We start from the raw sequence: 57671 nt of genomic DNA, 5'->3' as shown, positions 1-57671 counted from the left end.
CGCCATCGACCCGATCCTCTTCGGGGTCATCCGGGAACTGGTCTCCAACGTGGCCCGCCATTCGCAGGCCCGTTCGGCGACGGTGACAGTGGCAGTGGACCGCGGGGTTGCGCGAGTCGATGTGATCGACGACGGGATCGGAATAACCGACGACATGGCGGCCCGCCGTTTCGCGGAGGGACACATCGGTCTTGCTTCACACCGGGCCCGCGTTCAAGCCGCCGGTGGCGCGTTGACCGTCATCGACGAACCCACCGGGGCGCATGTGCGGGTGCAACTGCCACTGCGGGCCAGTGTGGCACCGCAGCGGGTCTACGCCTGACCCGGCCGGCCCTACTCCAGCAAGCGGCGCCGCATCGCCTCGGCGACGGCCGCGCCGCGATCGGAGACGCCGAGCTTTTCATAAAGCGTCTGCACATGTGTCTTAATTGTGCTGCGCGCCAAGTGAAGTCGTGCGGCGATCTGCGGAACCGAGAGCCCTTCGGCCATCATCGTGATCACCTGGGTCTCGCGCTCGGTCAGGGAGGTTGTCGCCCCTCTGCCGCGCCGTCTGACTTCGCCGGCCAAACCTCCGGCCACGCCCGCCGGCAAATACGACTCCCCGGCGGCGCACCGCAGAACGGCGTTCACGATTTCGTCGGCGTCGGATTCCTTTGTGAGAAAACCCGATGCCCCCTCGGCCAGGGCCTTGAACACGACCGGGCTGTCATCGAAAGCGGTCAGCAGCACCACACTGGTAGGCAAGCCGTCGCGGACGATCGCGTGCGTCACCTCGAGGCCGTCCAGCCCCGGCATCTTGTAGTCGAGAAGCGCGACCGCAGGCCGGAACTTCTTGATGGCCTCCAAAGCCGCACGCCCCTCGGCCACCTGGGCGACGACATCGACCCGGCCGCTGCCCTTGAGGGCTCGAACGACGCCTTCTCGCATCACCGGGTGATCGTCGGCCACCACAACGGTGACGCGGTCGGTACTGGCCATCGGCTCTCCCAGCGTTCTCGGCGAAGCTCCTCGGTCCCGGCCGCGGCGCGGACGGGCGCCTCCTCATTGTTGCTGCCAGGATTGCCCGTGGCGATGATTTGCGGCTACGGACTCGGCAACGAAATCGGCCGTGCGGCCATGCCATTGACGCCAGTGACGGACCATGGCGTGTCCGGCTCCGGCGATACCGACCCACTGAGCGTCCAGGCCACGCCGGCCGGCCCGCTGTGTCTGAACATAGGAAGTGCGGGGGTCGGTCCTGGTGTCGGCGGTGCCGTGCAACACCAGGAGCCGGGTGCCGACCGGGATCAGGTCACCCTTGTCCCCGGCCCACCACGGCGCCAGCGCTACCACAGCCGCGATGCCACCCTGGGCGGCCAACTGCGCCGCCACCCGTCCACCCATCGAATGACCGACCAGCACAACACTTTCCGGCTGCCACCGGCTGTGGCACCTACGCAGCACCGCCTCGGCGTCGAGCACCGGATCGCGTTGCGGGCTATTCCACCCCCGCAGCCGGTACCGAACGCGCCGCACAACGACATCGGAACCGAGCCGGCGCCGCAGAGCACGTGCGACGAACACCATCCGCAGGTTCGCCGGTTGCCACCAGCGCGACGGCTCGGCACTGCGCACCTTGCCGCCGGGCAAGACGAGCACGCAGGCGCGCACCTCAGTTATGTCTGCTCGTAAGTTCCGTGAATGACCGCGCGGGCGATCGCGTGCTGGAACAGGTTGAAGCCCAGGTAGGCCGGCGTGGCGTCCTCGGGCAGATCCAGTTTGTCGACATCGACCGCGTGCACGGCCACGTAGTAGCGGTGCGGACCGTGACCCGGGGGCGGCGCGGCACCGATGTAGCGACGCTGCCCGGCGTCGTTGGCCAGCGTCAGCGCACCGCCCGGCAATTGGCTGCCATCACCCGCGCCGGCGGGCAACTCGGTGACGTCGACCGGCAGGTTGGCCACCGCCCAGTGCCAGAACCCGGACGCCGTCGGGGCGTCAGGGTCGTAGACCGTGACCGCGAAGCTGCGGGTCTCGGCAGGAAATCCCGACCAGCTCAGCTGTGGGCTGACGTCCTCGCCCCCGGCTCCCATGATCCCGCTCACCTGCGGATTGGACAGGGGCTGACCGTCGGTGATCGACTCCGAGGTCAGGGTGAACGTCGGCAGGTCGGGCAGCGCGTCGTAGGGATTGGGCACTGTCATAGTGAGTCCTCTCGTGTCATCAGCAGTGGGTGAGAAAGTGCGCCAGCACTTCGGTGCCGAACCGCAGCGCGTCGATGGGTACCCGCTCGTCTACGCCATGGAACAGCGACGTGAAATCAAGATCCGGCGGCAGCCGCAGCGGGCTGAAGCCGAAGCAGCGAATTCCCAAGCGCATGAACGCTTTTGCATCCGTACCGCCGGACAGCATGTAGGGCACCGTGCGGGCTCCCGGGTCCAGCGCCAGCACCGCGGCGTTCATCGCGTCCACCAGATCGCCGTCGAAGGAGGTCTCATACGAGCTCAGGCTCCGGATCCACTCCTTGGTCACGTCCGGCCCCAGCAGCGCGTCCACCTCGGCTTCGAACGCCGCCAGACGCCCTGGCAGCACGCGGCAGTCGATCACCGCTTCGGCGGTCGCCGGCACCACGTTGGCCTTGTAACCGGCCTTGAGCATGGTCGGGTTCGCGGTGTCGTGCAGCACGGCCTTGAGCATCCGCGCCATCGGGCCGAGCTTGTCGATCATCCCGTCGAGGTCGGGTGAGTTGACGTCGAAGGCCAGGCCGGTCTCCTCGCTCACCGCTTCGAGGAACTGGGCGACCGTGTCGGTGACCACCAGCGGGAACTGATGACGGCCGAGCCGGGCCACGGCTTCGGCAACCGCGGTGACCGCGTTGTTGTCGTGCACCATCGACCCGTGCCCGGCCCGTCCGCGGGCGGTCAGCCGCATCCACTGGATGCCCTTCTCCGCGGTCTCGATCAGGTACAGCCGGCGCTCTCCGCCGTCGTGGCGCGGCACTGTCAGGGAGAAGCCCCCGACTTCACCGATCGCTTCGGTGACGCCGTCGAACAGATCCGGCCGGTTGTCGACCAGCCATTGCGCTCCGTACTTGCCACCGTGCTCCTCATCGGCGACGAACGCGAACACCAGGTCCCGGGGCGGCACGATGCCGGCACGCTTGAAATGCCGAGCCAGCACCAGCGTCATGCCGACCATGTCCTTCATGTCGACCGCGCCGCGGCCCCAGACGTAGCCGTCCTCGATCGCACCGGAGAACGGGTGCACGCTCCAATCGGCCGGCTCCGCCGGCACCACGTCCAGGTGCCCGTGGATCATCAGGGCGCCGCGGGTACGGTCGGCGCCGGGCAGGCGGGCGAACACGTTGCCCCGGCCTGGTGCCCCGGATTCGACATATTCGGTCTCGTAACCGACCTCGGCGAGCTGTTCGGCGATCCAGTGGGCGCACTCGGCCTCGCCCTTGGTGGTCTCGAGTTCACCGGTGTTACTGGTGTCGAACCGGATCAGCGCGCTGACGGTTTCGGCCACCTCATCGGCTGGATCTGAGGGGTTACTCGGGTCAGCCGCCGTCGCTCGGGTCACAGTCACCTTTCCTACCACTGCTCTGCGAGCGGACGCGACTCGCTGTCGGCCGAGGCCGATTGGGCCGACGTGAATCGATCCGATAGCCTTAGCTGCCAACTCATGTGGTTGGTCGGGTCCGAGTGGCGGAATGGCAGACGCGCTAGCTTGAGGTGCTAGTGCCCTACTAATGGGCGTGGGGGTTCAAGTCCCCCCTCGGACACCCAGGTGACACGGCGCTTCGCCGAGGCTGCGCGAGCGGCGTTCAGGCTGCGCACAGGGCGGCCTTTCCCGGGTGTTGACAACCCTCACCGCAGGCTCGATGTGGCGCCGCTGAGGGCTCGATGTGCAATGCGCGGGGTCGTAGGCTGAATGAGGCCTGCAGTCGGGAGTGTGATCATGACCCCAGTCAGGGGCTTTCTCCGTCGGATGCCCACCCGTAGGTACCGCGACCGCCGCGAAGCGGGCCGCGTGCTGGCGGCCGAGCTCGCGTCTTACCGAGGCAGACCTGGTCTGCTCGTGCTCGGTCTGGCCCGCGGCGGCGTGCCCGTCGCCTGGGAGGTCGCCGCGGCGCTGGGCGCCGATCTGGACGTTTTCGTCGTCCGGAAGCTCGGTGTCCCGCGCTGGCCGGAACTGGCAATGGGCGCGCTGGCCAGCGGCGGGCGGGTGGTGATGAACGACGACGTGGTGTCCAGCCTGCACATCGACGAAGAACAGGTGCGCAGGGTCATCGAGAGCGAGACCACCGAACTGCGCCGCCGTGAACACGCCTACCGCGGCGATCGCGCGGAAGCCGACCCGCGGGGCCGCACCGTTTTACTGGTCGACGACGGCATCGCCACCGGGGCGAGCATGCTGGCCGCGGTGCGGGCGGTGCGTGCCGCCGGAGCGCAGTCGGTGGTGGTCGGAGTGCCGGTAGGGCCCCGCTCAGCCTGTCGCCAACTCGCCGCGGAAGCCGACGACGTGGTGTGCGCCACGATGCCGGTCGACTTCGACGCCGTCGGGCAGGTCTATGCGGATTTTCGTCAGGTCACCGACGACGAGGTGCGGGCACTGCTGGCCACACGGACCGGGGAGGTCCCGCCGGGCTGACAGTTACTTCTTGGAACTTTCGTCGACCGCCGGTTCTTCGGCAACCTGGGCGGGCTCGGCAGTTGAGTCGTCAGCCTCGCCGGCCTCTTCCGGGTAGTCGACTGCGTCGAGCGGTTCGCCGTCGTCCTCCGCCTGCGCGTCCTCTTCCGTGGGCGCCGCGTCGCGCTGCTGGCGCTCCCGTACCCCGTCGACGATCAGCAGAATGACCCCCAGCACGCTGGCACCGATACACACCCACGCCACCAGCTCGTTGCTCGTCACCACCGCGAATACCAGGGCGACAAGCCCGATCAGGGCTAATACGAGCGCAATGATCAACATTGGTCATCCTCCGGCCGGCGCGGTGCGACTGCCCAACCTACCAGCACCGAAGGCGCCGAAGGGGCAGCCCGCGCGTGTACCAGCCCCCGCAGTGCGTCAGTTGCCGCGATTGAACTGGTCGAAACCGCCCGCATCGGCGCTGGAGTCGACGGGCGCCGCGGACCCACGCTGGCCCAGCTCTTCCAGCTGTGATTCCAGGTAGGTCTTGAGCCGGGTCCGGTACTCGCGTTCGAAGGTCCGCAGCTGCTCGAGGCGGCCTTCCAGCACCGTGCGCTGCTGGTTGATGGTCCCCATGATCTCGGAGTGCTTCCGCTCGGCGTCAGCCTGCAGCGCGTCGGCCTTCTCCTGGGCCTGGCGCAGTTGGGTCTCCGAACGCGACGTGGCGTCGGCCAGCATCGCGTCCGCCCGCTGCCGAGCCTCCGACACCGTGGTCTCGGCAGTATGACGCGCCTCACTGAGGATCTGGTCGGCATTCGTCCGGGCGTCGGACAGCATCTTGTCCGCCTCGGCCTTGGCCGTGCTGGTCAACCGGTCAGCCGTGTCCTGGGCCAGGCTGAGCACCCGGGCGGCCTTCATCGCCTGTTCCTCGTTGCTGGCCGACGGCGCCGCAGCCGGGGCCGCCACCGGCGCGGGCTTGACCGGCTCCGGCTCGGGCTCGAACGTCGGAATCGGCTGGGCAACGGTAGGCGCGGCGGCTCCCCCACCGCCGCCGGCGGCCAGTTCCTGATCCAGCTCGGCGATCCGCTGACGCAGATCAGAGTTCTCCTCGATCAGCCGGGTCAGCTCGTTTTCCACCAGGTCCAGGAAGGCGTCGACCTCATCTTCGTTGTACCCGCGTTTGCCGATAGGCGGCTTACTGAACGCCACATTGTGGACGTCGGCAGGTGTAAGCGGCATTCTTTGTCCCCTCAAGTTCCTGGACGGTCAAGCGATCTGGAGAGTCTAAAACGGTGCGGTAGCCGTCTGGCAACTGCCGCCCATCCTGTCACACCAGACTCGGCGGTCGCCGATTGGACTAATAAATAAGGAGCAATTTCAATCTCTAAGGCAAATAAATCACATTTCTTAGAAGAGAAAAATCACGCGCATCACACTTGTCGCCGAATCGTGGCCGAACCGTCTCCTAGCTACATCCGGTCCGTGGCAAGCGGCCGCTACGCCGCAGCGCTGAACGCCAACTGCATCCCGATGAACGCCACGAGCAACAACACCAAGATCGACAGGTCCAAACGGACGGCGCCGATGGTGATCTGCGGGATCAGCCTGCGCAGCAACTTCACCGGTGGGTCAGTGACGGACATGATGATCTCCAGGATCACCACGGTCACCCCCGTCGGCCGCCAGTCCCGACTGAACGAGCGGATCCACTCGATGACGACCCGCGCGATGAGCAGCAGCCAGAACGTGAACAGCGCAAAACCGAGGATCTGAAAGAACAGCACCAACGAGAGCCCGACCTTAACGATGAGGATGAGAGGAATGTCCGTCGCCGCCGCGGCGGCAACAGTAAGCCTACCGACCCTGCCGCGCCGCTCACATCTCAAGGGGACGGCCGGCATGCGTACGGCCCGGTCGGCCAACGTGTGACCTACCGGGCCGCGCCGCGGAATTTCGCCTATTGGTAAGCGTAGAAACCGGTTTCGGCGATCCGGCGGCGCTCCTCCGGAGACACGTCGACGTCGGCCGGCGACAGCAGGAACACCTTGGTCGCCACCTTGTCGAACGACCCGCGCAGCGCGAAAGCCAGGCCGGCGGCGAAGTCGACCAGTCGCTTGGCGTCGGCGTTGTCCATCGACACCAGATCCATGATGACCGGGGTGCCATCACGGAACCGCTCACCGATGGTGCGCGCCTCGCTGTAGTCCTTGGGCCGCAGCGTGGTGATCTTCGACAGCGGGTGGCCGTCTTCGAACATCATCGCCATCCGGCGCGGGTCCATCGCCAGCGCACCGCGGGTGGAACCCCGCAGCCACGACCCCAGGCGCGGCCGCGCCATGTCGGGCCGGTCGAACTCGCGCGGCTGGAAGCGCGGCTCCTCGGGGTACCCGCCCCGGTAGCTGCTCGGCGGCGGGTAGTCGGCGGGCTCCCCGCGCAACTCGCCGCGCAGGTCGCCGCGCGGGTCGCGGCGCGGCTCGTCGTATTCCCGATCGCGCCCGTCGTAACGGCCGTAATCGTCTTCGAATCGCGGCCGTGAATAACCGCGGGACGGCGTGCGGTCGTCGTAATACTCGTCCTCGTAATCCTCCATCGGAGCCATACCGAAGTAGGCCTTGACCTTGTGCAGAGTGCTCATCGTGCGACCCCTTCTAGCCTGGGATATATGTTGTTTGTGATGAAGGTGTGACTCGAGTGACTATTCACGGTGACCGTAACCGCCGTTGACCCAATAGCGCGGTACCGACACGCACACACGTCGATCCATGTTTGACGGCGATCTCGAGGTCGCCCGACATCCCGGCCGACAATCCCACTGCCTGTGGGAAGGCCCGGCGTACCCGGCAGTGCTCAGATTGCAGCCGGTCAAAGGCCTGTTCGGGCTCCCAATCGAGCGGCGGAACGCCCATCAACCCGACCAGTTCCAGGCTCGCGGCGCCCTGTACCTGTTCGCAGACCCGGTCCACCGCGCCGGACTCGCCGATGTCGACGCCGCCGCGCGACGCGTCGCCGTCCAGACTGACCTGGACATAGACCCGCAGCGGCGTGCTGCGGCGGTGCTCGGACAGAGCGCCGGCTACCGCCCGCTCCAGCGCGGTCACCAGCTGCTCGCTGTCCACCGAGTGGGCGGTGTGCGCCCAGCGGGCCAGCGACTTGGCCTTTTTGCGCTGGATCTGGCCCACCATGTGCCACTGCAAATTCCGAGATCCACCCTCTGGGGAGGCAGCCAGCAACCGCGCCACCTCGGCCACCTTCGCCGAGGCCTCCTGCTCCCGCGACTCGCCGACCGCCCGGCATCCCAGGCGGGAAAGCACGGCCACGTCGGTGGCCGGGAAGAATTTGGTAATCGGCAGCAATTCGATTTCACCGACGTTGCGGCCGGCCGCCTCCGCTGCCGCCGCGAGCCGGGAACGCACCGAGGCCAGTGCGCGGGTCAGTTCCGATTGACGCTCGCCCTGTGCTGCGGCCTCGGCCGTCATCCTGCTGGCTCCATCCACACCAGGGACGCCAGCCGGCCGGTCGGCGCGTTGCGCCGATGACTGAACAGCGCCGGGTCGGCGGCGGTGCAGCGCGGATCGACCTCGATGGATGTGACGCCCAGTCGACGAAGCTGGCCGGCGATTCCGACCCGCAGGTCCAGACCCGCGGTCCCGGCGGGGGTCGTGGTGCGGCTGCCGGGCAGTGCGGCTTCGACCTCGGCGGCCATCGCCTCGGGCACCTCGTAATTGCGACCGCTGACCGCTGGGCCCAACAGTGCCGAGATATCGCCGACTTGGGCGCCCAGTTCCTGCATCGCCTCGACCGTCCGCGCCACCACCCCGTGTTGGGCTCCGACGCGGCCGGCGTGAACGGCACCGACGACACCGGCCCGCGCGTCCGCGAGCAGCACCGGCACACAGTCGGCCGTCACCACGACCAAGGCCAAACGAGCTGTCACCGTGACCATTCCGTCGGTCTCGTGCAGAGCCTGGCCCTGCGGTCCGTCCACCACCTCGACGCGGGTTCCGTGCACCTGGTTCATCCACACGACTCGGTCACCGGGCAAACCGATGGCTTTGGCCAGCCGGGACCGGTTGGCCCGCACGGCAGCCGGGTCGTCACCGACGTGGTCGCCGAGGTTGAAGGTGTCGAACGGCGGTTTCGACACGCCGCCCGCCCGGGTGGTGGTCACCCGGCGGATCCGAACGCTCACATCCCCAGTATCTGGATTCCGTTGCCTGTCAGGCTGCATCGACGTCGGGCGACCGGGTTTCGAGGCCGGTTTGTCGCGCGGTGGCAAGCAAATTGAGACCTCAGCGGCGCATGAAGGGCGGCACATCGACGTCGTCGTCGTCACCGCCGATGCTCAGGGTCGCACCGTTGGTGTGCAGCGGGACGCTGACGGCGTCGACCGGTTCGAACAGGGTCGAGGTGAGCTTGCCGGCCTTGGCCGTCTCGATGCGATGAGCGCCGCCGGACTCGTTGCCGCTGACGGCTTTCCGGCCGGGGCCGGCGTCGAAGCCCGCCGCGATCACCGTGACGCGCACCTCGTCGCCGAGTGAGTCGTCGATGACCGTACCGAAGATGATGTTGGCGTCCTGGTGGGCGGCGTCCTGCACCAGCGAGGCGGCCTCGTTGATCTCGAACAGGCCCAGGTCACTGCCGCCGGCGATGGACATCAGCACGCCTTGGGCGCCTTCCATCGAGGCTTCCAGCAGCGGAGAGTTGATGGCGATCTCGGCGGCCTTGAGCGAGCGCCCCTCCCCGCGGGCTGAGCCGATGCCCATCAGCGCGGTGCCGGCGCCGGACATGATGCCCTTGACGTCGGCAAAGTCGACGTTGATCAGACCCGGGGTGGTGATCAGGTCAGTGATGCCCTGGACCCCGTTGAGCAGCACCTCGTCAGCGCTGCGGAAGGCGTCCATCAGCGACACCGCGGCGTCGCCCATCTGCAGCAGGCGGTCGTTGGGGATCACGATGAGGGTGTCGCAGCTCTCCCGCAGCGCCGAGATGCCGTTCTCGGCCTGGTTGCTGCGCCGCTTGCCCTCGAACGAGAACGGCCGGGTCACGACGCCGACCGTCAGGGCGCCGAGTTTGCGTGCGATGCTGGCGACGACGGGTGCGCCACCGGTACCGGTGCCACCGCCCTCCCCGGCGGTGACGAACACCATGTCGGCGCCGCGCAGCAACTCCTCGATCTCCTCCTTGGCGTCCTCGGCGGCCTTCTTGCCGACCTCCGGGTCGGCGCCGGCGCCGAGGCCGCGGGTGGAGTCGCGACCGACGTCGAGCTTGACGTCGGCATCGCTCATCAGCAACGCCTGCGCGTCGGTATTGATGGCGATGAACTCCACACCTTTGAGACCTTGCTCGATCATTCGGTTGACGGCATTGACGCCGCCACCACCGATGCCCACGACCTTGATGACGGCCAGGTAGTTGTGTGGGGGGGTCATCATTCGTCTTCCTCCCTGATGGGCTTTCAGTTCCCCTGGTAATGCGTGGGTATGTCTGCGGTGTGTCTCCTTGCAAAACTCTCAACCTCAACCATAGAGTTAGAGTTATGTCAAGTAGTTCCGCGTAACCAGAACCGTATGGGTACGACGGGCATCAGCCGTGCAGGCGCGCCGACGCGCGGCGCGCATTTTTGCGCGAACAGACGCAACGGCGCCGTATCTGGGCTCGGAATGGGCGCTTTTGCGTCTGGCCGCGCAAGCGGGAGGTCGCGCTACTTGACCGTCGGTAGGTCCGGGCTGGACACGTCGTAGGTGCGCCCGGGCTGGGTCAACAACGCCGCCAGCTTCTCGGCTTTCTCAGCCGCGCGATCGGTGGTTCCCCAGATCACCACCCGACCGTCGGTCAGCGTGAGGGTTATCGAGGACACCGACGGCGCCGCGATCCGCCCCACCTCCCCGGCGACCTCAGGCCGCAGCGTGCTCAACACCTTCAGCGCGGCCAGCGTGGCCGGATCGGTGGGCCCGGGATTGTCCACGTCGATGTAGGGCACCGTCGGCGGTGGCTGATCGGTCGCGAAGTCGACGCCGTCGCGGTCAAAAAGGTGCGGCCCGTCCGGAAAATCCTTCACTACCACCGGGATTCGCTCAACGATCGTGATGCGCAGCGCCGACGGGTACTGTCGCTGCACCCGCGCGCTGGCCACCCGGCGGATCGCGGCGACCCGGTCGGCGACCTGGTTGGTGTCAATCTGCAGCAGCGGCGTCCCGATCCGCACCTGCGCCGCGTCGAGCACTTCTTCGCGGGTCACGACGCCCGTGCCGGTCACCACGATGTTGCGCGCCGACATCGCCGGCGTGAAGTAGAGGATCAGCCCGAGCCCAACCCCGATGACCACCAGCAGTACCGTCGCCAGCAGCATCTTCAGACCGCGAACGACACCGCGCGCAACTGGTTTTGGTTCCGGCAGCACCGTTCCCTTGGCGCGCCGCTTGGCCTCGCGGCGGGCTTCCTCGATGGCAGTGGCGCGGGCTTGGGCGGCGCGGCGCTCCGCGCGTTCCCGGCGGGCACGCCGGCGCGGACCCTCGAAATCCTCTTCCTCCGAGGATTCTTGGGATTGCGGGGAGTCCGGGGCTGGTGCGGCGCCGGTGGAGATCGGTTCGGTCGTCTCGTCGCCAGGCTCGGCAGAGCCGGGAGCCTCGCCCGCCAGGTCGGTGGGTCCACCTTCCTCGGGTTCGCTCACTGCGGCACTCCCCGACCCGGTGCGCTGCGGTTGGCCCGCATCCGCAGCGCGGCGACAATCTCGGGGCCGAGCATCGTCACGTCGCCCGCACCCATGGTGACGACGACATCGCCCGGTGCGGCGGCGTCGGCCACCTCCTCGGCCACCGCCGAGAAGTCCGGCAGATAGCGGACCGGAACGCTCACATGCTCGGCCACGGTCGCTCCGCTGATCCCGGCCAGCGGTTGCTCGCGCGCGCCGTAGACGTCCAGCACGAACACCTCGTCGGCCGCATCCAGTGCGTGCCCGAATTCCTGCGCGAAAGCCTTTGTCCGAGAATACAAATGAGGTTGAAAGACGACAAGTGAACGGCCGCCGCCGCTCTGCTTGACAACGGAACGGACCGCCGCCAGGGTGGCGCCGATCTCGGTGGGGTGATGGGCGTAGTCGTCGAACACCCGCACCGAGTAGGCGGTGCCGACCAGTTCGAAGCGCCGCCGCACGCCTTCGAAGGCGGCCAGCCCGTCAAGCACCTCCTCGACGGGCGCGCCGATCTCGGTCGCCGCCAGCAGCGCGGCCAGCGCATTGAGCGCCATGTGGCGTCCGGGCACCGACAGCCGCATCACCCGCTGCTGCGGCTCGCCCGCCAGCTGGATGTGGGCGACGGCCTCGGTCCCGTGTTGTTCCCAGGACACCAGGCGGGCAGCCAGCGGTCCCACCGAATCGTCGGACCCGTAGCGCAACACCCGGATGCCCAGCTCGGACGTACGCTGCGCCAGTCCCGCCGCGCCCGGGTCGTCGGCGCACACCACCAGCGCACCGCCGGGGGCGAGCCGCTCGACGAAGGAGTCGAACACCCCGACGTAGGCGTCGGTGCTGCCGTAGAAATCCAGGTGGTCGGACTCGATGTTGGTGACCACGGCGACGTCGGGCGTGTATTCGAGCAGCGTGCCGTCGCTCTCGTCGGCTTCGGCGACGAAGAGGTCGCCGCTGCCGTGATGCGCATTGGTGCCCGCCTCGCCCAGCTCCCCGCCGACCGCGAACGACGGGTCGCGACCGCAGTGCTGCAGCGCGACGATCAGCATCGAGGTCGTCGTCGTCTTGCCGTGCGTGCCGGTGACCATCAAGGTGGTGCGCCCGGCCATCAGCTTGGCCAGCACCACCGGTCGCAACACCACCGGGATGCCGCGGCGCCGGGCCTCGACCAGCTCGGGATTCGTTTTGGGGATGGCGGCGTGGGTGGTGATGACGGCGGTGACGCCGCCGGGCAGCAGATCCAGCGACGACGCGTCGTGGCCGATGCGGATCAGCGCGCCGCGCGCCTGCAGCGCATGCACGCCGCGCGACTCTTTGGCGTCCGAGCCCGACACCATCCCGCCGCGATCCAGCAGGATGCGGGCGATGCCGGACATGCCGGCGCCGCCGATGCCGACCATGTGCACGCGCTGCAGTTCCGGCGGCAGCTGTTCGGCGGTCACCGCCGTGCCCCCCGCATCTGCCGGGCGACGTCCAGCGCCGCCTGCGCCACCTGTTGCGCGGCGTCGCGGTGCCCGACCAGGGCGGCCGCGGACGTCATCGCCGCCAGCCGCGTCGGGTCGTTGAGCAGCCCTGATACTTCGCGCGCCACCAGTTCCGGCGTCAACGCCGCGTCGGCGACGATTATGCCGCCTCCGGCGTTGACCACCGGCAGCGCGTTGAGCCGCTGTTCACCGTTGCCGATCGGCAGCGGCACGTAGATGGCGGGCAACCCGACGGCAGAGACCTCGGCCACCGTCATCGCCCCGGACCGGCAGATCACCATGTCGGCGGCCGAATAAGCCAAATCCATCCGGTCCAGGTAGGGCACCGCAACATAGGGCGGGTCGCCGGGATCGGGGGTGCGCAGTTCAAGCGTGTTCTTGGGGCCGTGCGCGTGCAGCACGGACACGCCGGCGGCGGCCAGATCGGCGGCCGCGCCGGACACGGCGCGGTTCAGCGAGACCGCGCCCTGCGAACCGCCGAATACCAGCAGGACACGCGCATCGTCGGCGAAGCCGAAGTGGGCCCGAGCCTGCGCCCGCAGGGCGGGGCGGTCCAGCGTGGTGATCGTCGCGCGTACCGGCACGCCGACCACCTCGGCGCGCCGCAGGCCCGAATTGGGCACCGCGGACAGGATCCGGTCGGCGGTGCGGGCGCCCACCCGGTTGGCCAGTCCGGCCCGGGCGTTGGCCTCGTGGATGACGACCGGGATCCGCCGGCGTCCTGGCCTGCCGCGCGATGCCAGATAGGCCGGCAGCGCCACGTAACCGCCGAAACCGATGACGACGTCGGCGGCGACGTTGTCGAGCACCGCCCGGGTTTCCCGGACGGCGCGCCAGACCCGGGGTGGCAGCCGAGCGAGGTCGCCGCTGGGCTTGCGCGGCAGCGGCACGGGTGTGATCAACTCCAGCCGGTAGCCGCGCTCGGGTACCAGGCGGGTCTCCAAGCCGCGCGCGGTGCCCAGCGCGGTGATTCTGATGCCGGGGTCCAGCGCGGTCAGCGCGTCCGCGACGGCCATCGCGGGCTCAACGTGACCGGCGGTCCCGCCGCCGGCGAGCACGACCGAGAACGCACCACCGGCGGGCAGGGGGCTGTCCCCTGGCCCGCCGGCCGGCTCTGTGACCTTGTCGTTCACCCGTAACGCTGACCTTCCAATGCTCCTACGCGCCGTGGCTGACGCCGGCCCGCGTGTTGCTGGCCAGATCTATGATGCCTTTCCCGCCCCCGGCCGCTTCCCGCAGACCGCCGACTCGTGCGCGGCTGCGCTTTCGGCGGTGGGCTCGCGACCCGCCGGACCGGCTCCCGCGGCGGTTTGCGGGCCGGTTGCGGACGCTTGCGCTCGCGAAACGACTCGATGCGGCTGGGCACGTACGGCTCCGGCAGCGGCAGCCGCAGCAGCCGGTTGACCTTGTCGTCGCGGCCGGCGCGCAGCGCGGCCACCGCTTCGGGTTCGTGCCGGGCCGCATTCGCCATGATGCCGACCATGAAAAGCGTTGCCGCCGTTGACGTTCCCCCAGCCGAGATCAGGGGCAGCTGCAGACCGGTGACGGGTAGCAGACCGATCACATAGCCGATGTTGATGAAGGCCTGCCCGAGCACCCACAACGTCGTGGTGGCGGTGAGCAGGCGCAGGAATGGATCGGCAGACCGGCGCGCGATGCGCATGCCGGTGTAGGCGAACAATCCGAACAGCCCCAGCAGGCCGACCGCACCGATCAGGCCCAGCTCCTCGCCGATGATCGCGAAGATGAAGTCGTTGTGGGCGTTGGGCAGATAGTTCCACTTGGCCACGCCCTGGCCCAGGCCGTCGCCGAAGATACCGCCGTGCGCCAGTGCGTATTTGGCCTGTCGCGCTTGATAACCGGTGTCCATCGGGTCGTCTTCGGGATCCAGCCAGGACCGCACCCGGTCCGAGCGATAGCCGGCCGACATGGCCAACACCGCGCCGGCGGCGAAGACCGCGCCAAGCGAACTCACGAACACCCGCAGCGGCAGCCCGGCGTACCAGAGCAGCCCGAGCAAGATGATGCCGAGTGACACTGTCTGCCCGAGATCGGGCTGGGCCACGATCAGGCCCAACGCGATCAGCGCGGCCGGCACCAGCGGAATCAGCATTTCGCGCAACGAGGCGCGCTCCAGGCGCCGGGCCGCCAGCAGGTGCGCGCCCCAGATGGCGAAGGCGATCTTGGCGAGTTCGGAAGGCTGCATGGATAAACCCGCGATGACGAACCACTTGCGGGATCCGTTGGCGAGGTTGCCGATGCCGGGGATGAGCACCAGGACCAGCAGGATGATGGTGACCGCGTAGCTGGTGAAGGCCACGCGCCGGATGAACCGCACCGACATCCGCAGCCCCGCGTAGCAGGCCACGAGTCCGACGATCGTCCACAGCACCTGCTTGCCGAAGATGATCCAGGCCGACCCGTCGTTGCCGTAGGAGTGCACGCCCGACGCCGACAGCACCATGATCAGACCCAGCGACGTCAGTAGCGCCGTCACGGCGATGATCAGGTGAAACGACGTCATGGGCCGGCCCAGCCAGGCACCGAATGCGGTGCGCGGCCCGCTGTGCTCGGTCTTGGGTGCGGCGGTCTTCTCCTCGGCCGCAGCCGCCTGCTCGGACTGGTCTGTCGCCTCGTCCTGCGCCTGCGCGGCGCCGGACGTCTCCCCCTTGCCCCGGCGGAACAGCCGGGTCACCGCGATACCCACACCGCCTACCGGACCGCGGCGCGTACGGCTGCCGCGAACGCGTCGCCCCGGGCCGCGTAGCCGGTGAACTGGTCAAACGATGCGCCAGCCGGCGCGAGCAGCACCGTGTCCCCGGGTTTGGCCAGGCCGCGGGCCGCGGCTACGGCCGCGGCCATCACGCGAGACCCGATATCCTGGCCGTCCTCGTTATTCACTTGTGTCACATCAGCAACAGAAACCACACCAGTCGCATGCATCTCAACATCCTCGCCTGTAACAACGTGTACGACGGGGACATCGGGGGCGTGTCGTGATAACGCCTCGGCAACCTCGGCGCGGTCCCGGCCGAAGAGGACCGCTCCGACCAGGTGCGACGCGATGCGTTCGACCTCGACATCCAGGGACGCACCTTTGAGCAGGCCGCCGGCCAGCCACACCACGCGGGGGTAGGCCAACACTGAGGCCTGGGCGGCGTGCGGGTTGGTGGCCTTGGAATCGTCGACATATGTGATGCCGTCGACGACACTGACCACTTCGCAGCGGTGGCGACCCAGGCGGAATGCGGAGATCGCCGTGGCGATCGCTTCAGGGGCCACGTCCACCGCGCGCGCCAGCGCAGCAGCGGCCAGTGTGTTGAGCACTCCCACCGGACCCGGCACCGGTATCGACGACACCGGCAGCAGGGGCAGATCCTCGGCGAACGCCCGGTCGATGAGTTGCCCGTCGCGTACGCCGAGTTCCCCGGGCGCGGGTGCACCGAGCCGGAAGCCCACGCGTACCGCGGCCGGCGCGGTCTCGCGGAGCGCCGCCGCCCGGTCGTCGTCCAGGCCGACGACGGCGACCCGGCCGGTGAGCACCCGGGCCTTGGCGGCGGTGTAGGCGGCCATGGTGTGGTGCCAGTCCAGGTGGTCTTCGGCGATGTTGAGTACTACGCCCGCCTCGGGCCGCAGCGACGGCGCCCAGTACAGCTGGAAGCTGGACAGCTCGACAGCCAGCACGTCCGAAGGCTGATCCAGCACGTCGAGCACCGGGTCGCCGATGTTCCCGCACAACCGGCTGCGCAGCCCTCCGGCGGTCAGCATGTCGTGCAGCATCGAGGTGGTGGTGGTTTTGCCGTTGGTGCCGGTCACCACCAGCCAGCGCCGCGGTGGCCCGAAGTGGCCGGCCGCATCCAGCCGCCAGGCCAGCTCCACATCGCCCCAGATCGGCACCCCGGCCGCGGCGGCGGCCGCCAGCACCGGGGTGTCCGGCTGAAACCCGGGGCTGGTGATCACCAGCGTGTACCGGTCGATCTGATCGATCGCGGCCGCGGGGTCGGCCGTCGCGACGCCGTCCGCGGCATGCGGGGCCAGCATCGCCGGGTCGTCGTCGCACAGCGTCGGCGCGGCCCCGAACCGGCTCAGCGCCGCCAGCACGGCACGGCCGGTCACCCGGGCACCGGCGATCAGGACGGGCGCGTCCGGCGCCAGCGGGTCCAGCACGTCACGCACCGATCGTGGACAGGTACTCGCCGTAGAACAGGGCCACGCCCAGACCGCAGGTGATCGCGGTGAGCAACCAGAACCTGATGATGACCGTGGTTTCCGCCCAGCCGACCAACTCGAAATGATGATGGAAGGGCGCCATCCGGAAAACCCGACGCCCGGTGGTGCGGAAGGCCAGAATCTGCAACACCACGGAGGTGACCTCGGCGACGAACAGCGAACCGAGCACGACGGCCAGGATTTCGGTGTGGCTGGTCACCGACAGCCCCGCGATGATGCCACCCAGGGCCAGCGACCCGGTGTCTCCCATGAAGATCTTGGCCGGTGCGGCGTTCCACCACAGGAAGCCGATGCAGGCTCCGGCCGTAGCGGCGGCGACCAGCGCCAGGTCCAGCGGGTCGCGCACGTTGTAGCAACCCAGACCGGGCGCGGTGACGCAGGCGTTGCGGTACTGCCAGAAGGTGATCAGGACATAGGCGCCGGTCACCATCGCCATACAGCCCGCGGCCAGGCCGTCCAGCCCGTCGGTGAAGTTCACCGCATTCGACCACGCGCTGACCACCACCACGCAGAACAACACGAACAGGCCGGGCGCGAACGTGACCGTCGCGATTTCGCGCACATACGACAGGTCTGCACTGCCCGGGGTCAGGCCGGCGTTGTTGCGGAACTGCAGGACCAGTACCGCGAACAGCACGGCGGCGGTGATCTGCCCGACCGTCTTGGCCGTCTTGTTCAGTCCCAGGTTGCGCGACCGACGCAACTTGATCAGGTCGTCGAGGAATCCGACACCGCCCAGCATGGTAGCCAGGCCCAGCACCAGCAGGCCGGACGCAGTGATGCCCTCACCGTCGAACAACAAACCGAACAGGTGGGTGCCCAGGTAGCCGGCCCACATGCCGGCCAAGATCGCCACGCCACCCATCGACGGAGTGCCCCGCTTGGTGTGGTGGCTGGGCGGGCCGTCCTCGCGGATCTGGTGACCGAAGCCCTGCCGGGTGAACAGCCGGATCAGCGCCGGCGTCAGCAGGATGGACACGGTCACCGCGATGGCGACGGCGATAAGAATCTGCCTCACGGGCGTGCGCCTTCGGCGGTCAGTGCGTCGGCCAGCGCCCCCAACCCGACCGAGTTGGACGCCTTGACCAGCACCACGTCTCCGGGCTGCAGCTCGGCGCGCAGCAGGGCCAGAGCGCCGTCGGCGTCATCCACCATGACGGCTTCCTCCCCCCACGAGCCCTCCATCACCGCACCCTGGTGCATGGCGCTCATCGACCTCCCGGTTCCCACGACAACGAGTCGAGACACATCTAATCGCACCGCGAGCCGGCCGATGCGGTCGTGCTCGGTTATTGCATCCTCGCCGAGTTCGGCCATCTCACCCAGCACCGCCCAGCTGCGCCGCGGATGAGCCTCACCGTGGGCGATCCAGGCCAGCGCCTGCAGACCCGCCCGCATCGACTCGGGGTTGGCGTTGTAGGCGTCGTCGATGACGGTCACGCCGTCGGCGCGGGTGCTCACCTGCATGCGGTGGCGCGACACCGGGCCCGTCGCGGCGAGCGCTGCCGCGATCTGTTCCACGCTCGCACCACACTCCAGCGCGACCGCGGCCGCACACAGCGCGTTGCTGACCTGGTGCTCGCCGTAGACGCCGAGTCGGACCTCGGCCTGTTCGGCCCCGGCGTGCAGCGTGAACTGGGGCCTGGCCAGCTCGTCGAGTGACACCGGCCCGGCCCACACGTCGTCGGTCTTGGGACCGGCATTGCGACTCACCCTCACGACCCGGGCCGCGGTCACGTCGGCCATGGCCGCCACCAGCGGGTCGTCGGCGTTCAGGATGACCACCCCGGATGACGGAACAGATTGCGGCAGCTCGGATTTGGTTTGCGCAATGATCTCCCGGGAACCGAACTCGCCCAGATGCGCGGTGCCGACATTGAGCACCACGCCGATCGACGGGGTCGCGATACCGGCCAGCGCGGCGATATTGCCCGGGTGGCGGGCCGACATCTCCAGGATCAGGAAATCGGTGTCGCGGGTGGCCCGCAGCACCGTCCAGGGATGACCCAGCTCGTTGTTGAACGAGCCCGGCGGCGCGACCACCTCGCCCAGCGGCCGCAACACCGCGGCCACCAGGTCCTTGGTCGAGGTCTTGCCCGACGAGCCGGTGATCCCGATGATCCTCAGGCCACCGGCCGCCAGTTCGGCGGCCACGGCTTTGGCCAGCTTGGCGAGCGCGGCCAGCACCGCGGCACCCGAGCCGTCGGCGTCGTGCTCGAGCACCGACGCCCGGTCGTCCACGGCGGCTTGCGGTTTGACGACGATGGCGGGCACACCCACCGGCCGGGCGGCCAGCACCGCCACCGCGCCGGCGGCCATGGCCGAGGCGGCGTGGTCGTGCCCGTCGGCGCGGGCACCGGGTAGCGCCACGAAGAGTCCGCCCGGGCCGATGGCGCGCGAGTCGAATTCCACCGTCCCGGTGACGCGGGTGGTTGCGGCCACTTCCGGGCTGACGTCGGCCAGGGTGCCGCCGACGATGTCGGCGATCTGGGCCACGGTCAAATCGATCATGGGCGGGCCTCCAGGGCGCGCGCCAGTTCCACCCGGTCGTCGAACGGACGCACCTCGTCGGCGCTGCGCTGGCCGGTCTCGTGGCCCTTGCCGGCGATCAGCACCACGTCACCGGGACCGGCCCAAGCGACGGCGTAACGAATCGCCTCCCGCCGGTCGGCGATCTCGACCAACTCGGTTTTGGGGTCCACTTCGGCTGCGCCGGAAAGGATTTCGCGGCGGATGGCGGCGGGATCTTCGCTGCGCGGGTTGTCGTCGGTGACGACGACGAGGTCGGCGAGTTCGGCGGCCACCGCACCCATGGGCGCCCGCTTGCCGGGGTCGCGGTCGCCGCCGGCGCCGAACACCACCGCCAGGCGGCGGTCCGGTTGGGCCAGCGTGGCCAGCACCGCGCGCAGCGCACCCGGCTTGTGGGCGTAGTCGACGAGCGCGAGGAAATCCTGGCCGCAGTCGACCTGTTCGAGACGTCCCGGCACCCGGGTCGCCCGCAGGCCGGCCGCCGCTTGGGCCGGGGCGACCCCGACCGCGTCCAGAACCGCCAGTGCGACAAGGCAGTTGGCGATGTTGTAATGACCCGGCAAGTTGATGCCGACGCGGTGCCGTGTGCCGGCGGGATCGACGGCGGTGAATTCCTGGCTGGCCGGCCCGGTGGTCGTGACGTCGACGGCGTGCCAGTGCGCGGGTTGGCCGGTGACACTGACGGTGATCGCGTCGCCGGCCCGGGCCGCCATCGCGCGCCCGGCCTCATCGTCGACACATACCACCACCCTGTGGGCGCGCAGTCCCGAGGCGGGATCGAACAGCAATGCCTTGGCCTCGAAGTAGTCGGCCATGGTCGGGTGGAAGTCCAGATGGTCGCGCGACAGGTTGGTGAATCCGCCGACGGCGAACTCGGTGCCATCGACCCGGCCCAGCGCCAGCGCGTGACTGGACACTTCCATCACCACGGTGTCGACGCCGCGCTCGGCCATTGCCGCGAACAGCGCCTGCAGGGCCGGGGCCTCCGGCGTGGTGAGCGCGCTGGGGATGTCGGCGCCGTCGATGCGGATGCCGATGGTGCCGACCAGGCCCGCGACCCGGCCACCGGCCCGCAGACCCGCCTCGATCAGGTATGTCGTGGTGGTTTTGCCCGAGGTGCCGGTGATGCCGAGGACGGTGACCCGGTCAGACGGGCGGCCGTACACGGTCGCGGCCAGTCCGCCGAGCACGCTGCGTGGCGCCGGGTGGACCAGGACCGGCACCTTCGCCGCCTGGGCACCCATCGCGGCAACCCCGTCGGCGTCGGTGAGCACCGCCACTGCCCCGTGCCCGATGGCGTCGCCGGCATAGTGCGCGCCGTGCGTGGTCGAGCCGGGCAACGCGGCGAACAGGTCACCGGGCTGGACGTCCTGAGCGCGCAGTGTCACGCCGGTCACGTCGGCGTCGCCGGTGGACGTCGCTCCGATTTGCGCGGCCAGCGCGGTCAATGGCACGCCGGCGACCGTGTGGGGGCGCAGCGCAGTGGGCGTCGACTCCGCCACGGGCAGCACCTCCGTTCGGGCTCAGCTGGTCAGGGATCGCCATGATCGGCCCTGACACCCTATCGAGAGGCACCCGGTCACCGCGCAAAGCCGCGCCCGCGCGCAGCGCTACGGAACTATGACAATCCGTTCTGGCCGTTCGCGCCAAGAACTAAGCCGCCGGTACCGCCGGCACCGCCGGCGCCGCCGTTGACACCGTTGCCGCCGTTACCGCCGTTGCCGAAGAAGGTCTGGACGAAGGAGCCCTGGGAGATCGCGCCGACGTTGCCGCCGGCGCCGCCAACGGCAGCGCCACTGCCGAAGCCGGCGTTGCCGCCGTTTCCGCCCAAGCCAACAGTGAACAGGCCGCCGGCGTCGCCGCCATCACCGCCATTGCCGCTCTGACCAACGCTGCCGCCACCGGCACCGCCCGTACCGCCGACAGCAAGTCCCGCGACATTTGCGCCCTGGCCGCCCGCACCACCGACGCCACCGACGCCGTTGTTGCTGTAGCCGCCCGCGCCTCCGACACCGCCCACGCCCAGGCCGAAAATCGCCGCGCCCGTGCCGCCGCCACCGCCCACGCCACCCGGCCCAGTTGGGTCCACCGCGCCGCCGATGCCGCCGGCACCTCCGACCCCTGTGCCCAGGACCACAGCGCCGGTGCCGCCAGTACCGGCCGCACCGCCACCGGCGGGGCCGGATCCACCCGCTCCACCGACACCCCCCTGCGCGTAGCCGCTCAGCACACCGGCGGCACCACCAGCACCCCCAGCACCGCCGACGCCGGTAGCATCGAATGCCGTTCCGCCGGCCCCGCCCGCACCGCCGAGTCCGAAGAGGTAACCGCCGCCGGCGCCACCGGTACCACCGGCACCGCCGGCGGTAAAGCCGGTTCCACCCGCACCACCGGCACCACCGAGGCCGAGGAAGTTACCACCCGCATCGCCGCCGACGCCGCCGGCGCCCCCACCGACAAAGCCATATCCACCCGCACCGCCAGCGCCCCCGATGGCGACCAGCCTTCCGCCGGCACCACCGGCGCCGCCGGCCCCGCCGATCCCTCCGCCGGCGTTGCCGCCAGCACCGCCGGCTCCGCCCCAGCCGATGAGTGAGGCGTTACCGCCGGCCCCGCCCGCACCGCCATTGCCGAAGAGCACCGATTCTCCTCCGACGCCGCCGGCGCCGCCGCTGCCGAGCAACCACCCGCCGTTGCCGCCCGCGCCGCCCACCCCGCCGCGGAAGCCGGCGCCGCCGGCACCGCCGTTGCCGATCAGCCCGGCGGCGCCGCCGCTGCCGCCGTTCTGCGGGTCTAACCCGCTGTTGTAACTGAAACCGTTGCCCCCGTTGCCGACCAGCAGTCCACCGGCACCACCGTTGGGGTTGGCCGCCGTGCCGTTCGCGCCGTTACCGATCAGCGGACGGCCCAACAGCGCCTGAGTCGGCGCGTTCACCACACTCAGGACGCCGTCCTGCACCGCCTGCAACGGCGCGGCACTTGCCGCGTCCGCCGCCGCGTACGCGCCACCGGCCGCATTAAGCGTCTGCAAAAAGCTCTGGTGAAACTGCGCGGCGACGGCGCTCAACGACTGGTACTGCACGCCGTGACCGCTGAATATCGCGGTGACCGCCGCCGAGATCTCGTCGGCACCGGCTGACAGGATTTCGGTGGTCGTCGCCGAGGCAGCGGCATTGGCGCTGTGCAACGAGGTCCCGAGACGCGCCAACTGCTGCGTCGCCGTCTCCAACGCTTCCGGAACAACATTGACGAACGACATCGGGAGCCTCCTGCTGGCCACGGGTGAGCGGCTGCCAGTATGCATACTCGACGCGCGTTCGTGCGGCTATTCGCCGAAATGTCGTGAGCCTTCGGCGAAAACCCATGATCGACCCTGCTACATCGCCTGCAGCGTCAGCGGGGGTCCCGGATCAGGTGACAACGGCACGTTCTCCCGCTGCATCAGCCAGCCGGCGATGTTGTGGAACAGCGGCGCCGCGGAGTGCCCCGGGGTGCCGTCGGCGTTGCGTTGCGGGTTGTCCATCATGATGCCGATGACATAGCGGGGGTTGTCGACCGTGGCCATGCCGGCGAAGGTGATCCAGTAGACGTCGTCGAAGTAGCAGCCGCAGCCGGGATTGATCTGCTGAGCGGTGCCGGTCTTGCCGGCCATCTGATAACCCGGCACCGCGGCGGCGGGACCGGTGCCCTGCTGGTATCCCATCGGGTCCTGTTGCACGACAGCGCGCAGCATCTGGCGCACGGTCTGGGCAGTCTGCGCCGATACCACTCGGACACCTTCGGGCCGCGGTTCCTCGGTGCGCGAACCGTCGGCCGCGACGGTGGCCCTGAGAATGCGCGGCGGGATCCGCACCCCGTCATTGGCGATGGCCTGATACATGCCGGCCATCTGCAGCAATGTCATCGAAACACCCTGTCCGATAGGCAGATTCGAGAATGTGCTGCCCGACCACTGGTCGATCGGCGGTACCAGGCCGGCGCTTTCGCCGGGCAATCCGACGCCGGTGCGCTGGCCCAGTCCGAACTTGCGGACCATGTCGTAGAAGCGCTCCGGGCCCACCCGCTGCGCCAGCATCAGGGTCCCGACGTTCGAGGACTTCCCGAATACGCCGGTGGTGGTGTAAGGCATCACGCCGTGCTCCCATGCGTCGTGCACGGTGACGCCGCCCATGTTGATGGAGCCGGGTACCTGCAGCACCTCATCAGGGTTGGACAGGCCGTACTCGATGACCGAGGACGCGGTGATGATCTTGTTCACCGATCCCGGTTCGAACGGCGAGGACACCGGCAGATTGCCCAGTTGCCGGTCGCCCTGCCGCCCAATGTCCTGCGACGGGTCGAAGGTGTTGTCGTTGGCCATCGCCAAGACTTCACCGGTTTTGGCGTCGAGCACCACCGCCGACACGGTGTGGGCTCCTGAGACGTTTTTGGCCTGCTGCACCTGCTGTTGAACATAAAACTGGATGTCGTCGTCCAGGGTGAGCTGGACGGTGGAACCGTGTACGGCCTTGTGCCGGTTGCGGTAGCTGCCCGGGATGACGACACCGTCGGAGCCGCGGTCGTAGGTGACCGAGCCATCGGTGCCGGCCAGCATGGCGTCCAGGGAGTCCTCGAGCCCCAGCAAGCCGTGGCCGTCCCAGTCGATACCGCCGACGATATTGGCCGCCAACGAGCCGCCCGGGTACTGCCGCAGGTCCTGGCGCTCGGAACCGACCTCGGGGTACTTGGCCGAAATGGCATGGGCGACAGCGGGTTCGACGTTTCGGGCCAGGTAGACGAACGAGTCGTTGCTCTGCAGCTTCTTGAGCAGGGTGGCGGCGTCGGGCTTGTTGTTCAACTTGCCCGCAATGTCTTTGGCCATGTCCTTGAGACGCTGGTCCGGGTCCGGCGCACTCGAGGTCTTCTTCCTGGCCTCTTCGAGTTGCTGTCGAATCCGCTTGGGCTGGAAGGTGAGCGCGCGCGCCTCGATGGTGAACGCGAGCCGGTCGTTGTGGCGGTCGATGATCGAGCCACGCACGGCCCTCTCGACGTCGGTGACCTTGAGCTGGCCGGCCGCCTGCGCGTTGAGTTCCGAGGCGTTGGACACCTGCAGGTAGAACAGCTGCGTCACGGCCACCAGCATCAGCACCGAGATGACCGCATTGCCGGCCCGATGCCGGAAGACGAAGGACGCACCGCGGCTGGCCACTTCCACCACCTGCCGGGTGCGCCGCTCTTTGGCCGAGTGCGCCGTCTCCGGTCGCGCGACGGCGCGAGATTTGTCAGCTTCCCGGGTTTTCCGGCTCCGCTTCGGCTCGCGCACCTGGTCGCCGCGGGGCCGACGGGGACCGCGCTCCTGGCGCGCCGGCCTCGCGTCGCCGCGACTCATCGAGGCACCCCGGGCACCGTCACCGCAGGCGGGGCGACCGGTGCGACCTGTCCCGTGTTGACCGGCGGCAGATCATCGTGGAACGGATTCGGTACGGCTGCCGGTGCAGGTGGCACCGGCAGCTGGGCGGGCGCCTGACCGGGATATGTCAGCAACGGCCCGTGCCCATCCGGCAGCTGCCCGGGCACCTGGCCGCCGGGCACCGCCGGCACCTGGCCCGGCGCCGTCGGGATCTGGCCCGGCGCCGTCGGGACCTGGCCGCCGGGCACCGTCGGGACCTGGCCGCCGGGCACCGCCGGGACCTGGCCCGGCGCCGTCGGGACCTGGCCCGGCACCGGAGCCTGCAGGTTCGGATTCAGCGTCGCCGAACCGTCGGGCCCCCGCAGCAGCACCTGCGGGCCCGGGCGTGCCGGCGACGCCGGGTCCCCGGGAGTCGGGAGCACCCGCACCGCCACCTCCGGCGGAGTCACCGCCGGCTTCGGCGGCGCGGGGGGCGCCTCGTCGGGCAGCTTGGCGTTCAGCGGCGGCGGCTGGATGCCGTCGGCCGGTTTCGGAGTCCCCACGACCACCCACGTGCCGTCGGGCGCCTGGACCAGGTGAGCGGTGTCCCTGGTGGGGATCATGCCTTGCTTGCGGGCCGCCTCGGCCAGCGCCGGAGCCGACTCCGCCTCCCGCACGTCGCGTTCGAGCGCCTCTTTCTGCTGTTGCAGCATGCGGGTGCGCTCGCGGGCATCGCTCAACTTGTAGGAACGCTCGGCAGCGTCGGTGGACAACCACAGCGTCAGACCCAGCCCGATGCCGAGCGCGCCGATGACCAACACGACAAACGGGATCCTGCTCAACAGGGTGTGCGGCCGCAGGTCGATCTGACTGATCCGGGTGGCCAACCGCTCGGTGAGCTTGGGCCGAATCACCTTGGGCGCCTTGGCTTTGCGCGCCTTTGCGCGAGCCTTGGCCTGGCTGGTGTTCTTGGCCCGGGCCGGCCGGTCGACGGGCCGGGTCATCGGGCTGGTCTGGGGACCCGATCGCGGCAACCGCGCTTCGCGACTGGGCGCCGCCGGCTTTGCCGACCGCCCCCTGCCCCGCCGTGCCGACGACTCCACGGAGCCGGGCCGGGCGGCACCGGTGCGTCGGCCGCGACGCTCGCTCTCGCGGCGCTTGGTCGCCTCACGCTTTGCGCTCATGCCTGTGCCTTCCCCCTCGCGTGCTCGATTCGTTGCAGGGCCCGCAATCGGACCGGGGCGCTGCGCGGGTTGCGTTCCACCTCGGTGGCGTCCGCTTTTTCCGCGCCGTGGGTCAACGACCGAAACAGCGGCCCGTGGCCGGGAAGTTCGACTGGCAGGCCCGGCGGCGTGCGGGACGCGGTGGCCTCGGCGAACAACCGCTTGACGATTCGGTCCTCCAGGGACTGGTAGGCCATCACCACGATGCGGCCGGCGACGACAAGCGCGTCCAGGGCGGCGGGTATCGCGTTGCGCAGCGACTCCAGTTCGTCGTTGACGGCCACCCGCAGCGCCTGGAACGTGCGCTTGGCCGGGTGCCCGCCGGTGCGGCGGGCCGGAGCCGGAATTGCTTCGTAGAGCAGGGCGACCAGCTCGGCGGTGGAGGTGAACGGCGCGCGGGCGCGCCGGCGAACGATCTGCGCCGCAATGCGACGGGCGAACCGCTCCTCGCCATAGCGGTGCAGGATGTCGGCCAGCTCGGCCTCGCCGTAGGTGTTGACGATGTCTGCCGCGGTCAGTGGTGACGACGGGTCCATCCGCATGTCCAGGGGGGCGTCCTTGGCATAGGCGAAGCCCCGCTCGGCGCGGTCGAGCTGCATCGACGAGACGCCGAGGTCGAACAGGACGCCGTCGACCGATTCAACTGTGCCGTAACCGGATTCGGTCAGCGCGTCGGTGATGCCGTCATAGCGGGTGTGCACCAGGGTGACCCGCTCGGCGAACGGAGCCAGCCGGTCGCGGGCGATGTCCAGAGCGCTCGGGTCGCGGTCGAGCCCGATCAGGCGCAGGCCGGGCAGTTCGGTGAGGAACCGCTGCGCATGCCCGCCTGCCCCGAGGGTGGCATCGACAAGAACGGCGCCGGCGCCGTCGGGGCGGTGCCGGGTGAGCGCCGGCGTGAGCAGGTCGACACACCGTTGGGCCAGTACCGGGACGTGACCGAATTCGCTTGCGGCGGAATCCGAGCCAGGCACCGTGACCCCTTCCCCGCTCCGGGCTAACTGGCGTGCTGTCCGTGCACCGAGGCCCCTGTCCGAGACGCACCTGGCGTTGGGGAAGTACGCCAGGGTCGGTTCGGGCAGAGACCACGGTGCACAGGCATGCACCTCAGAAGATGTCGCCGAGTGCTTCATCGCTGGCTGCGGAGAAGTTCTCTTCATGCATTTGCTGATAGTCGTTCCAGGCCTGGGCATCCCAGATCTCGAGGTAGTCGACTGCGCCGATCACCACGCAGTCCTTGGACAGGCCTGCGTAGCGGCGGTGGTCGGCCGACAGGGTGATGCGGCCTTGGCCGTCGGGATGTTGCTCGTCGGTGCCGGCGGCCAGGTTGCGCAGGAATGCGCGAGCCTCCGGGTTGCTACGGGGCGCCTTGCTCGCCCGGCGGGCCAACTGCTCGAATTCCGCCCGCGGGTACACGGCGAGGCTGTGGTCTTGGCTCTTGGTGACCATCAAACCCCCTGCCAGTGCGTCGCGAAACTTGGCCGGCAGCGTCAGCCGCCCCTTGTCGTCGAGCTTGGGCGTGTAGGTGCCGAGAAACACTGGGGCACCTCCAACTTGCTTCTCACCCAAACACTTCGGCCACCATACCCCACAACCCCCCACTTCGCCCCATAAACACCCCCTCCGCGCGTCCCGGTGTGGCGTTTTCGCACCACAGCCGACTCGCGCCTGGGGCGATGGGTTCTATGAGGGGGTTTCAGAAACAGCGAAAAGCCAAGTCAGGGCCAATCTTTGGCGTTCCGGGGTCAGGGTGGGGCGCAGTGGGGAGCTATGGACACAACTGCGCTACAAGTGGGCCACGAGATGGCTTCACCCGGCGTGGTCAGCGTGTCGAAGCGGCCGAGTCTGCGACCGTCAAGGACCGGGGGTGCAAATAGCAAAACGGGGCAGCCGATGGGGCTACCCCGTCGAGTCCTTACGCGTTGACCTACTCGTCGAACCGACGGCGGAACCGGTCCTCCATGCGACTGGTGAAGGAACCGCCTGAACCCTTGGACCGACGCTGCCGCGACGAACCTGCCGTCGGGGCGCTGTGGTCCGGCCGGCCGGACAACCGCCGGCCGGTGACTGCATAAACCACACCACCGAACATCACCACGAAGCCGAACACGCTGAGAATCGGGAAACTTCCGATCATCGTGGCTTTGAACGCCACGCCGGAAACCAGCATGGCCAGGCCCACGACGAACAACGCAGTGCCCTGTAGACGCCGGCGCGCGGTGGGCGCGCGGAAGCCGCCGCCGCGCACGCTGGACGCAAACTTTGGATCCTCGGCATAGAGAGCGCTCTCGATCTGATCGAGCATTCGCTGCTCATGATCGGAGAGTGGCATTCGTCCCTCCTTGCCGAAACATTGTCACGTAGCCACTGATAGCACGCGCCTGCCCATTCGTTTGGGCAACTAACCCCAATGATACGAGGTCAATCTGTGCCGTACCACTGGTTCGCAGGCGATTCTATCCCGGTTGCGGCACTGCGACGTGATCGGCTGCGAGGACACGATGGTGCGACCAGTCACACCGGCCGTCGCGCGCCCCGTCGCGGCCACCCGAACGGCGCGTCCGATACTGGAACCACCCGGAGCTCATCCGCAGCCGATGAAAAGGACACCGCAAGTTGGCGACATTCCTCATCGATTTGCCGGCCAGAGAAATGACGCGCCGCCTCGGCGACGCTCTGGGCGTCTACGTCGACGCGATGCGCTACCCCAAAGGCACCGAGAACCAGCGGGCCGGAATGTGGTTGGAGCACACCCGGCGGCCGGGCTGGAAGGCGGTCGCTGCCGTCGAGGTCGCCACCGAGGACGCGGGGGTCAATTCCGGCGGACCGTCGGAGGCCGAGCTGCGCAGCGCACCGCTGGTCGGCATCGCCTACGGTTACCCCGGGGCCCCCGGCCAGTGGTGGCAACAGCAGGTAGTCCTGGGATTACAGCGCAGCGGCTTCCCGCCGCACGCCATCGACCGGCTGATGAACAGCTATTTCGAGTTGACCGAGCTGCACATCCATCCCCGCGCCCAAGGGCGTGGCCTCGGCGAGGCGCTGACCCGACGCCTGCTGGCGGGCCGCGACGAGAACAATGTGCTGCTGTCCACGCCGGAGAACAACGGCGAGGCCAACCGTGCCTGGCGCCTGTACCGGCGGCTGGGTTTCACCGACGTCATCCGCGGCTACTACTTCGCCGGCGATCCGCGGCCCTTCGCGATTCTGGGCCGCGCGCTGCCCCTTTAGCCGGACAGCTCGCCCATGCGTCACCCCCGGTCTGGCACGATGACCTGGTGCCAGCCAGTTCTCCCCCGCTTCCAGCCCGCGGACGCCGAACGATCGGCGCCAGAAAGCGCCAGGCACTGGCCATCCTGATGCTGCTGATGCTGGTGCCCCTGGCCACCGGATGCCTGCGCGTGCGGGCGTCGTTGACGATCTCTCCCGACGATCAGGTGTCCGGCGAGATCATCGCCGCGGCCAAACCCAAGAACAACAAGGACACCGGCCCACAGCTCGACACGAACCTGCCCTTCAGTCAGAAGGTCGCCGTCTCCAACTACGACAGCGACGGCTATGTGGGCTCGCAGGCCGTGTTCTCCGACCTGACGTTCGCCGAGTTGCCGCAGCTGGCCCACATGAACCCCGACGCCGCCGGGGTGAACCTGTCGCTGCGCCGTAACGGCAACCTGGTGATCCTGGAGGGCCGGGCCGACCTGACCTCGCTGACCGACCCGGACGCCGACGTCGAGTTGACCGTCGCGTTCCCCGGCACGGTCACCTCCACCAACGGCGACCGGATCGAACCCGAAGTGGTGCAGTGGAAGCTCAAACCGGGCGTCGTCAGCACCATGACCGCGCAGGCCCGCTACACCGATCCCAACACCCGGTCGTTCACCGGGGCCGGAATCTGGCTGGGCATCGCCTCGTTCGCGGCCGCCGGAGTGGTGGCGTTGCTGGCGTGGATCAGCCGCGACCGCTCACCGCGGTTCACCGCCTCGGGCGATCAGACGACGTCCGGCTAATCGCGATCGCAAGAGCGGGGTAGCCGGTCGCTGCGGGTCGCGACAATCGGTTAGGCCCGGTCGGGCGCCCAGTAGGCGAGCATCTCCGCGAACGTCTCGAACGCCGGAGCGGACACCCCGTACGTCGCCTCGAAGTGGATGCTCAGCGGGAAGCCCAGGTCGGCCACTCCGTCGACCACCCGCTTGTACAGATCCACCAGCAGCCGGCGCTTCTGCTCAGGTTCGCTGCCGGCCAGCTGCCTGACGAAGTCCTGTTCGCCGGCCACCGCCGCGTTGCCTGGATCCTGAATCAGCCAGTGGATCAGGCCCACGCGGGTTTCCATCTTCGGCACGAAACCGAACGACAGCAGAATCTCCGGCCGGTGATCGGTCTCTTTGGCGAACTGGGCCAGAAAATCCACGATCGCGTCGGAATACAGCAACTGGGTCATCCCGTAGGTCGCGCCCTGGTTGCACTTGAAGTTGAACCGGCCCTGCTCGCCTTCCCGGGTAGGGATCACGATCACCCCACGGTTAGTCACCGCGTCGCGGTAGATCGACAGCGCGTCGGTCGGTGCGACGCCGGAGCCCTCTCCGTCGTTCATGGTGCGCGGCACCCCGACGAACACCACTCCCTCCATGCCGGCGTCGGTCAGCTCGGCCAGGCGCTTGCCCAGGGACGCTTCGTCCATGAACGCCGTGACCTGGGTGCACAAGCCGTGCATGCCGGGCAGCTGTGGCCGGATGATCGACCAGAAGTCCAGGACGTCCATCTTGGGCTTCATCGGCACCGGACGATCGTCGTCCTCGGCAATCATGCCGGGGATCATGACGTGCCGGATGCGCCCGTCGAGCCCCGACTCAGCCGAGTAGCGCACCACTTTCTGCGCGTCATCGGCCGCCTTTTCCGGACCCCCGTCCACGTTCGGCGGCACCAGCTCCAGCGCGATGGTGTTGAGCGTCACGGCTCCTTCTCCCTATGGTTCCGACTGCGGCTACCCCCCGATGCCCGCTGCCGGGCCACCACGACAGCATAGGGGCGACGGTCGGCGCGACCGAACCAGCTGGGGTCGCCGGCGGGCCACCGGCAACGGGGCGGCATACACTGTCGGGCCAGAAGCACGCCGAGCAGAAAGGGGCACCTCCGGTGAGCCTGGAAGCATCGGCAACCGTCGAGGCGGCCGGCGCCATCACCGAACAGCTGCGACGGTATGTGCACCACCGACGCACCGAAGCCGCTTATCTCGGCGACGACTACGACACGTTGACCGGCTGGCTCGAAGACTTCGTGCTCAGTGGCGGCAAGCGGATCCGTCCGGTCTTCGCGTACTGGGGTTGGGACGCGGTGAGCACCGAGGCACCCGATCCGGATGCGCTGCTGCTGTTCGGGGCGCTGGAGTTGCTGCACGCGTTTGCGCTGATCCACGACGATGTGATCGACGCCTCCGCGACGCGTCGCGGTAGGCCGACCGCCCACGTACATTTCGCGGCCCTGCATCGCGACCGGAACTGGCACGGCGCAGCCGAGCAGTTCGGATTGTCCGCGGCGATCCTGCTCGGTGACATCGCGCACGCCTGGGCAAACGACGTCATCTCCCGGGCCGGCCTGTGCCCTGCGGCCCGGCAACGCGTCGAACGTGTCTGGTCGGATATCCGCACCGAGGTGCTAGGCGGCCAGTTCCTCGACATCGTCGCGGAGGCCGCACCGGCGGCCTCGGCCGCCGAGGCGGTCGCATCAGCCATGGCCGTCGCCACCTACAAAACCGCCTCGTATACGGTGTCTCGACCATTGCAGCTGGGAGCGGCAGCCGCTGCCGACCGACCCGACGTGCTGGCGGCCTTCCAGCAATTCGGGACCGACCTCGGGGTGGCATTCCAGCTTCGCGACGACGTGCTCGGCGTGTTCGGCGACCCCGCGGTGACGGGCAAACCCTCCGGTGACGACCTGCGCTCGGGCAAGCGCACCGTGTTGCTGGCCGAGGCCACCAGATTGGCCGACGAATCAGACCCGGTGGCGGCCGAGCTGTTGCGCACCTCGATCGGGACCGAGTTGACCGATGCGCAGGTACGTGAACTTCGCACGGTGATCGAAGACCTGGGCGCCCTGGCCGCCTCGGAGAACCGCATCGGCGAGCTCACCGAGCGCGCACTGGCGACGTTGTCCGCCGCGCCGATCAACGCGACCGCCAAAGCGGGATTGTCCGAACTGGCCCGCCGGGCGACCGACCGGACCGCCTGACCCATGCCAGTCACCAAAGAGCCTTACCGCCAACGCCTTTCGAAGTTGCGCGCGTTCGCCACCGCCGCCGAGGGTGGGCCCGCCCGACTCGGCTTCGTGGGCGCGGTGCTGATCACCGCCGGCGGCCTGGGCGCCGGCAGCACCCGTCAGCACGACCCGCTACTGGAGTCGCTGCACCTGTCCTGGATGCGATTCGGGCACGGTCTGGTGTTGTCGTCGATCCTGCTGTGGCTCGGCGTCGGGCTGATGCTGATCGCCTGGCTGCGGCTGGGCCGGCAGTGCCTGGCCGGTGCGGCGACCGAGTTCACCATGCGAGCCACCACCGCGTTCTGGCTGGCGCCCCTGCTGTTGTCGGTGCCGGTGTTCAGCCGCGACACCTACTCGTATCTCGCGCAGGGCGCGCTGCTACGCGACGGCCTGGACCCCTATGCGGTCGGGCCGGTCGGTAACCCCAACGCGCTGCTGGACGACGTCTCACCCATCTGGACCATCACCACCGCGCCCTACGGTCCAGCGTTCATCCTGGTGGCCAAGGTGGTCACGATGATCGTCGGCAACAACGTGGTCGCCGGCACAATGCTGCTGCGACTGAGCATGCTGCCCGGCTTGGCACTGTTGATCTGGGCCGCCCCCCGGCTGGCCAATCATCTGGGCACCGACGGCGCGAAGGCGCTGTGGATCTGCGTGCTGAACCCGCTGGTGCTCATCCATCTGATGGGCGGCGTCCACAACGAAATGCTGATGGTGGGCCTGATGGCCGCGGGCATCGCGCTCACCCTGCAACGCCACCACGTCGCCGGAATCACCCTGCTCACCATTGCGATCGCGGTGAAAGCCACCGCGGGGCTGGCGCTGCCATTCCTGTGCTGGGTGTGGATGCGTCATCTGCGGGAGGATCGCGGCTGGCGGCCCGTCCGCGCGTTCGGGGCGGCGGTGCTGGCGTCGCTGGCGATCTGTGTCGTCGGCTTCGCCGTGCTGTCGCTGGTGGCCGGGGTGGGGCTGGGCTGGCTGACCGCGCTGGCCGGTTCGGTGAAGATCATCAACTGGCTGACCGTCCCGACCGCCGCGGCAAACCTGATTCACGCTTTCACCAGCGGCCTGTTCGCGGTGCAGTTCTACACCGTGCTGCGGATCGCCCGGCTGATCGGGATCGTGGTCATCCTGGTGTCCCTGCCGGTGTTGTGGTGGCGCTTCCGCCGCGACGACCGCGACGCGCTGCTGGGCATCTTCTGGGTGATGGTGATCGTGGTGTTGTTCGTTCCCGCCGCCCTGCCGTGGTACTACTCCTGGCCACTGGCGGTGCTTGCCCCGCTGGCCCAGTCCCGTCGGGCGATGGCGGCGATCGCGGGTTTCTCGACGTGGATCATGGTCATCTTCAAGCCCGACGGATCACACGGCATGTATTCCTGGCTGCACGTCGGGCTGGCGACCGCTTTCGCGGTGCTGGCCTGGTATTCGCTGTACCGGGAGCCGGCGCGCGATGCGGACCCCGAGACAGACCCCGGGGCGGACGCAGCGGCGGTCAGTACGCCATAGCCTGGGCGCGCCGCACCACCTCGCGGGCCTGATGGGCGTGCAGCGCATCCACCGGGCGGGCATTGTTCAACGCATCGCGCGAGCCGTCGCGGGTGACGGTGAGCGACGGGTCGGGGGTGAACAGCCAGCGCACGATCTCGGTTTCGTGGTAGCCGCCGTCGTGCAGGATCGTCAACAGGCCCGGCAGGCTCTTGACCACCTGGCCGGCGTTGGTGAAGAACACCTGCGGCACCACCACGCCACCGTCGCGGCGCACCGCGACCAGGTGACCTTCCCTCAGCTGCTGCAGGACCTTGCTCACCGAGATGCCGAGCAGTTCGGCGACCCGGGACAGGTCGTAGGTTGGCTCGTCGGGATCCAGAACATCGTCGCCGGCCGGGATGCTGCCCACGACGTCAGTCTAGAACTTGCCGGCCGGGCAAGTCTGCGCGTTCTGCGATCAAATCGCGCCGTCCACCTACGATGGCCTCCGTGGTTGGAGGGGACCCGTTGGACAACACCTTGCTGGATGGCCGGTACCTGGTGCAGGCGAAAATCGGCAGCGGCGGCACCTCAACCGTCTACCGGGGCCTCGACACGCGACTGGACCGCCCGGTCGCGCTGAAGGTGATGGATTCCCGCTACGCCGGCGATCAGCAGTTCCTGCACCGCTTCCAGCTCGAGGCGCGCACCGTCGCCCGGCTGAAGAATCCGGGCCTGGTCGCGGTCTACGACCAGGGCCAGGACGGCAGGCACCCATTTCTGGTGATGGAACTCGTAGAGGGCGGCACCCTGCGCGAACTGCTGGCCGAGCGCGGTCCGATGCCGCCCCACGCCGTGGCGGCGGTACTGCGCCCGGTTCTGGGCGGGCTGGCGGCCGCGCACCGGGCCGGGCTGGTACACCGTGACGTCAAGCCGGAGAACGTGCTGATCTCCGACGACGGCGAGGTCAAGATCGCCGATTTCGGGCTGGTCCGCGCCGTCGCCGCCGCCGGAATCACGTCGGCCAGTGTGATTCTGGGCACCGCGGCGTACCTGTCGCCCGAGCAGGTCCGCGACGGCAACGCGGGTCCGCGCAGCGACGTCTACTCGGTCGGAATCCTCACCTATGAGCTGCTCACCGGGCACCCTCCGTTCACCGGCGACACCGCGTTGTCGGTCGCCTATCAACGGCTGGATAACGATGTGCCGCCGCCGAGCTCCGTAATCGACGGTGTGCCAACACAACTCGACGAATTCGTGGCGTGCGCCACCGCCCGCGACGCGTCACAACGGTATGCCGATGCGATCGAGATGGCCGCTGACCTGGAATCGATCGTCGAGGAGTTGGGATTGCCGGACTTCCGGGTTCCGGCGCCGCGCAACTCCGCTCAGCACCGGGCGCTGGAGCACAGCCGGATGACTGCGCGCCCGGCCCCGAACCCGACCCGTCAGTTCACCCGCGAACCCGGGGAGTCCGACTCCGCGGCGCCGGCGCCACCGGACGCCTTCGACGAGACGGACGACGAATACGTCGGGCACTCAGGTGAATTCGCCGGGATATCCCTCGACGAATTCGTCTGGGCGCGCCAGCACGGCCGCCGGATGGTGCTGATCTGGATGGCCGTGGTGGTGACGCTGACCGGGTTGGTGGCGACCGCCGGGTGGACGATCGGCGTGCACCTGAGCACGCTGCTCTAGTCGCTCTTTAGTCGCGCAGCATCTCCGCGACCAAAAAGGCCAGCTCCAGCGACTGCTGGGTGTTCAGCCGGGGATCACACGCCGTCTCGTACCGACCGCCCAAATCGGTGTCCGAGATGTCTTGTGCCCCACCGAGGCATTCGGTCACGTTCTCGCCGGTGATCTCGACGTGGATGCCGCCCGGGTGGGTGCCCAGTGCGCGGTGCACCTCGAAAAAGCCCTGCACCTCGTCGACGATGCGGTCGAAGTGGCGAGTCTTGTAGCCCGTCGACGATTCGTGGGTGTTGCCGTGCATCGGGTCGCACTGCCAGATCACCTGGTGGCCCGCCGCTTGCACCTTCTCGATGATCGGGGGCAGCACGTCACGCACCTTGTTGTTGCCCAGCCGGCTCACCAGGGTCAGCCGGCCCGGCTTGTTGTGCGGATCCAGGCGCTCGACGTATTCGACGGCCAGCTCGGGGGTCATGGTCGGACCGATCTTGACGCCGATCGGGTTGGCAATCACCTCGGCGAACGCCAGGTGGGCGCCGTCGAGCTGGCGGGTGCGCTCGCCGATCCAGACGGTGTGCGCCGACAGGTCGTAGAGTTTCGGTTCCCCGCCTTCCACATCGGGGTCGTCAGACAACCGGAGCATGGAGCGCTCGTAGTCCAGGACCAGAGCCTCGTGGCTGGCGTAGATCTCGGCGGTCTGCAGGTTACGGTCGGCCACCCCGCAGGCGCTCATGAACCGCAGCGCGCGGTCGATCTCGGATGCCAGGGCCTCGTACCGCGCGCCGGCCGGTGACGTGCGCACAAACTCCCGGTTCCAGTCGTGCGCCAGGTGCAGCGAAGAGAAGCCCGACGACGTCAGCGCCCGCACCAGGTTCATCGCGGCGCTGGCGTTGGCGTAGGCCCGTACCAGCCGCGACGGGTCGTGGGCGCGGACCGCGGCGTCGGGCGCGAAGCCGTTGATCATGTCGCCGCGGTAGGACTTCAAACCCAGCGCGTCGATGTCGGCCGACCGTGGCTTGGCGTACTGCCCCGCGATACGGGCCACCTTCACCACCGGCATGCTGGCGCCGTAGGTGAGCACCACGGCCATCTGCAACAGGGTGCGGATGTTGCCGCGGATGTGGGGTTCGGTGTTGTCGGTGAAGGTCTCGGCGCAGTCACCGCCTTGCAGCAGGAACGCCTCGCCCCTGGCGACCTGCGCGAGCTGTTCCTGCAGCCGGACGATCTCCGACGGCACCGTCACCGGCGGCACACTTTCGAGCACCTTGCGCATCGCCGCCGCTTCGTCGGCGTCCCAGCTCGGCTGCTGGGCGGCCGGCTTGGCCAGTGCGGCGTCGAGCTGCGCCCGCAGGTCAGCAGGCAGCGGCGGCAGCGGCGGCAGCTGGTCGATCGGAATGTCGACGGTCCAGTTCATCGGTCCATGGTAACTGTGGCCGTTCGCGGCTGATCAGGGCGAACGCCGCTAGCCCGCGCCGTCCAGGGAGTTGATTATCTGGAAGCGGCGCAACTGATCCCGGGCATCGACCAACGCGTCGTGCGCATCGGCGGATCTGGGCGGCAGCCGCGGGGATCCCCGGTCTTCCCACAATTGGCGCAGTTCCCGGGTGAATCTGGGGATCGCTTTCGGCAGCTGAGGCATCGTCCCCCACAGCTGGCACAGAACCACGTGGTCGTAAGCGCCCAGCCAGGCCCACAGCTCGATGGGCTCCGAGCCGTTGACGCCCAGGAACTGTTCCAGATCGGCGCGGATCCGCCGGCGCGAGCGCCACAGCTGGGACGACGGCGACGGCAGTTTGGGCAGGACGTGGGCCCGCACCCAGTTGCCGGCTCGGCCGGGGTCGAACTCCGAGGACACGGCGTAGTACTCCCGCCCGTCCTCGGCGACCACCCCGATCGAGATCAACTCGATGGTGCGGCCGTCCTCGATAAATTCGGTGTCGTAGAAGTACCGCACCGCCGCAGCTTAGTTGCGCCCGTTGCGCGAGGAGACGCAAAAGCCCCGTGGAGCGTTCGCTCCCGGGGGCTTTTGCGTCTCCTCGCGCCCCCTACTAGCCCCCGATCGGGATGGGCCCGGTGCTGTCGGGCGGCGGCGCGGGGTGCACCTCGAGATCCAGCTGCGCATCCACGGTGCGCTCGTCGGGCAGCCGCGGAGTGCCGGCGATCGCGCCCTGCAGCCACAGCTTGGCCTGCACCACCGGGCGCCGCCATCTGCGTTCGCGTGCCAGCGCGCGCCGCATCTTCGCCGGCCGGGCGGTGTAACGCCACCGCGCCCACGGGGCGTGCGGACGGGACAACCGCACCGCACCGACGATCAGCAGCACCACGATGAACATGCCCAGCAGCCCGGTCCAAACCTTGCCCTTGAGCAGCACGATCACCGCCAACGGCAGGGTGAACACGAGCGCGGAGGCCAGCGTGCTCTGCAGCGTCAACCAGTCACCGTCGTAGCGGATGGGCAGCACGAACATCAGCGGGTGCAGGCCCAGCATCAACAACCCGGCTACCGCGATCGCGGCGAACACCGCATCCACCGAACTGCGGCCGTCTTCCTCCCAGTAGACATCGGACAGGTGCAGGATCAGTGCGTACTCGTCCAGCACCAGCGCCGCGCCGACTCCGAAAAGTATTGCCGCCAGCGTGAGTTGAGGTTGCTGACCGTTGACCGCCAGGGTCACCAGGGTCAGCCCGGACAGCATCACCAGCACCACCCCGAACGCCACATGGTGGATGTGCACAGCGCCGACGTGGATATTCCGCGGCTGCCACCACCGGGCCGGACGGTTGCGGTCGGCCCGGTGACGAATGAAGCGCACACACGACCGCGTGACGAAAAACGTCAGGATGAAGGCGACCAGACAACACAGCAGCGGCAGCCGGCCGCGGTCGATGATGTCGTGCTGCAACCAGTGGTGCACTCAAAAAAACCTACGCCCGACCGGCGCGCCACACCCGCAAGCCGCGCTGCGCGGGCAAAACAAGCCCAAATAACGATTAGGCTGTCTCCTGAAAATGAGTAGACATGAGTAAATTGCGGTCGCCCGGGGTGGCCAGTCGACTCGGGCGGGTTTCGCTATGGTGCCTGCTCTGGCTGCTTGCCGCCCTGGCACTGACCTACACGTGCTGGCAGTTGTTCGGCCACATTCCGTATCGCATCGACATCGACGTGTATCAGATGGGCGGGCGGGCGTGGCTGGACGGGCGCCCGCTGTACACCGGCAACGTGATGTTCCACACACCCATCGTGGATCTTCCGTTCACCTACCCCCCGCTGGCCGCGATCGCGTTCAGTCCGTTCGCCTGGATGGGCATGCCCGTCGCCAGCGTGGTGATCACCGCGCTGACGTTGGTGGTCCTCCTGGTGTCGACGATGATCGTGTTGACCCGGCTCGACGTGTGGGCCGACTCGAGGCTGCTGCCCGGTCCGGCATGGCTGCGCCGCGCGTGGCTTGCCGTCGTGATCGTCGCGCCCGCGTCGATCTGGCTGGAACCGATCGCGTCCAACTTCGCCTTCGGCCAGATCAACGCCGTGTTGATGACGTTGGTGATCGCCGACTGCTTCCCCCGTCGCACGCCCTGGCCGCGGGGTCTGCTGCTAGGGCTGGGGATCGCGCTCAAGCTCACCCCGGCGGTGTTCCTGCTGTACTTCCTGCTGCGCCGCGACAACCGGGCCGCCCTGACGTCAGTGGCGAGTTTCGCGGGGGCGACGGTGCTGGGCTTCGCGCTGGCCTGGCAGGACTCGTGGGAGTACTGGACGAAGACGCTGCAGCACACCGACCGCATCGGTGAGGCGGCGCTGAACACCGACCAGAACATCGCGGGCTCGCTGGCCCGGTTGGGGCTGGATCAGCACGAGCGTTTTCCGCTCTGGGTGCTCGCCTGCCTGGTGGTGCTGGCCGCGACCATCTGGGCGATGCGCCGGGTCCTCAAAGCCGGCGAGCCGACGCTGGCGGTGATCTGCGTCGCGCTGTTCGGCCTGGTGGTTTCGCCGGTGTCCTGGTCGCACCACTGGGTGTGGATGTTGCCGGCGGTCCTGGTGACCGGGGTGCTGGCCTGGCGCCGCCGCAACGTTGCGCTGGGCGTGCTCACCGTGGCTGGCCTGGCCTTGATGCACTGGTCGCCGATTGACCTGCTGCCCAAGCACCATGAGACGACGGCGAACTGGTGGCGTCAGCTACTGGGCATGTCCTACGTCTGGTGGGCGCTGGCCGTCATCGTGGTCGCCGGCGTGACGGTCACCGCGGCGGTTGTGCCGACGCGCTCGACACCGCGCGAACGCACACCCGTAGCGGCCGCTTAACGCGGCCCGCCGTCAAGCGGCCTTCAACCGGCGGCGGTCTCGGGGATTCGCGCGGCGACCGAAGATTCCGGTTTGGCGCCCTCTGCGTCACCGTCTTCGGCGCTGCCGTTCTTGACGCTGGCGGCGTAGATGTCGACGTACTCCTGGCCAGATAGGCCCATCAGTTCGTACATCACCTCGTCGATGACGGCGCGCTCGATGAAATGGTTTCCGGCCAGGCCGTCGAACCGGGAGAAGTCCATCGGCTTGCCGAAGCGGACGGTGACCCGGCCGAAACGCAGCATGGTGGTGCCGGGCGGGTTCACCACATCGGTGCCGATCATCGCGACCGGGATGACGGGGACGCCGGTCTGCAGGGCCAATCGCGCCAGGCCGGTTTTGCCCTTGTAGAGCCGCCCGTCCGGTGAGCGGGTGCCCTCCGGATACATGCCCAGCAACTTGCCCTGACCCAGCACTTGCTCGGCGGTGTTCAGTGCGGCCTGCGCGGCTTCAGAGTCGGTGCGGTCGATCGGCACCTGTCCGACGGCGGTGTAGAACCAGCGATTGAACCAGCCCTTGATCCCGGTACCGGTGAAGTATTCGGACTTGGCGAGGAAAGTGATTCTGCGCCGCACTACCAGCGGCAGGAAGAAACTGTCCATCACCGCCAGGTGATTGCTGGCCAGGATCGCCGGACCGGAACTCGGAACGTGGTGCAGCCCTTCGACTTTGGGGCGACCGATCAAGGACAGCAATGGGCCCAGGAGGACGTACTTAAACAGGTAGTACCACATTGGCCCTCCCTCTCGCCCACACCAGTTGGTGTCTGCGCCAACTGTACCCACCCGCGCTGGCCGCGACCACCTCGCGAGACCCGGCCCGGTGCCGGCTCACTCCTGCAGCGTAACGGGGATGGCCTGGTAACCCGTCTTGGCGGTGGCCTTGCCGTTCGCGGCCGGGGCGGGGGGGTCACCCCCGCCGTCTTCGGCGGCGTCGTCCTCCGGCGCCGCCGAACGATCGATGTCGTCGACGATGGACTGAATCACTTGCAGCAGGGCGACGCTGTGATCGGCGATGACCGTCACCAACGGGTGCTGCTCCCCGTTGAGGACCGCCGCCAGCGCGCACACCGGACACCAGACCTGCTGGCACTTGCCGGGTGCGCCACCGACCGCCATGCCGGCCGCCGCCCGCACGGCCGGGTCGATTCCGTCCAGAATCGCCTGGGCCAGTCTGCGCAGCTCGGGGCCGACATCGGTATGAGCCTTACTCACTTCGGCCATACCTCCGGATCGGGTTGAAAACGAACGGTCAATTCACTGCCCCGCAGATGCGCGTCCAGCACCGTACACCGGCGCAGCACCGAGGCTAACCGAACCCGGCGCCGCATACCGCCCGCGCTGATGATCAGGTCGTCATCGGAACGGCCCAGGGCCAGCGATCCGGCATCGAGTTGGGGCAGCGACAGCCGCAGCCGGTAGACGGACTCCAATCCCGTCCCGGACTCGAGGTCGACCACCGGGTGCAGCGGCCCGGGCGGGGCCGCACCGCGGCGCCGGCGGGTGCTGTCGAGCAGGCCTCCCAGCGCTTTGGGCCCGATCGGCTCGCCCGCCTGGTGCGGCACCAGCACCAGCGCGACATCGCCGATGGTGGCGTCGAGTTCTTCGAGCACCGCGCGTTGCTCGGCGATCCGTTCGGCGTACCAGTAGAACGCGGGGTGGTCGGGCAAGCTGCTGTATTCGTAGGTTTCGTCGCGCACCAGCACCTGATTGACCAGCAACTCCTCGACCCGCACACCCATCAGCGCCAACGATCCCAGCGTGCGGGCCGCTTCGGCGGCGACCACCCGCTCCGGCGTGAGCACCAGGTGCGCGCTGACCAGGTCGCCGTCGGTGAGCAGCGAGCTGAGCCGATCTACCGTGGCGCTGGTCCGTTCCAGCAGCTGCACCACCGCGGCCGAGCGCGGGTCGTCGACGCCGATGCTGAGCCGGCGGTGGCGCGGCCACGCGCGTTCGGCATACAGCCCGAACGTGGCCGGCAGCGTCAACATCCGCAGCGCGTCGGCCGTCGAGGCGCAGTCGACGATGATGCGATCCCAACGACCGGACATCGCGAGCTCGCCGACGGCGTGCAACCCGAGGACTTCCTGAATCCCGGGCAGCGCCGAAAGTTCTTCTGGCGCAATGCGACTCAGCTCGGATTCGGGGAAGCGGGCGTCCAGCGCGCCGACGACCTCGCGCCAGCGGTCCTCGAGCAGTGCCAGGGTGTCCAGCGCCAGTGCGTCCAGGTAACCGCCACCGGCCTGCGAATCGTCGGCGTGCACCCGGACGGGCTCGCCGTGACCGGTCGGCGGAACCGGGACGCCCAGGACGTCACCCAGCGAGTGGGCCTGGTCGGTGGACACCACGAGCACGCGCTGACCACCGCTGGCATCGCAAACCGCGGTCGCGGACGCCAGGGTGGATTTCCCTACCCCGCCCTTGCCGACAAAGAGGCTGATCCGGGCCGCGGTAGGCGGAACGGAATCACTCAGCCCTCGACTCGTTTCTTCAGATCCTTCAGTGCGCCGTCGATCAGCCTGCGTTCGGCTTTGCGCTTGAGCATCCCGATCATGGGAACGGCCAGGTCCACCGCCAGCTCGTAGGTGACGTCGGTGCCAGAACCCTTGGGCGCCAGGAGGTACGAGCCCTCGAGCGACTTGAGCAGCGAGCTGGATTCCAGTGTCCAACTCAGCGACTCACGGTCGGCCGGCCACTGGTAATTCATGATCAGCGTGTCTTTGAAGATCCCCGCGTCCATCAGCATCCGCGCCTTCTTGGGATAGCCGTCGTCGGTGGCCTCGAGGACTTCGACTTCCTTGTATTCATTGATCCAGTCCGGGTAGGACTCGATGTCGGCGATCGCCTTCATCACCTCAGCTGGATCCGCGTCGATGTAAATCGTCTGGTTCGTCTTGTCCGCCACTTGGCTGTTTCCCTTTCCCGGTCGACCCCGGCCAATTGCGGGAGTGCCCCAGATCTCCCGGCAGAAACGGTACTCTCTCTGGGCAATCTTGATGCCGATCTTGACCCGTCTCGACCCGGTTAAACTACCGGAGAACTCCCGACGGGACGCGACCGTTCCAGGGTCGTCTTCACCTCGAACGCCATATTCTTGCCCGCGACGCGGCGACGGTGCGTCATTTTAGCCAGGTTGAGCTTGGCCAGCTCGGATGCCGAGACGCCGGTCGGTTCGGCATGCAGGAAGTAGTGCAGTATCACCCCGTCCATCGACGGTTCCAGCCAAACCTCCATGGTGCCCGTCAGCGGGCCGCTGACCGCCCAGCGCATGCCCTTGTCGGCACGGTCCTCGGTGACCTTCAAGTCCAGGTCGGGCCACCACCGGCGCCACTTCGACCGGTCTGCGATAGCGGCCCCGACCAGCGCGCCAGCGGCGGCGACGTAGGTTTCGTCGGCGATCTGGATGCTGTTCATCGCCTCAGCTTCACATACCGGTCCGGGTGGCAGCGGTGCGGCCCTCACCTGCCCGGCTATCGCGGCGGACCCTCACCGGCCGTCGCCGGGCTGCGCGAATGCCACCGATAGGCTGGGCAACAGCAAGCCACCGCCTGAGGTCAAGCGAGGTAAAGAGAGTGCGTTCGTACAGTGTCCCCGCCCGCTTTTCCGTCTACGACCACGACAACGTCGCGGCTGTGGTGTACGAGCACGAGCGCAACGACCCCGACTACGTGATCTACCGGCGCCGGGTCGACGGGGCGTGGACGGACGTCAGCTGCGCCGAGGCGGCCAACCAGATTCGTGCCGCCGCACTGGGCTTGATTTCGCTGGGTGTCCAGCCCGGTGACCGCGTCTCGATCTTCTCGGCCACCTGCTACGAGTGGGCGATCCTGGACCTGGCGATCCTGTCGGTGGGCGCGGTAACCGTGCCTATCTACGAGACCTCGTCGGCCGAGCAGGTGCGCTGGGTACTGCAGGACTCCGAAGCGGTGCTGGCATTCGCCGAAACCGATGCGCACGCGGCCATCGTCACGGAGCTCACCGGCGACCTGCCCGCCCTGCGCCGCGTACTGCACATCAACGGCGCCGGCCCGAAGGCATTGGACCAGTTGGTGGAGGCCGGCGCATCGGTCGAAGCGGCCGAACTGACGGCGCGGCAACAGGGCCTGCGCTCCGACGCTCCGGCGACTCTCATCTATACCTCTGGCACCACGGGCCGGCCGAAGGGCTGCCAACTCACCCACTCCAATCTGCTGCACGAGATCCGCGGCACCGCCGAGTGCCTGCCCACGTTGTTGTGCGAGGGGCAACGCCTGCTGGTCTTCTTGCCGCTGGCCCACGTGCTGGCCCGTGCGCTCACCCTGGCGGCTTTCACCAGCAAAGTGACCGTCGGATTCACCAGTGACATCAAGAACCTGCTGCCGCTGCTGGCGGAGTTCAAACCGACTGTGGTGGTGTCGGTTCCGCGGGTATTCGAGAAGGTGTACAACACCGCCGAGCAGAACGCCGCCAACGACGGCAAAGGTGCTGTCTTTAAGGCAGCCGCGCAGACGGCGGTCGATTGGAGCCGCGCCCAAGACGACGGCAAGCCCGGAATGGTGCTGCGCGCCAAGCACGCGGTGTTCGACCGCCTGGTCTACGGGAAGCTGCGTGCCGCGCTGGGTGGTGAGTGCCACGCCGCCGTCTCCGGCGGGGCCCCGCTGGGTGCGCGGCTCGGGCACTTCTACCGCGGTGTGGGCGTGACCATCTACGAGGGTTACGGGTTGACCGAGACCAGTGCGGCGATCACGGTGAATCAGATCAACGGCCTCAAGATCGGCACGGTGGGCAAGCTGGTGCCGGGCAACAGCCTGCGAATCGCCGAGGACAAAGAACTGCTGGTGCGCGGGGGCGTGGTATTCAGCGGCTACTGGCGCAATGAGCAGGCCACCCAGGAGGCGTTCAGCGACGGCTGGTTCCGCACCGGCGATCTCGGCGCTGTCGACGAAGACGGTTTCGTCAGCATCACCGGCCGCAAGAAGGAGCTCATCGTCACAGCGGGCGGGAAGAACGTCGCGCCCGCCGTGCTGGAAGACCAGTTGCGGGCCCACCCGCTGATCAGCCAGGCGATGGTGGTCGGGGACGCCAAGCCGTTCATCGGCGCGCTGATCACCATCGACCCCGAAGCGTTCGAGGGCTGGAAGCACCACCATCACAAGAACTCGGCAGCGACCGTGGGCGAGTTGGCCACCGATCCGGATCTGGTCGCCGAGATCGACGCGGCGGTCAAGCAAGCCAACCAGCAGGTCTCGCACGCCGAGTCGATCCGCAAGTTCCGCATCTTGCCTGTCGATTTCACCGAGGACACCGGCGAGCTGACACCGACGATGAAGGTGAAGCGAAACGTGGTCGCCGAGAAGTTCGCCTCCGACATCGAGGCGATCTACTCGAAAGACTGAGCACCGAGCAGCTTTTCCAGTCGGGCGGCCAGCAGGTCCCAGCGCCACTCGCTGCGAACCCAGTCGCGCCCGGCGGCGCCCATCGCGGCGGCCCGGTCGCGGTCGATCAGCAACTCGGTGACGGCCTCGCCGATCTCGTCCACCGAGTTGCCGTCGACCACCAGTCCAGTCTTGTTGTGCTGCACCGCTTCCGGGGCTCCTCCGGAGTCGCCGGCCACCACCGCAACGCCGGTGGCCGAGGCCTCCAGGAAGACGATGCCCAGGCCCTCGACGTCCATGCCGGCGCCGCGGGTGCGGCACGGCATCGCGAACACATCGGCCATGGCGTGATGGGCGGGCAGTTCGTCACCCGGAACGCCGCCGGTGAAGGTGACGTGGTCTTCCACCTCGCATTCGCGCGCGAGCTTGCCCAGCGTCTCGAGGTAGGGCCCGCCGCCGACGATGACCAGCGCCGCGCCCGGGACGCGCCGGCGAATCGCCGGCAGGGCCTTGATCAGCATGTCCTGCCCTTTGCGGGGCACCAGCCGGGACAGACACACCACCGTGGGCCGCTCGCCCAGCCGATAGCGTTTGCGCAGTTCAGCGCGCGCGGCAGGGTCGGGCCGGAAGCGGTCGCTGTCCACTCCGGGCGGGAGATATTCCAGCGCGGCACTGGGTCCGAACGCCGGCGCGAACCTTGACCGGGTGTAGCGGCTGACGAAGGTCACGACGTCGGTGTGATCGCCGATGCTGCGCAGCACTGATCGCGCGACCGGCAGCATCGACCAGCCCACTTCGTGGCCGTGGGTGCTGGCCAGCACACGTGTGGCGCCGGCCTGGCGGGCGCGCGGCGCCAGCAGGGCCAGCGGGGCGGCGGCTCCGAACCAGACCGTGTCGATGTCGTTGTCGTCGATGAGCCGGCGCATCCGGGCGTCGACGGTGGGGACTGGCAGCATCAGCGTGGTGGGATGGCGCAGCACCCGATAACCCGCCGAGTCGGCCGCTTCGTCGAAAGCCTCGGCGCCCTTCCATTTTGGCGCGTACACCGTCACGCTGTGCGTCCCGGAGTCGACCAGCCGATTGACGAACTCCCCCAGGTAGGACTGGATGCCCCCGCGTCGCGGGGGAAAGTCGTTGGTTACCAGCAGGACCCGAGCCACCCCGTGAGGTTAGCGGGCGACGATGCACGCCGCGGCAGCGGCGCGTTGAGGAGCCCGCCGCCCCGCGGCGAGGGTGCGCGGAATGCCGCTCGCCGCGGCGTGTCGTCGTACCGGAGTGCACGTTCACGGCGACCCGAACCGGATCTAGGTGCGGCCGGCCGTCCAGCGCTGCCAGCGTGGCAGCAGACCGGCCACGTCGATGCCCAGCGACCGGTCGACGGCTGTGGCCAGATCGACGTGCCCGACACCACATGCCGCGACATACAGTTCGCGCAACTTGGCCGGCCCGTAGGTATCGGCCACGAACCTGGCGAACCACCACGCCCGGTCATAGGCCAGGGAGCGTTGCGGCCCGGGAGTGTCGAGGTCGTCGTCCGTCGGCAACGACTGCGCGCCGGTCTGGGCATCGGCGGGCAGCGCGGTCTGCGGCCGGGCGACGTAATCGGCCACCCCTTCGGTGAGCCAACGCGGCGCGTCCAGGGCGGTGTCCACCCGGGCCGCATAGTGGAAAAGCTCATGGCTGAGCACTATTCGTAGGGCTTGTGCACTCATCTGCGTCGCGCCGGGAGCCAGCACGATGCGGGCATCGACCATCGTCCGGGCCACCGGATCGACGCGTTCGGCCACTGTCACCGCCGCGATGTCCGCCCACTGCGAAGCTGTGCCGCCGCCGGCGGCCTGCTGAAACTGCTCGTCCGATCCGGTAGCCACCACCGCGATCTCATGCGTCCAGTCGACGCCCCAGAAACCGACGACCGCATCGACGGCACCGTCGAGATCAGCGGTGACCCGCGACAGCAGGCGGTCGGACTCCGAGCCGCCCAGGTTGACCAGTCGCACGACCCGGTCTCCGGCAGACGACATCGTCGTGACGGGCTGGGAGCGGGAAACGACCGGTACCGCGGCGGCGGCGCGCTCGTGCCCCGGGAGCATGACCGCGGCGATCAGCTCGGCGGCGAAGATACCGGCCAGCAGTATGTGGAGCCGGCGCCTTGGGGCCGGAACGGTCAGTAGCGGCGGGCGTCGTAGATGGGACCGGACGAGTCCATCGGCACCACGCGGACCGGCTGGCCGAAGGTGGACGAGTGGACCATCATCCCGTCGCCGACGTAAATCCCGGCGTGCGACGCGTCGGAGTAGAAGGTCAGCACGTCGCCGGGCTGCAGGTCAGACAAGGAGACCGGCTGACCGCCATGCGCCAGCGCCTGGCTGGAGTGCGGCAGCGAGATGCCGGCCTGCTGAAACGCCCACATGACCAGGCCCGAGCAGTCGAATCCCCCGGGAGCGGCGCCGCCCCACACGTAGGGACTGCCGATCTGGGTCAACGCAGCCTGCACCACGACCGCGCGGTCGCCACCACCGCCGCCACCCGTGAAGGGCACGTTGGCTGCCCCGCCAGGAGCGGGTGCCTCACCGGGGACGCCTTCGGGCGGCACCGGGGCGCCCGGCGGCAGTGCCTCCGGAGCGGGAGCGGGCGCACCGGGCCCGCGATCCGGTACTCGATCGGGGGCCGGTCCGGGATTGGCCAGGGCGGTGCGCTGCTCCGGAGTCAACGCCTGGTACTGCGACTTGACGACGGCGATCTGCACCTGCAGCTGGCTTTGCTTGTGCTGCAAGTTCGCCCGCACAGCCGCGGCCTGCTCGGCGGCGGCCTTGGCGTCGGCAGCGGACTTTGCGGACGCCTGCTCGGCCTTCACCGCCTCCTCGCCGGCGGCCTTGAAACTGGCCATCTGCGAGGACATCTGACCCGCCATCACCCGCTGTATTGCAAGCCCGTCGATCAGCGACTGCGGCGACGCGGCCGTCAGGATGGCGTCTAGACCATCGGTGCGGCCACCCATATACGTCGCGGCGGCAACCTTGTTCACCGCGCCCTGGAAGTTGGCCAAGCGCGCTCTCGCGGCTTCCAGCTTGGCCTGGTCGTCGGTCAGCTTGCGCTCCGCGGCCTGCTGGGCGGCGAGCTTCTCGTTCAGATCCAGCTGTGCGCTGTGCATCGCCTCGGTGGTCTGCTCGGCCTGCCGGGAAAGCTCGTTGAGTTTCGCCAACGCGTCGTCGGCAGGATCGGCCAGTGCGCCGGCGGCCGTGATCCCCGAGAACACGATGAAGCTCGCGAACGAACCGATGGCGAACCGCTTGATGACGCGCGCGATCGAATGCCTACAGTCGAGCCTCAAGATTTGCTTCCTTAAACTGCCATCGACGTGAATTCGCCGAGCTGGTTTAGGTCTCAAACAGGTTACGAAACGATATCGACGTTTGTCCAAAGGGGGGAGTTAAGAAATTGGGTAGATTTATGTCATTTCTATGTGAGACAGGGTTTCTGGCCGTCGTCGACCCTACACGACCCGCCGGGTCATTGCGCTAGTCGGCAGATCACGATCGCGCCGGATAGGCACCAGACGCAGTCGCGGCGCCAAGCCCGCCTCGGCCAACGTCTCGAGCGCGACTTGTTCGTCGTACGAAAGGGTTTCGGGCACCCCGAGCAGAACGCTCACCACACACTCGCGGCATCCCGGCCCGCGGACCGCGCAATCGTCGCAGTCGATGACCACCGGCTCTCCCGGCCTGGCCGCTGCGCCACCGGCCCTTTCGGTGCCCTTGCTGTGTCCCATCTGGGTCGGTCCTCTCCCTAGCACTCTCACTCCAAAGTCGATCTGCACCGCACGGTAACGCCGGCCACCGACAACGACACCCGGCGTGGGAACCGTTGGCTGTCGGTGCGGATGCCTAACGTCACCGCCATGAGTGCGACCGGTGGGACTCAACTCAGCTTCGCCGGGCTGGACGACTTGAGCGCCCCCGACGAATCGCAGCTGCGCGAGACCACCTTCGTCGTGGTGGACCTGGAAACCACCGGCGGACGCGCCAAGGGCCGTGACGGCGCCGCCCCGGACGCGATCACCGAGATCGGCGCGGTCAAGGTGCGTGGCGGCGCGGTGCTCGGTGAATTCGCCACCCTGGTCGACCCGCAACGCAGCATCCCACCCCAGATCGTCCGGCTCACGGGCATTACCACGGCCATGGTGTGTGACGCCCCGACCATCGAGGCCGTGCTGCCGATGTTCTTCGAGTTCGTCGGCGACTCGGTGCTGGTGGCCCACAACGCCGGCTTCGACATCGGGTTCCTACGGGCCGCGGCCGAACGGTGCCAGCTCAAGTGGCCGCGGTCGCGGGTGTTGTGCACGGTCCGGCTGGCGCGCCGGGTGTTGAGCCGGGAAGAAGCCCCCAGCGTGCGGCTGGCCGAGCTGGCGCGGATCTTCGCCGTCGCGACCCGGCCCACCCACCGCGCCCTCGACGACGCCCGCGCCACCGTCGAGGTGTTGCACGCACTCATCGAGCGAGTCGGCAATCAGGGCATCCACACCTACGCCGACTTGCGCTCGTACCTGCCGGACGTCACCCCGGCGCAGCGCCGCAAGCGGGTATTGGCCGACCGACTGCCCCAGTGCCCCGGGGTCTATCTGTTCCGCGGCCCCGCCGGCGAGGTGCTCTACATCGGCACGGCAGTCGACCTGCGGCGCCGGGTGAACCAGTACTTCAACGGCAGCGACCCGCGTGGCCGGATGAAGGAGATGGTCGGCCTGGCGGACGGCGTGGACCACGTGGAATGCGCCCATGCACTGGAGGCCGGTGTGCGTGAGCTGCGGCTGCTGGCCGCGCACGCCCCGCCGTACAACCGCCGCTCGAAGTTTCCGCACCGCTGGTGGTGGGTGGTGTTGACCGATGAGGCGTTCCCCCGGTTCTCGGTGATCCGCAACCCCAGGCACCAGCGGGCCATCGGGCCGTTCCGCTCGCGCACGGACGCGGCCGACACCGCCGCACTGCTGGCCCGCTTCACCGGCGTGCGGACGTGTACGAAACGGCTGGGGCGCTCGGCGCTGCACGGTCCGCTCTGCCCCGAGGTGGAGCTGGCACCCTGTCCCGCCGCCCGCGCTGTGACGGCCGAGCAATACGCCGATGCGACCCGACGCGCCGAGGCGCTGATCGACGGGTCGGACAACTCCGCGCTGGGCGCGGCCGCCGAGCAGGTGGCCGCGCTGGCCGGGCGTCACCACTACGAAAGTGCGGCCCGGCTGCGCGACCACGTCGCCACCGCCGTCGAGGCGCTGTGGCGGGGCCAGCGCCTGCGGGCCCTGACCGCGCTGCCCGAGCTGATCGCCGCGGCGCCCGACGGTTCGGGCGGCTACCACTTCGCGGTCATCAGACACGGCCAGCTCGCAGCCGCCGGCGGCGCCCGGCGGGGAGTGCCCCCGATGCCGGTGATCGACGCGATTGCAGCTGGGGCGCAAATGATCCTCCCGACACCGGCCCCGCTGGGCGGCGCACTGGTCGAGGAAACCGCGCTGATTGCCCGCTGGCTGGCCACACCGGGCGTGCGGATCGTGCGGGTGATCGGTGCCGACGAAGCGGGCTGGGCGACTCCGCTGGGCGCGGCGGGCGCGTGGGCGGCGTGGGCGGCCACCGCACGGTCGGCGCGGCTGGCGGGTCGCCAGGCCGAAGCGCACTCAGACCTGCTGGCCGAACCGCACCCATCGCGCGAGCAGGTGTTCGGCCGCGCCGCTGTCGATCGCGGCGCTGGCCCGCCCCAACCCGTCCTCCCACGCCGGCAACCATTCAGCGCGGCTGGATAGCCCCGCGTGAGCGACGAGCGCGCCCGCGGCGTTGAGCACCACCGCGTCGCGCACCGGCCCCCTGGCGCCGGCCAGCACGGCCCGCACCTCCGCGGCGTTGGCCGCGGCGTCGCCACCGCGCAGCTCGTCGAGTTCGGCGCGCGCGAAACCGAATCCCGCGGGATCGAATTTGAGCTTGTCCACGGTGCCGGCCTGCACCCGCCAGATCGTGCTGGTCGTGGTGGTGGTGAGCTCGTCGAGCCCGTCGTCACCGTGCACCACCAGCACACTGGAACGGCGTGCAGCAAACACGCCGGCCATGACGTCGGCTAAATCGGCGAACGCGCAGCCGATCAACCCGGCCCGCGGCCTGGCTGGATTCGTCAGCGGCCCAAGAAGATTGAATACCGTAGGCACACCGATCTCACGGCGCACCACGGACGCATGGCGGTAGGACGGATGGAATTGCGGCGCGAAGCAAAAACCGATTCCGACCTCGGCGAGGCTGCGGGCGACCTCTTCGGGCCCTAGGTCGATGCGCACCCCGAGCGCCTCGAGCGTGTCGGCGCCGCCGGACAGCGAGGACGCGGCGCGGTTGCCGTGCTTGACCACCGGCACCCCGGCGGCCGCCACCACGATCGAGGCCATCGTGGACAGGTTCACGGTGTTCACACCGTCTCCACCGGTACCCACGACGTCGACCGCGTCGTCGGGAATGGCGCCCTCCGGCATCGCCCGGGCATGGTCGAGCATCACGCCGGCCAATTCGCTGACTTCGTCGGACGTCGGGCCCTTCATCTTCATCGCCACGGCGAACGCGGCGATCTGGGCCGGCTGCGCGGCGCCGGTCATGATCTGGTCCATCGCCCACGCGGCCTCTCCGCGGGGCAGGTTCAGCCGGTCGGTCAAGCGCCCCAGCACCCGCGGCCACGACGGTGCGGCGGACGAAACAGCCTCAGACGACGCAGCCACGTCGCCGATGGTCCCACGAGAATCCGCTGCTCCCAACAGCGCGCCCCCGACCGCCAGACAACCCGCACGACACGAAATCTCAGAAATTTGTGACCCGGGTAGTCTTCGACAACTACAAAGCGTCATACTTGCGGATGTGACGAGTGCTGTAGGGACCTCGGGTACTGCGATTACGTCGCGAGTCCATTCGCTGAACCGCCCCAACATGGTGAGTGTCGGCACCATAGTGTGGCTCTCCAGCGAGCTCATGTTCTTTGCTGGCCTGTTCGCGTTCTACTTCACGGCGCGAGCGCAGGCCGGCGGGAACTGGCCGCCGCCGCCGACCGAGCTGAATCTGTACCAGGCCGTGCCGGTGACGCTGGTGCTGATCGCGTCGTCGTTCACCTGCCAGATGGGCGTGTTCGCGGCCGAACGTGGCGACGTTTTCGGCCTGCGGCGCTGGTACGTGATCACCTTCCTGATGGGGCTGTTCTTCATCTGCGGCCAGGCCTATGAGTACGTGCATCTGGTGACGCACGGGACGACGATCCCCAGCAGCGCCTACGGCAGCGTGTTCTATCTGGCCACCGGCTTCCACGGCCTGCACGTCACCGGTGGTCTGATCGCCTTCATTTTCCTGCTGGTCCGCACCACGATGAGCAAGTTCACCCCGGCGCAGGCGACCGCCAGCATCGTCGTCTCGTACTACTGGCACTTCGTCGACATCGTGTGGATTGCGCTGTTCGCCGTCATCTATTTCATCCGTTAAGACCGCAGCCCCGAATTAGGAAACGACAGGAGTGCTCAGTTGAAAAGACTGGGGTTCACCCGATCCGGTGGCAGCAAGAGTGGTCGTTCCCGACGGCGTCTGCACCGTCGGCTGTCCGGCGGACTATTGCTGCTGATCGCTCTCACCATCGCCGGTGGGTTGGCAGCCGTCCTCACGCCGACGCCGCAGGTCGCGGTCGCCGACGAGTCCGGCTCGGCCTTGCTGCGCACCGGAAAGCAGCTGTTTGACACGTCATGTGTGTCGTGCCACGGCGCCAATCTGCAGGGTGTGCCCGACCACGGGCCCAGCCTGATCGGCGTCGGCGAGGCGGCCGTCTACTTCCAGGTGTCGACCGGCCGGATGCCCGCCATGCGCGGCGAGGCTCAGGCGCCGCGCAAGGAGCCGATCTTCGACGAGGCCCAGATCGACGCGATCGGCGCCTACGTGCAGGCCAGCGGCGGCGGCCCCACCGTCGTGCGCAACCCCGACGGCAGCCTTGCGATGCAGTCGCTGCGCGGCAGCGACCTGGGCCGCGGCGGCGACCTGTTCCGGCTCAACTGCGCCTCGTGCCACAACTTCACCGGTAAGGGCGGCGCGCTGTCGTCGGGCAAGTACGCACCCGACCTCGGCGAGGCCAACGAGCAGCAGATTCTCACCGCGATGCTGACCGGCCCGCAGAACATGCCGAAGTTCTCCGACCGTCAGCTGTCCTTCGAATCGAAGAAGGACATCATCGCGTACGTGCGGACCGCCGCCGAGGAACGTTCCCCGGGCGGCTACGGACTGGGTGGCTTCGGACCCGCGCCCGAGGGCATGGCGGCATGGATCATCGGCATGGTCTCGGCCATCGGGCTGGCACTGTGGATTGGGGCGCGCTCATGAGCGACGAGTCTGAAGTGACACAAACCGCGAAGATCGGTTCGGACACCGACACCAGCACCCACGCGGGCGAAACGGAGCCTGACGACGCGGCGCTGGCCCGCATGTCCCGTGAGGAACTGCTCGCGCTCGGCAGCAAGATGGACGGCGTCCAGATCGCCTACAAGGAGCCGCGCTGGCCCGTCGAGGGCACCAAGGCCGAGAAGCGGGCCGCGCGTGGTGTCGCCGGCTGGCTTTTGCTGGGCGGGTTCTTCGGCCTGGCTCTGCTGCTGGTCTTCCTGTTCTGGCCGTGGGAGTACAAGCCCAACGGCAGCTCGGGTAACTTCCTCTACTCGCTGGCCACGCCGCTGTACGGCTTCACCTTCGGCATGTCCATCCTGTCGATCGCCATCGGCGCGGTGCTGCTGCAGAAGCGCTTCATCCCCGAAGAGATCACGATCCAGGACCGCCACGACGGCGCCTCTCGGGAGATCGACCGCAAGACCGTGGTGGCCAACCTGGCCGATGCGTACGAGGGTTCGACGGTCGGACGCCGCAAGCTGATCGGCGCGTCGTTGGGGATCGGCTTGGGCGCATTCGGCCTGGGCACCCTGGTCGCGTTTGCCGGCGGCTTGATCAAGAACCCGTGGAAGCCGGTCGTTCCCACCGCCGAGGGCATGAAAGCGGAGCTGTGGACGTCCGGGTGGACTCCGCGCTTCAAGGGCGAGACCATCTACCTGGCTCGGGCCACCGGGGCCCACGACGGACCGCCGTACACCAAGATGCGCCCGGAGGACATGGATGCCGGCGGCATGGAGACGGTCTTTCCGTGGCGGGAGTCCGACGGCGACGGCACCACGGTGGAATCGCACGAGAAGCTGTCGGCGATCTCGCTGGGTGTGCGCAACCCGGTGATGCTCATCCGCGTCAAGCCCGGCGATGTGGACAAGGTCGTCAAGCGCCAGGGGCAGGAGAGCTTCAACTTCGGCGAGTTCTTCGCCTACACCAAGGTATGCTCGCACTTGGGTTGCCCCGCATCACTTTACGAACAACAGACCTACCGAATTCTGTGCCCGTGTCACCAGTCGCAGTTCGACGCATTGCACTTCGCCAAGCCGATCTTCGGCCCGGCCGCTCGTGCGTTGGCTCAGCTGCCCATCACAATCGACTCCGACGGGTATTTCGTCGCCAACGGTGACTTCATCGAACCCGTGGGACCGGCATTCTGGGAGCGCACAACAACATGAGTCCAAAATTGAGTCCCCCGAAGATCGGCGACGTACTGGCCCGCCAGGGCAATGACGTTGACTCGCGGTACCACCCGTCAGCGGCGGTGCGCCGACAGCTCAACAAGGTGTTCCCGACGCACTGGTCGTTCCTGCTGGGTGAGATCGCGCTGTACAGCTTCATCGTGCTGCTGATCACCGGCGTGTACCTGACCTTGTTCTTCGACCCGTCGATGGCCGAGGTCACCTACAACGGCGTGTATCAGCCGCTGCGTGGCGTCGAGATGTCGCGGGCATACGAGACGGCGCTGAACATCTCCTTCGAGGTCCGCGGCGGTCTGTTCGTCCGTCAGATCCACCACTGGGCGGCGCTGATGTTCTCGGCGTCGATCATGGTGCACCTGGCGCGCATCTTCTTCACCGGCGCGTTCCGCCGGCCTCGTGAGGCGAACTGGGTCATCGGGTCGCTGCTGCTGATCCTGTCGATGTTCGAGGGCTACTTCGGCTACTCCCTGCCCGACGACCTGCTCTCGGGTATCGGCCTGCGGGCGGCGCTGTCGTCGATCACGCTGGGCATGCCGATCATCGGCACCTGGCTGCACTGGGCGTTGTTCGGCGGGGACTTCCCGGGCACCATCCTGATCCCCCGGCTCTACGCCCTGCACATCTTGCTGATCCCGGGCATCATCCTGGCCCTCATCGGCGCGCACATGGCGTTGGTGTGGTTCCAGAAGCACACCCAGTTCCCCGGCCCGGGGCGCACCGAGCACAACGTGGTCGGCGTGCGCGTCATGCCCACCTTCGCGGTCAAGTCCGGCGCCTTCTTCGCGGCGATCGTCGGAGTGCTGGGCCTGATGGGCGGTCTGTTGCAGATCAACCCGATCTGGAATCTGGGCCCCTACAAGCCGTCTCAGGTGTCGGCGGGCTCACAGCCGGACTTCTACATGATGTGGACGGAGGGCCTGGCTCGTATCTGGCCGCCATGGGAGTTCTACTTCTGGCACCACACCATTCCGGCGGTCGTGTGGGTCGCCATCATCATGGGCCTGGTGTTCGGCCTGCTGGTTGTCTATCCGTTCCTGGAGAAGCGGTTCACCAAGGACTACGCGCACCACAACCTGCTGGTGCGGCCGCGCGACGCTCCGGTGCGCACCGCGATCGGCGCGATGGCGATCGCCTTCTACATGGTCCTCACGCTGTGCGCTATGAACGACATCATCGCGTTCAAGTTCCACATCTCGCTGAATGCGACGACGTGGATCGGGCGTATCGGCATGGTGGTGCTGCCGCCGCTGGTCTACTTCATCGCCTACCGGTGGGCCGTGGGGCTGCAGCGCAGTGACCGTGCGGTGCTCGAGCACGGTGTCGAGACCGGCATCATCAAGCGGCTGCCCCACGGTGCCTACATCGAGCTGCACCAACCGCTCGGCCCGGTCGACGACCACGGCCACCCGCTGGCGCTCGAGTACCAGGGCGCGGCATTGCCCAAGAAGATGAACAAGCTGGGGTCGGCCGGCTCGCCGGGCAGCGGCAGCTTCCTGCGCGCCGACCCGGTCTCGGAGGATGCGGCACTGCGCGAGGCGGGCCACGCCGCCGAAGTGCGTGCACTGACCGCCCTGCGGGAGCACCAGGAGGGCTCTAACGGCTCCGCCAACGGGTCCAACGGGCACTCCAACGGGCACTCCAACGGACACGGCTAGGCAGCCCGCAGCGAAGCGCTGAGCCGCCGTCCCCGCTCCCGGGGGCGGCGGCTTTGCTTTGTCGCTTTGTCGTCAGAGGGGTGTTGGGCCTGCGCTCAGGGCAGCGGCCACTCGCACTTCCGCACCCTCACCGCAGAGTCAACAGCGCAAGGCGGCACGAACTCAGTGCGCGACCTGGCCGCGGCGAAGCTGCCGCACATAAAGGATCTCGATCACCGGCAGCCCGGCCGCGATCACACCGGCGACACCGTAACTGACCCATGAGGCCCCGTCGTGCCCGGCGGCCATCAGATAGGTCGCCACCGCGACGGCGATCAAAGAGGTCCCGATAGCGCTCGTCAATGCCAGTGTCCCCCGCAACCAGATGCGGTCGACCACGGCGCCGGACCATTCGTCAAGCGCGCCATAAGCTTTGACCGGCTCCCGGCGCGCCGGCTCGACGGCGACGCGGCCACCGGTCCGCCCGATCTGCTTGGGCGGCCGGACGGCTCCACCCTGCAGGGCACGGGAGCGCACCACCGGTTCGGCCTGCGTCATCCGGCGGGCGCGCAGCAGCACCGGGATAGCACCGGCGATGATCAAGGCGGAAACGATGATGACGGCATACAGCACCCAGGTGGTGTGGGGAGTCCGCGCCATTTTGTGAAAACCGCGGCCCAGGTCCGCCAGCGCCACGGCGGCCGCCACGCTGACGCCTACCAGCACCAGCCAGATGGCCGCGCACGCCCCGATCATGACGCGGTCGATGATCTCCGGGTTGACGACCGGGTCCGACCCACGCCGGTACGCCGAATATCTGCCGACCATCAACAGCTCGTCTGCGGCGAGTCGTTGGTGTTGGACGACAACACCGTTCCGTCACTGGTGATGATCGAGCAGTTGAGTCTGCTGACACGGAAGAGGCTCGACGCCTCCACCGAACCCACATCCGATTGCGAGATCGGTGTGACGGTCATCGACCACGGGATGTACACGTTGTGCTGCGTGCGACGCCGGCCAGACGCGTCGACGTAGGTGACGGAGATGATGTCGCCGGGGGCTTTGGTCCCGGTCACCGAGTAGGTGACCTGCCGCGGGCCGGCCGGCGTGGTGGTCGCCGGGGGTGGGGCCGCGGCGGTGGTGCTGCTCGCGGTCGGGGGCGCCGCGGTGGTCGACGGCGGTGGCGGTGGTGGC

General features: G+C 68.4%; 54 protein-coding genes, 1 tRNA gene and 2 pseudogenes (1 of these 57 running past the window's edge). 15 read left to right on the top strand and 42 right to left on the bottom strand.

What is annotated here, in order from left to right; genetic code table 11:
• Nucleotides 1-322, top strand: the 3' end of a protein-coding gene (locus tag AWC08_RS25875) for a sensor histidine kinase (protein ID WP_065132516.1). It extends 890 nt beyond the left edge of the window; 322 of the gene's 1212 nt are visible here — the last part of the coding sequence; its start codon lies beyond the left edge, outside the window; its stop codon occupies nt 320-322.
• Between the two features lie 11 nt (nt 323-333).
• Here the strand turns inward: AWC08_RS25875 and AWC08_RS25870 are convergent, their stop codons facing one another.
• The 4 genes from AWC08_RS25870 to AWC08_RS25855 form a co-directional block, all read right to left on the bottom strand.
• On the bottom strand, nt 334-978 hold the full coding sequence (locus AWC08_RS25870; RefSeq protein WP_065132517.1) for a response regulator: 645 nt from the start codon (nt 976-978) through the stop codon (nt 334-336).
• A gap of 63 nt (nt 979-1041) precedes the next feature.
• Complete coding sequence (locus tag AWC08_RS25865) at nt 1042-1638, bottom strand: alpha/beta hydrolase (protein WP_232007964.1); 597 nt, start codon at nt 1636-1638, stop codon at nt 1042-1044.
• A 17-nt stretch (nt 1639-1655) separates the two neighbouring features.
• Nucleotides 1656-2183 carry a YbhB/YbcL family Raf kinase inhibitor-like protein gene (locus tag AWC08_RS25860; RefSeq protein WP_065132519.1) on the bottom strand — a complete coding sequence of 176 codons (528 nt, stop codon included), beginning with the start codon at nt 2181-2183 and terminating at the stop codon, nt 1656-1658.
• A 19-nt stretch (nt 2184-2202) separates the two neighbouring features.
• Nucleotides 2203-3561 (bottom strand): M20/M25/M40 family metallo-hydrolase, encoded by a 1359-nt coding sequence (locus tag AWC08_RS25855; RefSeq protein WP_172835075.1) that lies wholly within the window; start codon nt 3559-3561, stop codon nt 2203-2205.
• Between the two features lie 116 nt (nt 3562-3677).
• Here AWC08_RS25855 and AWC08_RS25850 point away from each other — a divergent pair.
• Both AWC08_RS25850 and AWC08_RS25845 read left to right on the top strand, forming a co-directional pair.
• Nucleotides 3678-3763 (top strand) — tRNA-Leu (locus tag AWC08_RS25850).
• Nucleotides 3764-3939: 176 nt separating this feature from the next.
• Nucleotides 3940-4632, top strand: a pseudogene (locus AWC08_RS25845) (phosphoribosyltransferase); the annotation flags it as partial.
• Between the two features lie 3 nt (nt 4633-4635).
• Here AWC08_RS25845 and AWC08_RS25840 read toward each other — a convergent pair.
• The 21 genes from AWC08_RS25840 to AWC08_RS25740 form a co-directional block, all read right to left on the bottom strand.
• Nucleotides 4636-4953 (bottom strand): hypothetical protein, encoded by a 318-nt coding sequence (locus AWC08_RS25840; protein WP_069434318.1) that lies wholly within the window; start codon nt 4951-4953, stop codon nt 4636-4638.
• Between the two features lie 96 nt (nt 4954-5049).
• Entirely contained in the window at nt 5050-5850 is an 801-nt protein-coding gene (gene wag31 / locus AWC08_RS25835; protein WP_069434319.1) for a DivIVA-like cell division protein Wag31, read from the bottom strand.
• Between the two features lie 257 nt (nt 5851-6107).
• Nucleotides 6108-6398, bottom strand: coding sequence for a YggT family protein (locus AWC08_RS25830; protein ID WP_055579970.1), 291 nt, complete (start codon nt 6396-6398; stop codon nt 6108-6110).
• A gap of 170 nt (nt 6399-6568) precedes the next feature.
• Nucleotides 6569-7246, bottom strand: coding sequence for a cell division protein SepF (locus tag AWC08_RS25825; RefSeq protein WP_065135858.1), 678 nt, complete (start codon nt 7244-7246; stop codon nt 6569-6571).
• 64 nt (nt 7247-7310) lie between these two features.
• Nucleotides 7311-8087 carry a YggS family pyridoxal phosphate enzyme gene (locus AWC08_RS25820; RefSeq protein ID WP_069434320.1) on the bottom strand — a complete coding sequence of 259 codons (777 nt, stop codon included), beginning with the start codon at nt 8085-8087 and terminating at the stop codon, nt 7311-7313.
• Complete coding sequence (gene pgeF, locus AWC08_RS25815) at nt 8084-8800, bottom strand: peptidoglycan editing factor PgeF (protein ID WP_069434321.1); 717 nt, start codon at nt 8798-8800, stop codon at nt 8084-8086. The genes AWC08_RS25820 and pgeF overlap by 4 nt, the downstream gene beginning before the upstream one ends.
• A 100-nt stretch (nt 8801-8900) precedes the next feature.
• Nucleotides 8901-10040, bottom strand: a complete 1140-nt coding sequence (ftsZ, locus tag AWC08_RS25810; protein WP_069434328.1) for a cell division protein FtsZ — start codon at nt 10038-10040, stop codon at nt 8901-8903.
• Nucleotides 10041-10312: 272 nt separating this feature from the next.
• The gene (locus tag AWC08_RS25805) at nt 10313-11248 is read right to left on the bottom strand and encodes a cell division protein FtsQ/DivIB (RefSeq protein ID WP_142283817.1); all 936 of its coding nucleotides are present in this window, start codon (nt 11246-11248) and stop codon (nt 10313-10315) included.
• 29 nt (nt 11249-11277) lie between these two features.
• Nucleotides 11278-12738 (bottom strand): UDP-N-acetylmuramate--L-alanine ligase, encoded by a 1461-nt coding sequence (gene murC / locus AWC08_RS25800; RefSeq protein ID WP_069434323.1) that lies wholly within the window; start codon nt 12736-12738, stop codon nt 11278-11280.
• Nucleotides 12735-13913, bottom strand: coding sequence for an undecaprenyldiphospho-muramoylpentapeptide beta-N-acetylglucosaminyltransferase (gene murG / locus AWC08_RS25795; protein ID WP_069434324.1), 1179 nt, complete (start codon nt 13911-13913; stop codon nt 12735-12737). Before murG ends, murC begins: the two co-directional genes overlap by 4 nt.
• Entirely contained in the window at nt 13910-15487 is a 1578-nt protein-coding gene (ftsW, locus tag AWC08_RS25790; protein ID WP_065135852.1) for a putative lipid II flippase FtsW, read from the bottom strand. Before ftsW ends, murG begins: the two co-directional genes overlap by 4 nt.
• A 5-nt stretch (nt 15488-15492) precedes the next feature.
• Entirely contained in the window at nt 15493-16947 is a 1455-nt protein-coding gene (gene murD / locus AWC08_RS25785; RefSeq protein ID WP_069434325.1) for a UDP-N-acetylmuramoyl-L-alanine--D-glutamate ligase, read from the bottom strand.
• A gap of 1 nt (nt 16948) precedes the next feature.
• Nucleotides 16949-18028 carry a phospho-N-acetylmuramoyl-pentapeptide-transferase gene (gene mraY / locus AWC08_RS25780; protein WP_065135850.1) on the bottom strand — a complete coding sequence of 360 codons (1080 nt, stop codon included), beginning with the start codon at nt 18026-18028 and terminating at the stop codon, nt 16949-16951.
• Entirely contained in the window at nt 18025-19521 is a 1497-nt protein-coding gene (locus tag AWC08_RS25775) for a UDP-N-acetylmuramoyl-tripeptide--D-alanyl-D-alanine ligase (RefSeq protein WP_069434326.1), read from the bottom strand. The genes mraY and AWC08_RS25775 overlap by 4 nt, the downstream gene beginning before the upstream one ends.
• Entirely contained in the window at nt 19518-21050 is a 1533-nt protein-coding gene (locus tag AWC08_RS25770) for a UDP-N-acetylmuramoyl-L-alanyl-D-glutamate--2,6-diaminopimelate ligase (protein ID WP_065135848.1), read from the bottom strand. Before AWC08_RS25770 ends, AWC08_RS25775 begins: the two co-directional genes overlap by 4 nt.
• A gap of 107 nt (nt 21051-21157) precedes the next feature.
• Nucleotides 21158-22798, bottom strand: a complete 1641-nt coding sequence (locus tag AWC08_RS25765; RefSeq protein WP_069434171.1) for a PE family protein — start codon at nt 22796-22798, stop codon at nt 21158-21160.
• A gap of 117 nt (nt 22799-22915) precedes the next feature.
• Nucleotides 22916-24907, bottom strand: coding sequence for a peptidoglycan D,D-transpeptidase FtsI family protein (locus AWC08_RS25760; RefSeq protein WP_065135846.1), 1992 nt, complete (start codon nt 24905-24907; stop codon nt 22916-22918).
• Nucleotides 24904-26091, bottom strand: a complete 1188-nt coding sequence (ftsL, locus tag AWC08_RS25755; protein WP_085088404.1) for a cell division protein FtsL — start codon at nt 26089-26091, stop codon at nt 24904-24906. Before ftsL ends, AWC08_RS25760 begins: the two co-directional genes overlap by 4 nt.
• Nucleotides 26088-27233: a 16S rRNA (cytosine(1402)-N(4))-methyltransferase RsmH gene (gene rsmH / locus AWC08_RS25750; RefSeq protein WP_142283815.1), complete on the bottom strand. Its 1146-nt coding sequence runs from the start codon at nt 27231-27233 to the stop codon at nt 26088-26090. Before rsmH ends, ftsL begins: the two co-directional genes overlap by 4 nt.
• Before the next feature lies 1 nt (nt 27234).
• The gene (gene mraZ / locus AWC08_RS25745) at nt 27235-27666 is read right to left on the bottom strand and encodes a division/cell wall cluster transcriptional repressor MraZ (protein ID WP_065135844.1); all 432 of its coding nucleotides are present in this window, start codon (nt 27664-27666) and stop codon (nt 27235-27237) included.
• A 388-nt stretch (nt 27667-28054) separates the two neighbouring features.
• Nucleotides 28055-28459, bottom strand: coding sequence for a DUF3040 domain-containing protein (locus AWC08_RS25740; RefSeq protein WP_069434173.1), 405 nt, complete (start codon nt 28457-28459; stop codon nt 28055-28057).
• 284 nt (nt 28460-28743) lie between these two features.
• Here AWC08_RS25740 and AWC08_RS25735 point away from each other — a divergent pair, with 284 nt between their 5' ends.
• Both AWC08_RS25735 and lppM read left to right on the top strand, forming a co-directional pair.
• The gene (locus AWC08_RS25735; RefSeq protein ID WP_069434174.1) at nt 28744-29355 is read left to right on the top strand and encodes a GNAT family N-acetyltransferase; all 612 of its coding nucleotides are present in this window, start codon (nt 28744-28746) and stop codon (nt 29353-29355) included.
• Between the two features lie 128 nt (nt 29356-29483).
• Complete coding sequence (lppM, locus tag AWC08_RS25730) at nt 29484-30131, top strand: lipoprotein LppM (RefSeq protein ID WP_065135841.1); 648 nt, start codon at nt 29484-29486, stop codon at nt 30129-30131.
• 50 nt (nt 30132-30181) lie between these two features.
• On the opposite strand, the gene AWC08_RS25725 is transcribed toward lppM, so the two are convergent.
• Entirely contained in the window at nt 30182-31075 is an 894-nt protein-coding gene (locus tag AWC08_RS25725; protein ID WP_069434175.1) for a mycobacterial-type methylenetetrahydrofolate reductase, read from the bottom strand.
• 182 nt (nt 31076-31257) lie between these two features.
• Between AWC08_RS25725 and idsA2 the strand changes: the two genes are divergently transcribed.
• Both idsA2 and AWC08_RS25715 read left to right on the top strand, forming a co-directional pair.
• On the top strand, nt 31258-32349 hold the full coding sequence (idsA2, locus tag AWC08_RS25720; protein WP_232007938.1) for a bifunctional (2E,6E)-farnesyl/geranyl diphosphate synthase: 1092 nt from the start codon (nt 31258-31260) through the stop codon (nt 32347-32349).
• 3 nt (nt 32350-32352) lie between these two features.
• Nucleotides 32353-33885: an alpha-(1->6)-mannopyranosyltransferase A gene (locus AWC08_RS25715; RefSeq protein WP_069434176.1), complete on the top strand. Its 1533-nt coding sequence runs from the start codon at nt 32353-32355 to the stop codon at nt 33883-33885.
• On the opposite strand, the gene AWC08_RS25710 is transcribed toward AWC08_RS25715, so the two are convergent.
• Entirely contained in the window at nt 33872-34276 is a 405-nt protein-coding gene (locus tag AWC08_RS25710; RefSeq protein ID WP_065133979.1) for an Rv2175c family DNA-binding protein, read from the bottom strand. The genes AWC08_RS25715 and AWC08_RS25710 overlap by 14 nt on opposite strands.
• Before the next feature lie 71 nt (nt 34277-34347).
• Here AWC08_RS25710 and AWC08_RS25705 point away from each other — a divergent pair, with 71 nt between their 5' ends.
• Entirely contained in the window at nt 34348-35544 is a 1197-nt protein-coding gene (locus AWC08_RS25705) for a protein kinase domain-containing protein (protein WP_065133978.1), read from the top strand.
• Between the two features lie 7 nt (nt 35545-35551).
• On the opposite strand, the gene AWC08_RS25700 is transcribed toward AWC08_RS25705, so the two are convergent.
• The 3 genes from AWC08_RS25700 to AWC08_RS25690 form a co-directional block, all read right to left on the bottom strand.
• A complete protein-coding gene (locus tag AWC08_RS25700) occupies nt 35552-36949 on the bottom strand; it encodes a class II 3-deoxy-7-phosphoheptulonate synthase (protein ID WP_065133977.1) in 1398 nt (465 codons plus the stop codon).
• A gap of 48 nt (nt 36950-36997) precedes the next feature.
• Complete coding sequence (locus AWC08_RS25695; RefSeq protein ID WP_065133976.1) at nt 36998-37489, bottom strand: polyadenylate-specific 3'-exoribonuclease AS; 492 nt, start codon at nt 37487-37489, stop codon at nt 36998-37000.
• Between the two features lie 94 nt (nt 37490-37583).
• Nucleotides 37584-38450: a hypothetical protein gene (locus AWC08_RS25690; RefSeq protein ID WP_065133975.1), complete on the bottom strand. Its 867-nt coding sequence runs from the start codon at nt 38448-38450 to the stop codon at nt 37584-37586.
• 104 nt (nt 38451-38554) lie between these two features.
• Between AWC08_RS25690 and AWC08_RS25685 the strand changes: the two genes are divergently transcribed.
• On the top strand, nt 38555-39832 hold the full coding sequence (locus tag AWC08_RS25685) for a glycosyltransferase 87 family protein (protein ID WP_065133974.1): 1278 nt from the start codon (nt 38555-38557) through the stop codon (nt 39830-39832).
• A 23-nt stretch (nt 39833-39855) separates the two neighbouring features.
• Here the strand turns inward: AWC08_RS25685 and AWC08_RS25680 are convergent, their stop codons facing one another.
• From AWC08_RS25680 to AWC08_RS25660, 5 genes are all read right to left on the bottom strand, one after another.
• Complete coding sequence (locus AWC08_RS25680; RefSeq protein WP_065133973.1) at nt 39856-40605, bottom strand: lysophospholipid acyltransferase family protein; 750 nt, start codon at nt 40603-40605, stop codon at nt 39856-39858.
• A 96-nt stretch (nt 40606-40701) separates the two neighbouring features.
• Nucleotides 40702-41085 (bottom strand): hypothetical protein, encoded by a 384-nt coding sequence (locus AWC08_RS25675; RefSeq protein ID WP_065133982.1) that lies wholly within the window; start codon nt 41083-41085, stop codon nt 40702-40704.
• Nucleotides 41082-42344: an ArsA family ATPase gene (locus AWC08_RS25670; protein WP_083271222.1), complete on the bottom strand. Its 1263-nt coding sequence runs from the start codon at nt 42342-42344 to the stop codon at nt 41082-41084. The genes AWC08_RS25675 and AWC08_RS25670 overlap by 4 nt, the downstream gene beginning before the upstream one ends.
• Nucleotides 42341-42775, bottom strand: coding sequence for an SRPBCC family protein (locus AWC08_RS25665; RefSeq protein WP_065133971.1), 435 nt, complete (start codon nt 42773-42775; stop codon nt 42341-42343). The genes AWC08_RS25670 and AWC08_RS25665 overlap by 4 nt, the downstream gene beginning before the upstream one ends.
• Before the next feature lie 119 nt (nt 42776-42894).
• The gene (locus tag AWC08_RS25660; RefSeq protein WP_065133970.1) at nt 42895-43284 is read right to left on the bottom strand and encodes a polyketide cyclase / dehydrase and lipid transport; all 390 of its coding nucleotides are present in this window, start codon (nt 43282-43284) and stop codon (nt 42895-42897) included.
• 158 nt (nt 43285-43442) lie between these two features.
• Between AWC08_RS25660 and AWC08_RS25655 the strand changes: the two genes are divergently transcribed.
• Complete coding sequence (locus AWC08_RS25655; protein ID WP_065133969.1) at nt 43443-45245, top strand: AMP-dependent synthetase/ligase; 1803 nt, start codon at nt 43443-43445, stop codon at nt 45243-45245.
• On the opposite strand, the gene pimB is transcribed toward AWC08_RS25655, so the two are convergent.
• The 4 genes from pimB to AWC08_RS25635 all read right to left on the bottom strand — a co-directional run bounded on the left by pimB (nt 45230) and on the right by AWC08_RS25635 (nt 48996).
• A complete protein-coding gene (gene pimB / locus AWC08_RS25650) occupies nt 45230-46384 on the bottom strand; it encodes a GDP-mannose-dependent alpha-(1-6)-phosphatidylinositol monomannoside mannosyltransferase (protein ID WP_069434178.1) in 1155 nt (384 codons plus the stop codon). The genes AWC08_RS25655 and pimB overlap by 16 nt on opposite strands.
• Nucleotides 46385-46528: 144 nt before the next feature.
• The gene (locus AWC08_RS25645; protein ID WP_232007940.1) at nt 46529-47248 is read right to left on the bottom strand and encodes a gluzincin family metallopeptidase; all 720 of its coding nucleotides are present in this window, start codon (nt 47246-47248) and stop codon (nt 46529-46531) included.
• Between the two features lie 143 nt (nt 47249-47391).
• Nucleotides 47392-48558: a peptidoglycan hydrolase RipC gene (ripC, locus tag AWC08_RS25640; protein WP_065133966.1), complete on the bottom strand. Its 1167-nt coding sequence runs from the start codon at nt 48556-48558 to the stop codon at nt 47392-47394.
• 162 nt (nt 48559-48720) lie between these two features.
• Nucleotides 48721-48996, bottom strand: a complete 276-nt coding sequence (locus AWC08_RS25635) for a hypothetical protein (RefSeq protein WP_065133965.1) — start codon at nt 48994-48996, stop codon at nt 48721-48723.
• A gap of 111 nt (nt 48997-49107) precedes the next feature.
• Here AWC08_RS25635 and AWC08_RS25630 point away from each other — a divergent pair.
• Nucleotides 49108-50952, top strand: a pseudogene (locus AWC08_RS25630) (DEDD exonuclease domain-containing protein); the annotation flags it as partial.
• On the opposite strand, the gene trpD reads toward AWC08_RS25630, so the two are convergent.
• Nucleotides 50890-51975 (bottom strand): anthranilate phosphoribosyltransferase, encoded by a 1086-nt coding sequence (gene trpD / locus AWC08_RS25625; RefSeq protein ID WP_244906541.1) that lies wholly within the window; start codon nt 51973-51975, stop codon nt 50890-50892. The pseudogene AWC08_RS25630 and the gene trpD sit on opposite strands and share 63 nt — an antisense overlap.
• 127 nt (nt 51976-52102) lie before the next feature.
• Here trpD and ctaE point away from each other — a divergent pair, with 127 nt between their 5' ends.
• The 4 genes from ctaE to qcrB are packed head-to-tail and all read left to right on the top strand — an operon-like array spanning nt 52103 to nt 56498.
• Nucleotides 52103-52714 carry an aa3-type cytochrome oxidase subunit III gene (ctaE, locus tag AWC08_RS25620; protein WP_065045069.1) on the top strand — a complete coding sequence of 204 codons (612 nt, stop codon included), beginning with the start codon at nt 52103-52105 and terminating at the stop codon, nt 52712-52714.
• A 39-nt stretch (nt 52715-52753) separates the two neighbouring features.
• Nucleotides 52754-53596 (top strand): cytochrome bc1 complex diheme cytochrome c subunit, encoded by an 843-nt coding sequence (qcrC, locus tag AWC08_RS25615; RefSeq protein ID WP_065133963.1) that lies wholly within the window; start codon nt 52754-52756, stop codon nt 53594-53596.
• Complete coding sequence (gene qcrA, locus AWC08_RS25610) at nt 53593-54819, top strand: cytochrome bc1 complex Rieske iron-sulfur subunit (RefSeq protein WP_069435529.1); 1227 nt, start codon at nt 53593-53595, stop codon at nt 54817-54819. The genes qcrC and qcrA overlap by 4 nt, the downstream gene beginning before the upstream one ends.
• Nucleotides 54816-56498 (top strand): cytochrome bc1 complex cytochrome b subunit, encoded by a 1683-nt coding sequence (qcrB, locus tag AWC08_RS25605; protein ID WP_065133962.1) that lies wholly within the window; start codon nt 54816-54818, stop codon nt 56496-56498. Before qcrA ends, qcrB begins: the two co-directional genes overlap by 4 nt.
• A 162-nt stretch (nt 56499-56660) precedes the next feature.
• Here qcrB and AWC08_RS25600 read toward each other — a convergent pair whose 3' ends face one another.
• Nucleotides 56661-57305: a DUF2561 family protein gene (locus tag AWC08_RS25600; protein WP_065133961.1), complete on the bottom strand. Its 645-nt coding sequence runs from the start codon at nt 57303-57305 to the stop codon at nt 56661-56663.
• Nucleotides 57305-57671: MmpS family transport accessory protein (locus AWC08_RS25595; RefSeq protein ID WP_218621752.1), on the bottom strand; the 367-nt coding region annotated here is incomplete at its 5' end. The genes AWC08_RS25595 and AWC08_RS25600, both read right to left, overlap by 1 nt.

The sequence above is a fragment of the Mycobacterium gordonae genome (genome assembly GCF_002101675.1).
Taxonomy (GTDB): domain Bacteria; phylum Actinomycetota; class Actinomycetes; order Mycobacteriales; family Mycobacteriaceae; genus Mycobacterium; species Mycobacterium gordonae.
Note: the sequence above shows the minus strand (reverse complement) of the source record. Positions and strands in the feature narration are given on the sequence as shown.

What these genes read in the sequence shown, in the direction of transcription:
- AWC08_RS25870 (WP_065132517.1), bottom strand. Translation starts at nt 978, where the DNA reads ATGGCCAGTACCGACCGCGTCACCGTTGTGGTGGCCGACGATCACCCG.
- AWC08_RS25860 (WP_065132519.1), bottom strand. Translation starts at nt 2,183, where the DNA reads ATGACAGTGCCCAATCCCTACGACGCGCTGCCCGACCTGCCGACGTTC.
- AWC08_RS25840 (WP_069434318.1), bottom strand. Translation starts at nt 4,953, where the DNA reads ATGTTGATCATTGCGCTCGTATTAGCCCTGATCGGGCTTGTCGCCCTG.
- wag31 (WP_069434319.1), bottom strand. Translation starts at nt 5,850, where the DNA reads ATGCCGCTTACACCTGCCGACGTCCACAATGTGGCGTTCAGTAAGCCG.
- AWC08_RS25825 (WP_065135858.1), bottom strand. Translation starts at nt 7,246, where the DNA reads ATGAGCACTCTGCACAAGGTCAAGGCCTACTTCGGTATGGCTCCGATG.
- AWC08_RS25820 (WP_069434320.1), bottom strand. Translation starts at nt 8,087, where the DNA reads ATGACGGCCGAGGCCGCAGCACAGGGCGAGCGTCAATCGGAACTGACC.
- ftsZ (WP_069434328.1), bottom strand. Translation starts at nt 10,040, where the DNA reads ATGACCCCCCCACACAACTACCTGGCCGTCATCAAGGTCGTGGGCATC.
- AWC08_RS25775 (WP_069434326.1), bottom strand. Translation starts at nt 19,521, where the DNA reads ATGATCGATTTGACCGTGGCCCAGATCGCCGACATCGTCGGCGGCACC.
- AWC08_RS25765 (WP_069434171.1), bottom strand. Translation starts at nt 22,798, where the DNA reads ATGTCGTTCGTCAATGTTGTTCCGGAAGCGTTGGAGACGGCGACGCAG.
- AWC08_RS25760 (WP_065135846.1), bottom strand. Translation starts at nt 24,907, where the DNA reads ATGAGTCGCGGCGACGCGAGGCCGGCGCGCCAGGAGCGCGGTCCCCGT.
- ftsL (WP_085088404.1), bottom strand. Translation starts at nt 26,091, where the DNA reads ATGAGCGCAAAGCGTGAGGCGACCAAGCGCCGCGAGAGCGAGCGTCGC.
- AWC08_RS25740 (WP_069434173.1), bottom strand. Translation starts at nt 28,459, where the DNA reads ATGCCACTCTCCGATCATGAGCAGCGAATGCTCGATCAGATCGAGAGC.
- lppM (WP_065135841.1), top strand. Translation starts at nt 29,484, where the DNA reads ATGCTGCTGATGCTGGTGCCCCTGGCCACCGGATGCCTGCGCGTGCGG.
- AWC08_RS25715 (WP_069434176.1), top strand. Translation starts at nt 32,353, where the DNA reads ATGCCAGTCACCAAAGAGCCTTACCGCCAACGCCTTTCGAAGTTGCGC.
- AWC08_RS25705 (WP_065133978.1), top strand. Translation starts at nt 34,348, where the DNA reads ATGGCCTCCGTGGTTGGAGGGGACCCGTTGGACAACACCTTGCTGGAT.
- AWC08_RS25700 (WP_065133977.1), bottom strand. Translation starts at nt 36,949, where the DNA reads ATGAACTGGACCGTCGACATTCCGATCGACCAGCTGCCGCCGCTGCCG.
- AWC08_RS25685 (WP_065133974.1), top strand. Translation starts at nt 38,555, where the DNA reads ATGAGTAAATTGCGGTCGCCCGGGGTGGCCAGTCGACTCGGGCGGGTT.
- AWC08_RS25680 (WP_065133973.1), bottom strand. Translation starts at nt 40,605, where the DNA reads ATGTGGTACTACCTGTTTAAGTACGTCCTCCTGGGCCCATTGCTGTCC.
- AWC08_RS25660 (WP_065133970.1), bottom strand. Translation starts at nt 43,284, where the DNA reads ATGAACAGCATCCAGATCGCCGACGAAACCTACGTCGCCGCCGCTGGC.
- AWC08_RS25645 (WP_232007940.1), bottom strand. Translation starts at nt 47,248, where the DNA reads ATGTCGTCTGCCGGAGACCGGGTCGTGCGACTGGTCAACCTGGGCGGC.
- AWC08_RS25635 (WP_065133965.1), bottom strand. Translation starts at nt 48,996, where the DNA reads ATGGGACACAGCAAGGGCACCGAAAGGGCCGGTGGCGCAGCGGCCAGG.
- qcrA (WP_069435529.1), top strand. Translation starts at nt 53,593, where the DNA reads ATGAGCGACGAGTCTGAAGTGACACAAACCGCGAAGATCGGTTCGGAC.
- qcrB (WP_065133962.1), top strand. Translation starts at nt 54,816, where the DNA reads ATGAGTCCAAAATTGAGTCCCCCGAAGATCGGCGACGTACTGGCCCGC.
- AWC08_RS25600 (WP_065133961.1), bottom strand. Translation starts at nt 57,305, where the DNA reads ATGGTCGGCAGATATTCGGCGTACCGGCGTGGGTCGGACCCGGTCGTC.